We start from the raw sequence: 54918 nt of genomic DNA on the forward strand, positions 1-54918 counted from the left end.
TGAAGCGGCATCTCCAACATAAGGAAATTTGAGACCGTCATCAAGATCCTCTCTTATCCATCATGAGCCGGTCCACGGATTAGGACTGCGTTCCATTAGCCAGAACAAGGATTCGCCACTTTCTAGGCTATGTATCCTCGCCAATCCCCGCATTCCCCAACGTTTGCAATCCTTTGGGAACCCTTGGCTTGGAACTTCTGTTGCTCCCCGCGCTTTAAGGTCCGGAGGATTGTTTGATGAAGCGTTTTTCGCCCGCGGATCTGATCCGCACCGGCTGCGATGAATTTGACCTTCAGTGCTTGAATGTCGTCGTCGGAACGCGTGTCTCTGCCACCCAATCCAGCACCTATATCGCCTCCGCGCGGGAGACCCAGCGGGGAGGGCGCTCCCACGCGCGGGGGGAAGTCCGCGACGCCGACATCCTCTCGGTCATTCCAGCAAAGACACTCGACGAAGCGCCCCACATGCGTCGGCGCATCATCACGGAGACCCAAGCGATGCCGGCCTACCTCTACGCGTTCCATCATTGGAGCGGCGGGAAGCGGATCACCCATGGCCATGTGCTGACACGCACGGCGGAGAACCTTCATCAGTTCCTCGGAGCCTGGCCTGCTGCGAACGATCACAGCCGCGCTGTGGTCGAGACGATGGCCACCTACGTCTCCAACCCGGCCGACGCCGTGGCTGGGGTTCTGGAACGGGCTCGCGAAGCTGGCCGAACCACGCTTCCGGCCCAGTTCGAGGAGATGTCGATCGAGCTGCGCAACGCGGCGGAGATGCTCATACTCGGCAGCTGCGACCCATCCGGTGACTACAGCGATAGCTACCACGCCCTGAAGTTCATCCTCGGCAACGACGATATCGTTCCGTCAGCCTCGCTCGAACCGCATGCGGGCGAGATGCGCTACATCCTTGCGGATCTGTCTCCCGAGAACCGGCTGCGCATTCGTGACGCTATCACCGATACGATCGACACGGTGATCGCGCAGTCCGAGCCCCTAGCGCCAGGAGCTTCCGCAGAGGCGGTTATCACCCGTGAGGTGTTCCTCGCCTACGCCAAGCGGGCCGCCGGCGAGGAACCAAAGTCTGCCTAGAGCCGGAGCATCTCGCGAACGGCGAAGCCGTGGTCGAAAGCCATGTTCGACGGCACAATCTCGCGCTTCGGCAGCCAAAGAACGGACCGGGCATCGGATCCCGCTTTCGCCGGCGGTCGCGGCCCCTTTAGCCGGTAGTGGTAGACCTGCGAGACAAAGCGGCCGCGAGGATCACGATCTGGCTCGTCGAAGACCGCGTTGCCGACGAGAAACTCGACCATCATCTCCGGGGTCATGGACGCCTCCTCGCCGGCCTCCCGGAGCGATGTCCGCCTGAGGCGCTCGCGGGGATCCTGGAACCCCCCAGGCAAGGCGGGATAGCCCTCGAACGGAAAGCGATCTCGGATGATGCAGAGCACGTCGTCTTCGTGCTCGATGAGTGCATCGGCGGTGGTGAAGCTCGGCTCGTAGGGCGCATTCGCCCACTCAGCACGATAGCGCGCCGCGGCCTGGTGCTCACCTAGCAGGTACCTATAGGGATCTGACCTACGCCAATCATCCAGGAAGGGAACGAGGAGCGGAGCTGGGGAGAGGTCGCCGAAGAGGTCGGCGGTCGACCCGATGCTCTCCACGCGGCGCACCTCATCGAAGACGAAGGCCGGCAAACCCCTCGCCTCGTTCATCGCAGCCTCGCTCGACCAAACGGCACGCGCCTCGCCCGCTTTGACAGCGGCAGCTTCAAGCGCCTCTTCCACAGTCCGGAGCCGGGCTTCATCAAGGTACGGCTCGTCGTCGATTGCGTGGATCGCAACGATCCCGGCTGCGACCTCCTGGGGGAAGAGAAGCGTGAGCATCTCCTTCTGAACGTCGACAGTGAAAGGCTGCAGGTGAGCGGAGATCGGCCGGTCCGCTCCATTCAACAGGATGACTGTTCGATCGCTGCCGGCGATCACATCCGCAAGATGCGCGGCAGCAATCGGGTTCCAGAAAGGAACGCGCTCCGCGATGACCGATACGACCATCAGAGCACCCGATCGGTGATGATGGCGCCCTGGTTCTGCATGATCAGGAGCCCAATCTGGTGGAAGAGATCTTGCGGGTGCGCCGCACTGGCGGGCAGGCCGAGCTCCGTCGCCGTCGACAGCGGCAGGTCGTAGGTCGCGCAGGCCGGCTCGTGCACGATGATCTGGTCGACCTTCCCGATGAAGCCGCGGGTACGCGCCGACAGGAGGCTCACGGTGGCGGTCAGAACGCAGATGTCGGTGCAGATCCCGACCAGCACCAGCGTATCAACGCCAGAACTCTTCGCCCAGTCGAACACGATGTTGCTGCCGTCGGGCCTGATGCCGCCGATGACCCCATTGATGCACTCCTTGGGCATAACCAGCGTTTCTGGGTCGTTTTCGAGCCATTCGAGACGGCTGACGAGCATGTCGTCGCCCGTACCGACCAGGCAGTGAGGCGGGTACGGTTTCTCGTCCTGCTCAGCCGTGTGGCTGTCCCGAAAGACCAGCTTGGGACCGATCCTGCGGGCGAGGAGGTCGGTCTCCTCGATCATCCGCTCGATCTGCGGGTTCGGAACCGCCGGCGCCAGCGGACCTCGACCGGGCGTGCAGAAACCATGCACCTCGTCGACGACGATGAGACCGATCTTGCCGCGGCTCAGATCCAGAGCCGACATGACCAGAGGCGCGGTGCCCTCGATCGCGGTCATCATCGGGTTCGCAATCGCGTTCATAGCCATCTCCTCATCAACGATCGCCGCGGCGCGAGCGCGCGTAGTCGCGCTTCTCATCGCGGCTCGAAAGCGGACGCCACTTGCCGTCGTCCTTCAGTTCCAACACCTCGCCGTCGCGGCCCAGGCCATCGGCCTTGAAGCGCGTCCCCACCGGCAGCTTGGTGTCGGGAGGCGTTGCGCCGCGCAAAGCCTGCCGGAGGTGCGGTGGATAGTTCCAGTCTATGAAGCTGTGCAGCCTCTCGGGAACATAGCGCCGCCACTCGTCATCGCGCCGCTCGATGAGCGCTCTGATTTCCCGCCCGAGAGGCAGGCCGGATTTATCGCGGTCGACAATGTGGATGCGCTTCCCGCTGTCGACGTCCTCGTAGATCGTCGCCAGCGCCGAGTCGAACATCCTGCTGCTGTTGCCGTCAGAGAGACGCGCGAAAGCGGGCTCGTACCATTTGGCGTCGATCCGGCTGCCGGAGAAATAGTCCGTTGGAGCAGGCAGGCCGAGGCCGCGAATCTTCCCGAGGACATAGGCGCACCAGTCGTCGTTATCGACAGAGGCATCGATGTCATCCAGCGGGATGAAGCGGAATCCAGCGGTGTTCTCCGGCGGCCCTCCGAAGATGGCCTCGATCATCGACATCCGCTCTTCGAAGCTGAAGGGATGGCCTTCCTGACCCGCCTTCTTGACGCTACCGATGCCGACCAGGCACCGCTTCGCCGTTGCACGCATCTGCAGAAGCAGCCGCAGATGCCCATAATGGAGGACCTGGCTGTCCACGACTGCCAGGCAGACCCGATCATCGTTGCTGATCTGTGCCATCGTCACACCCTGACGGCGGATTCCGCCATCCCCTTCGTCCCGAAGATCACCTTGTAACGCTCGACCTCACCGGCTGGCCCCGTCGCCTTCGCGAGGTTGTCGGAGAGCTTCACCGCCGGCCGCCCGGCCGCCTCTACGACTTTGCAGACCAGGGAGATCGGGTTCAGGCCGTCACCTCCCGCCGGCGCGCAGCCGCGGAAGTCGTTGGTCAGGTTGGTGCCCCAGCCGTAACTGACGCGCACGCGCCCCGAGAAGTGGCGGAAGCTTTCCTCGATCGAGTCGATATCCATGCCGTCAGACAGGATGAGCAGCTTTTCACGAGGATCTTCCCCACGCTCTCTCCACCAACGGATGAACTCGTCGCCGCCCTCGATCGGCGGCTTGGAGTCCGGCCTGGCACCCGTCCACTTCGCCACCCAGTCCGGCGCGTCCCGGAGGAAGGCTGTCGTGCCGTAGGCATCGGGCAGCAGCACTAGAAGATTGCCGGAATAGATCTTCGCCCAGTCGGCGAGGACTTGGTAGCGCGACTGGCGCACCCCTTCGTCGTCCTCGCCAGCCATGGCCGCGTAGACCATCGCCAGCTCGTGGGCATTGGTGCCGATCGCCTCGGTCCCGGCCTGCATCGCGATATGGACATTGCTGGTGCCGACGAATGAAGATCCGAGACCTTCGGCCAGCGCCTCGCAGCACCAGCGCTGCCAGAGATACCCGTGACGGCGCCGGGTTCCGAAATCACCGACCTTCAGCAAGCCCTCGTTCTTGAGAGCCTTCAGGCGCTCTACCTTGTCCCAGAGGCGGGACTTCGCGCGGGCATAGAGAACATCGAGCTCGAAGCGTCCCATCCCCTTCATCGCGTGACGGGCGCGCAGCTCGTTGATGATGGAGAGCGCGGGGATCTCCCACATCGTCGTGTGTACCCAGCGGCCGGCGAAACGCAACTCGAACTGCCCGTCGCGGTGCTCCAGCTGGTACTCCGGAAGCTGGAAGTCGGTCAGCCACTCCAGGAAGTCTGGAGCGAAGATCTGCTTCACACCGTAGAAGGTGTTGCCGGCGAGATAGATCAGCTCGCCCTTCGTGAAGCGCAGCGTGCGCGCATGATCGAGCTGCGCGCGCAGCTCCGCCTCGTCGATGTCGTCGGCCAGACGCACGCTCTTCGAGCGGTTGATCAGCCCGAAGGTGACAGGCACGTCGCGATGCTGTCGCCAGATCATCTGAAGCATGAGCAGCTTGTAGAAGTCGGTGTCGAGCAGCGAGCGAACCACTGGGTCGAGCTTAAAGCTGTGGTTGTAGACCCGGGTCGCGAGATCGGTGAAAGCCATTTCGTCCTCACATCTCGAACGCGTTGACGATCGGAAGCCGGCGGTCGCGTCCGAACGCTCTTGGCCCGACTTTCGGACCTGGCGCCGACTGGCGACGTTTGTGCTCGCTCTGTCGGAGCAGCGCACCGACGAACCGAGTGTGATCGTTTGTTAGGAACCGCGGATCGCCGTCCGCCCCTATTGCGGTCCTCGCCCGCGCAAGCGCCGAGACCGAATCCATGTCTTCGTCGACAAAGCCTCGAAGCAGCTCGTCCAGGATCGCATAGGGACCGAGCTTCGCCTCGTCCGTCTGACCAAGTGCCAAATTCGCACTCGGCGCCTTCGCGATGATTGCCGGGGGGATTGGCGCATCGGGTCCGAGCACGCCTTCCGGACGAAACTCATTTCGCATGCGCGACAGGCTCCACACGTCCGTTTTGTAGATATCCTTGATAGGGTTGAAGCCGCCTGCCATGTCGCCGTACAGCGTCGCGTAGCCGACTGATCCCTCCGATTTGTTCCCTGTGGAGAGGAGCATGTGGCCATGCTCATTCGAATGAGCCATGAGTGCGATCATCCGCACCCGGGCTTGAATGTTCTCCTCGGTGACGTTCGGCACGCGCCCGGCAATCCCGAGCATCCTGCAGATTGCCTCCACCGGCTCGCCGATCGGGACCGTGGCAAGTTCGATCCCGAGCCGTGCGCAGACCTCGACCGCGTCGGCGATGTCGCCCTTCTCGGTGATCGTTGATGGCAGCGTGACAGCCTTCACCCGATCGGCGCCGAGCGCATCCACCGCCATGGTTCCAACCAACGCGGAGTCGATCCCACCTGACATCCCGAGAACGACGGTCATGAAGCGGCTTTTGTTGACATAGTCGCGCAGCCCCAAAACGCAGGCGAGGTAATCGGCGACCTCGTCCTCGGGGTAGGGTTCCTGGTGAGGGAATTCGTCGCCGAACGGCACCGAGATCGTCTGGATGGATTCCTTGAAGGCAGGCAGCTGCGCGCGAACCAGCCCCTTCTCGTCGAGCACGAAGCTCGCGCCGTCGAAGACGAGCTCGTCCTGGCCGCCGACCGTGTTCAGGTAGACGAGCGGCAGGCCTGTTTCGCGAACCCTGGCCTTGGCATGGGCCATCCGCTGATCGCGGTGCTTGCCGCGGGTGTAAGGACTGCCGTTGATGAAGATCAGGACGTCGGCCAGTTCGCCAGCGAGATCCTGGGCCACCGACGGGTGCCACATTTCTTCGCAGATCCCGATTCCAATGCGGACGCCGCGGAATTTGATCGGAGGGCGGAAATCGCCGCAGGCGAAGTTCCTGACTTCGTCGAAGACCCCGTCGTTGGGACGGTCACGCTTGCGAGCGACCTTCTTGGAACCGTCGGGGCTGATGAAATAGGCGGCGTTATAGGGGAGTGCCGGGCCTTCTTCAGGCGCTCCCATCACCACGGCCGGCCCGCCGACGGCAACGACGGCCTCGGTCACCCGGGCGAGCTCGCGTTCGGTCGCGGCGAGGAAGGCCGGCCGAAGAACGAGGTCCTCGATCGGGTAGCCGGTCAGGAAGCACTCGGGGAAGACGATCACGTCGGCGTCCGGGTGCTGCCTCAGCACCTCGATTGCGCGGTCCGCATTGTTGCGAAGATCACCGACGCGCGGGTTTAGCTGCGCCAGCACAAGATTCAACTTGCGTGTCATTCTCGATCCTCGTCTCACCCGCAACGCGGATGGATTGGAGCGGCGTCGGTGTGACCCTCATGGATCCACCTCAGCGGCTTGAGTTATTGAACGCCTAGCGCTCGACACTGTCAACAGGGCCGGCGATCTGGCCCCTAAAACGAAAGAGCCGGCCATCGGATGATGGCCGGCTAAGTCGAGGGGAACGAAACGGGCAAGGGGAGGAACGCCCGCCTCAAGGAATACAATTGCGATTCCTTTGGAGCCCCACAATCCTTGCCCCTGCAGATTCGGTGGATAGCGCAGTTGGCCGTGCCGGCTCGTCTGGGAGCGCTCCGACCTCGCGGCCCCCGACCAGCCTTTCCTCGGTTCATGGCTTGAGGTCGCTTGACCGGAGTTTCATCTAATCCCTCAGACTCCGTTAATCATCTGCCGTCGAAAGCCATCCTCATCCACGGGCACGCTCAGGGAAAGCCCGAAGCCGCGATTGCCAGAGAGCGTGCGATTCTCGAATAGCCGATTGAAGAACTGTTTTTGCGTTCCTTGGAGTTATGTCGTGAGCGTGATCCTGTGCATCGTCGGCGAACACAATCCATGGCTGGTCGTGCTGGCAGCACTGGTCTGCGTCTCTGGCGCGACTGTGACGTTCAGGCTCTTCGCCCAGGCCCTGGAGCGGCAAGGTCTTCAGCGCGCCGGGTGGACTTTCCTGGCCGCGATGGCGGGTGGGTCATCGGTATGGTGCACGCATTTCGTCGCGATGCTGGCCTATGACGTCGGCGCACCGGTCACGTTCGACCCCATCCTCACCATGGTCTCCCTGCTCGTGGTGATCGCCGGCATGGCCTATGGAATCTGGGTTTCGCTATTCCGCCGCATGCCGTTCGCCGCGGAGCTCGGTGGCTGCGCCGCTGGCTTCTCGATCGCTGCGATGCACTACACAGGGATGGCGGCCTACCACGTCGATGGCATCGTAACCTGGAACCACAACTACGTTTTCGGCTCGATCACTCTGGCTGTGGTCATCTCCGCAGCGGCTTTCAACCAGGCGGTACGGCGCCGGTCGAAGTCCTCCCCGTATCTCGCCTGCGGCCTCTTTGTTCTCGCCGTCGTCTCGCTGCACTTCACCGGCATGACCGCTGTTTCGGTGACGCCGCTAGGGCTCAGCGCAGAGTCTTCACAAGAAGTCCTTGAGGCCATGGCGATTGCGGTTGCAGGCGTCGGTATGCTGATCGTCGCCGCCGGTGTCGTCAGCTATCTCATCGATACGCAGACGACGCGCGAGGCGTTCACCAAACTTCGGCATCTCGCCCTCAACGATCCGCTCACCGGGCTGCCGAACCGTGTCGCGGGCCGCGAGCATCTGGACGCGGAACTCAAGCGCGCGAAGATCTCCGGCACTCGCGTGGCGGTGATCGGGATCGATCTGAACCGCTTCAAGGAGATCAATGATCTTCGCGGCCACAAAGCAGGCGACGAAGCCCTTCGCATCATCGGCGCGCGCCTGAGTGCCTGCACCTCGGACAACGAGTTTGTCGCCCGGCTCGGCGGGGACGAGTTTCTGGCAATCAAGGGCTATGCCGAACAGGTGCAGCTTCTCGATTTCGTCGACCGCCTGGAGAAGTCGCTGTTTGAGCCGCTACGGATCGACGACTTCGAGTCCATCGCCGGAGCGAGCTTGGGTATCGCGACCTATCCTTCGGACGGCACCAGCCAGGACGAACTGATCGTCAATGCAGATCTTGCCATGTATCGCGCGAAGGCGGACCTGACGCGCGCCGCCTGCTTCTATGAACCGCGCATGGATCAGGCGGCCCGCGAACGCCAGGCGATCTCCCAGGATCTCTCGCGAGCCATCCAGCTCGACCAGCTCGAACTGCACTATCAGGTCCAGAAGTCGGTCGCGACCGGCGAAACCGGCGGGTATGAGGCGCTATTGCGCTGGCGTCATCCCGAAAAGGGCTTGATTTCTCCTGCTACATTCATACCGATCGCGGAGGAAACCGGTCTCATTCTCTCGATCGGTGAATGGGTGCTCCGCACCGCTTGCCGCGACGCTGTTTCATGGGACCACCCTTACAGGGTGGCGGTCAATCTCAGCCCGGTCCAGTTCGCGCACTGCGACCTCTCTAAGCTCGTGTCCAAGGTACTGGAAGAAAGCGGTCTGGACCCGCGACGGCTGGAGCTGGAAATCACGGAATCGACGATCATCGCCGACAAGGAGCGAGCCCTCCATCTGCTACGCCAGATCAGGAAACTCGGTGTCACGGTCGCGATCGACGACTTTGGTACGGGATATTCGTCGCTCGACACTCTGCGCACCTTCCCTTTCGACAAGATCAAGCTCGACCGATCCTTCATGAGCGAGGTCGAGGGAAGCGCACAGGCGAAGGCAATCGTCAGAGCTGTGCTCGCACTCGGGAAGAGCCTCGATATCCCGGTCCTGGCCGAAGGTGTCGAGACCCATCGTCAGCTACAGCTTTTGGAGGCCGAGGGCTGCGACGAAGCGCAAGGGTACTATCTCGGCCGGCCGGCCGCCCTCGACGCTGGCTTCCAGCCGGCTGCGGCCGCCTGAGTTGAAGGCCCGGCCATCGGCCAATGGCCGGGCCTGCCTGCGGAGCAGACGAAGGCGACCGCCGTCGCATCAAGGACCTCCAGGCCGGCGAGCGAGCGCTTCACCCAACCTCTCCTCCCGCCCGGCCTTGTAAGCCTTCTCGATGCGGCCGCAGATTTCCTCCAGCACGAACAGGCGTGTGTCGGATCGCAGCCTGAAGGCCTCCCGATAGACCTCGAGGCTCTGCGAGACCCGCTCCAGATAAGCGGAGGGGCCGGGCGCAGCCTCCATCTCCTGCGCTACGTCGACGCCTTCGTCGGCGATCAGACCGTCCATCTCAGCCCATCCAGATGCCTGCGCCAGCGTGACCAGCCTTGTTCCCTCGGCGCGGCTGATGGGCTCCGAGAGCTCCACCATGACGTGCAGCCGCTCGAAATCGAGCATTTCGAGCCGTTCATCGGCGACGGCCCAGTGCGTATGATGACGTGACAGCATCCCGATCTCCTTCCCGCACAGGCTATCCACGCTCGACGCAACCCAGAACTGGCTACCGGTTTACTGACCTGGTCGGCCTGCGCTAAAACCCCGGCGGTTAGTGAGGTGGTCAATGCTCGTCGACATGCTGCGTGAGCAGCAGCTGGATTTCACCTATGAGGATGGCTACCGGGCCCAGGAGGCTTTCGAACCGGTCAAGGCCCGCCTGGAAAATGCCTTCGTCTACGTTCTCGACAGCAATGCAATGGCGCTCGCCGCGAATGTCGCGCTCAGCAAGCCTTCGTCGCTCCTGTCTGCGCTCCCCTTCGCCAAACTCCCGTTTCCGCGGGTCTTCATCGAATTCTCGAACGAGGATCTGAAGCGCTCGATGGCGGGCCTAGGCTCGACCAACATCCGTCCGCCTCACACCGCTACGAGGCTCATTCGAAGCGGCTTCCTGATTGAGGACCTCGGCGACCACCTGCTCGTCGACTACATCATGGCGCAGCAATACGAGGAGAAGACGGTGGTCGAGCTCTCGCCGGCGCAAGGCGTCTTCGACCTTGCCGACGTCGAGCTCCCGGACGGCAGCGCGCCCAATCCCTTTTCGTCCGAGCGCCCCGAGGCGATCAGCGGCAAAATGCAGGAACACCTGTCATTGATCGCAAAGAGCCCGCTGGAAGGGCGGTGCTACCATAATCTGCAGGTGCGCTTCCGATGGCGGCCTCACCCCGATCTCGCGCGGATGAGCTTGAGCCAGAAGAGGATGATGGGCTCCGATCAGGTCGAGGCGATCCGGGAACGCCAGGCTGCGGAGGCTCGACGGCTCTTCAACCTCGCCATTCTGCCCACGCTCATCCTCCTGAACTGCCGCAACGCCGTCGAAGTGAATCGTGTCGACGCACCCGAGAAGCTGAACAAGCAGCGCGCCAAGAAGAACAAACCGCCGCTCTCCGGCTACAACGAAATCCGGATCAAACTGAATGCTGCGCGACAGCGGATGGCCTCTAGGCCAGGCGGATCTGTTCGGGAAATGACCGCCGCGTACGTTACGGGCCATTTCAAGGTCCGCCGTAGCGGCATTTTCTGGTGGTCTCCGCATGTAAGAATGGGTTCGCTGCCGGCCGACATGAGCTTGCCTCCGAAGATTCGGAAAGTGACTGCCTAGGCCGGTCCACGAAAGGACTTGGCTGTCAATTCTTGATGGTTTGCGCCCGCGTGTTACTCCTCGAAGGCCTTCTTCGAGGAGAGATTCGTGGAATTCCGCGTCGACTATGAGACCAACCGGGCGGAAGACTTTCCGAACTGGTCCTTCAAGCTCATGACCTCCGAGTTTATCCCGGAGTCCAAGGCGCTGATCGTCCGCTGGCGGGCGGACAGCGTCCCGAGCTTCACGCCCGGGATCATGAACGACCTCCTCTGCCTGGGGGATTCCGTGCGCGCGCTCTATGCAGCCGGCCTCGGCGACCAACTCCGATACGTCGCAATTGGCTCGTCCATCCCCGGCATGTTCAACATGGGCGGGGATCTCGGCTATTTCTCCGACGCCATCGCCAGCCAGGACCGCAAGGTCCTGTTCGATTATGCCCGATGGGCGATCAAGATCATCCACGATGTCTGGGCCGGATTCGGTCATCCGGTCATTACCTTCGCTCTGGTGGAGGGCGACGCGCTCGGCGGTGGCTTCGAAGCAGCGCTCGCCCACAACTTTCTTCTGGCCGAGAAAGGGGTGCGTCTCGGTCTGCCGGAGATCACCTTCAACCTGTTCCCGGGCATGGGAGGCACGACATTTTTGAGCCGTCGATTGGGCTCCTCAGAGGCCGAAGAAATCCTCTTCCACGGCCGCCCGTACACGGCCGAGGAGATGTTCGAACGCGGTGTCGTCGACTACCTCGCCGAGAGGGGTGCGGGCACCGCTAAGCTTCTCGAAATTCTCGGTAATTCTGAGACATCAACCGCGATCTATCGGACGCTTTTGAAAGACCGCGACGATCGTCAGGAGCGGTGGCAGATCACCTATGACGAGCTGCGCCGCGTCGTCGATATCTGGGCTGAAGGATGCTTCGGCGCGAGGGATGTCGATGTGCGCCACATGCGAAGGATTGTTTCCACGCAGGTCAGGAAACTCGCCGTCGATCCTTAGAATTTGAAACTCGATCCTTTACCCTTTTGAAGGAATTTGTGCGACGAAGGACTTCTACATGTGAGGTCCTATGTCGGCTTTCAGTTTGAACCTGTTTGTCCGGGCCGCCCGTCGAGAGAAGCTCCCGCAGGCGGTCTATGCCCAGCTCATCGATGCGCTGTACGGCACCTATGCGAGCTTCGTCGCCGGGATGGTCTGCGGCAGCGCCGTCGGCCTGGTGTCCTGGCTCCGCTCCGGCGACCCGATCTTTCTTTGGGCAACCGCCGCGATCTTCGGGACCTGCGCGTTCCGGACGGTCATCCTGTTCTGGTACCGGTCGCAACCGCGTGGCGATGATATGCGCCTCCGCGAGATCGCGGCCTGGGAACTGCGCTACGCGGCCGGCGCGTGGACGTTCATGCTTGCGCTCGGTGTCACGAGCGCCCTCGGCGTCTACGAAGGGAACGACCTGATCACGCTCCTCTACGGCAGTGTGGTGGCCGTCGGCTGCGCCGGCGCCATCGCCGGCCGCAACAGCGCGCGTCCCTTGATCGTGAGCGGACAGGTGCTGCTCTGCTGCGGCCCGCTGGCAATTTCATTGCTGAGCAGCGGCGAGCCCTATTTGCTCGGCGTGTCCGGCATGATCCTCCTCTTCTTCGCTGCAGTCTCGTCGACCACGAAGACCCTCTATGCAGGCCTCCGCAGGGCCCTCGTTCAGACGCAGGCTGTTCAGAAGCTCGCAGCGCTCCACAAGCGCGAGAAGACGCGCTTCGACGATGCATTGAACACCATGAAGGGCGGCCTGTGCATGTTCGACGTCTCGGGCCGCGTCGTCGTCATCAATGCCGGCCTGCGCTGCTATTTCCCAACGATGAACCTTGCCAGCGGAGCGACCATCGGCGGCTTTGTGGAGGCCATCGGCGGGGCGACGCAGGCAAGCACCGAAGATCTCCGTCGCTTCGGCCTGGAGCTACGCGATCGCCTCGAAGGCGGCCGCCAGACGCCGGTCGAGCTTCTGACTGCAGATGGCAGCATCTTCGAGTTCCGCGTCTCTCTGCGCGCCGAAGGCGGTGCTGTGGTCGTGGTGGACGACATTTCCGAGCGGCGCGCGGCCGAGCGGGAGATCAAGCACCTCGCCCACTACTGCTCGCTGACAGGCCTTCCCAACCGCTTCCGCTTCCGCGACGAGATCCAGCGGGTTCTCTCGAACGCGAGCAAGGGTCTCGGCGGGGACGTGGCCGTGCTCTATGTCGACCTGGACGGCTTCAAGGAGATCAACGACAGCCTCGGTCATCCGATGGGCGACAAGCTGCTGATCGAGGTAGCGAAGCGCCTGCACGAAGCTGCACATGGCGACATGGTGGCGCGCTTCGGCGGTGACGAGTTCGTCGTGCTGAAGACCAAGAGCGGAAGCTCGCCGGAGCAGCTGGCGAAGCGCCTGATCGACGCCATCAGCGAGTCCTATGCGATCGACGGTCATCACCTTGTCGTCGGCGCCAGCATCGGCATCGCGTCCTGGCCTGGAGACGGCGAAACGGCTGACGATCTGATCCGCAGCTCGGACATGGCGCTGTACCATGCCAAGAACGCCGGACGCGGCCAGTATGCTCGTTTCGAGCCGCAAATGGATGCCGATGCCCAGCGCCGCCGAGAGATCGAGATGGACCTGCGGGTCGCCGTCGCGTCTGGAGCCTTCGAGCTGCACTACCAACCCCTCGTGGATGCCTCCAGCGGGCGTATCCTCGCCTGCGAGGCGCTTCTGCGCTGGCGGCATCCGGACAAGGGCCTGATATCTCCGGCTCAGTTCATCCCGATCGCCGAGGATACCGGCCTGATCGTCGCTATCGGCGAATGGGTGCTGGCCAAAGCCTGCAAGGATGCGATGAGCTGGCCTCAGGGCACACGAGTGGCCGTCAACCTCTCACCAATCCAGTTCAAGCGCGGCGATGTGGTCGGCGCTGTCCTCAGCGCGCTGCGGACTTCTGGCCTACCGCCCGAGCGTCTTGAGTGCGAGATCACCGAGTCTCTGATGATGAGCGATACGCCGGCGACCCGCGAAGCTATTTCCAGCCTATGCGCGATGGGCGTGCGCCTGGCTCTCGACGATTTCGGGACCGGCCACAGCTCGCTCTCGCGGCTCCACGGCATCCCTTTCCACAAGCTCAAGATCGACAAGTCCTTCGTCGACAAGCTTGGCCAGACTCCGGAGTCGATGGCGATCGTGAAGGCGATCGTTTCGCTAGCCAGGGAGCTCGGAAAGACCGTCGTGGCCGAGGGTGTCGAGACCCGGGTTCAGATGGATATCCTGCAGAAGCTCCATGTCACCGAGCTGCAGGGCTACTTCTTCTCGAAGCCCGTCCCAATCGCCGACCTCCATGAGAAGTTGGCCGAGCCTCGGGTGATCAAGCTCGGCCAAGCTGCCTGACGTTCACTGCGTCAGCGCACTCCAGCGCACCGGGTTCACCACCCGCTGCGCCCGATAGATCAGATAGGCCGCGTTATGCTTGCGGCCTGTCATGTGCATCCAGTGCCGCGCCTTGGCCAGCGTATCTCCCGGCGCGTGAACCTCCGCTACGAGGCGCTCGGAAACTAGATCAGACGCAGCGTACGAAGGGCCGCGCTCTATGAGCGCCAAGGCCCGATCCTCACGCATCTTCCCCGCCAGGAGCCGGCCAGCGACGCCATCGAGGCTCCGCGGCAGGGTGAAGCGAGCCGTGGCCGAGGCGATGATCGCGTTGCTCGCCAGCGCGATTTCCAGATCCGACCCGGACAAATCTCCTCGCGCGACAGCAAGCGAGATTACCGGCGCGCGCAGGATCAGGTTCGCGTAGGCGTAGAGCAGCTGGTCGAAATGGCTCGGCCGCGCCGGTTCCTTGGCTCGCTCATGTGCCAGGTCGAAAACGATGTAGCGCAGCCGACCGTCCCACACCCAGCCTTCAGCCTGCTCCATCGCGTCGAGCGCGGCGAGGCAGTCATCGTCGTCGAAACCGGCGAAGCCCTTGGCGATGATGAGCGCGCCAGCCTCTTCGTCGAAAAGAACGGTGGCTTTGCGGCCGGAAGCCACAGAAACGAGAGACGGCTTCCGCGTCCCGATGAAAGGACCGCGATCGTTCATTCCTTCAAAGGCGTGGCTCATAACCGGTCTCTCCTGATCGTTAAGGAAAGGTTAACCGGACTATCCAGAACCTGACAATGGCCAATCCTGCGAGTCCTTCATCCACCGCGCGCGCGTCCGCCCATCTTGAACGGCAAGAGCGACCTCGTAGAGTAGGCGCCCTTCGGTTCTGTGGTGGTGCTAGATGGACGAAAACAGGCGGGGCCATGCCCGCGGTCGCATATCCCGGATCCGCCGGGCCGATTCTGACCATCAGGTCGTTACCGTCGTCACTCCCACATCGGATCGGCTTCGCCATCGCCGGCGTCCCTGCGAGGAATGCCCGTGGCGAAAGGACGCTCCTCGGGGCGCGTTCCCGGCCGAGGCATATCGCCATTCCGCCGACACCGCTCATGACATGTCCCAATCGCAATTCAGCTGCCATATGTCCGGGGCGGAAAAGGTCAGCACCTGCGCCGGTTTCCTGCTGCGTGGAGCGGACCACAACCTGGCGATCCGGATGGCCATGCGCGAAGGGCGCTTTGATCCCGCCGATGTGACGGACGACGGGATCGAGCTCTATGCTGGCTATCGCTCCATGGCGATCGCCAATGGCGTCGATCCTGCAGACGCGACCATTGCCGGTTGCCGCGGTGCCGATGAGATTCCGCACAGGAGAGAGCGCGAGCGCTAGACCCCTGGGGGTCTCGTGGGTTTCACCGCCGCATGCCATCGTCCAGGCAGGAGACCGCACATGCAGCGCTTTGCCACCATCATCGAGAATGCCCCCGAGGGCCATACTGTGCTCGTCTGGGAGGAGACGGAGGGCGGAGCCTGCAAAGTCGTCGGGCGGGGCGACGAGGCTCCTGATGGCCTGGACGTCTATGCATTCGATGTCCAGACGACCTTCTCGCCCCGCGTCTCCGCAAACGCTGGCAAATATCCCGTCGCTGATGCCAAGGGCGCTCCGCTCTGGCCGGGCGCGAGGATCCGCTTTCGCATCCCGACCCACTACATCAACACCGCCGGCGGCGAGGGCACCTTCAAATCGGTCGACGCGTTCGGCGGCGCCTATTTCGATTCCGACGAGCCTTTGAATGTCTACTCGCGCACCGGGTTCATCGAGACAGTTCGGCGCGAGCAGACCGCCGCCGTCTCGGATTACCAGTACCAGGGGCCCCAGCGCGGCTTCCTGATGCTCGCGCGGAAGCTGGGCGACCGCCACGAGCACGGCCAAACAGATGTCGGCATCGAGCTGACCAGCGACCCTCGCTCGGTCTGCACTCTCGTGCCTTCCGCGCCGCGTCCCTGAAGTCAGGCGGTGGACGCCCCTCGGAAGGCCTCTGCCGGCACCTTGCCATCCGGAAAAGCGACCGCGAAGGCGCTCGGCACTTCGATCGACAGAACCTGAAACCGGGAGTTGCTCTGGCTCGGGTCCGCGGTGAAGTGAACGAAGTCGCGCACAATGCCCTTGCTCGCTTCGACCAAGCGTATCTCTTCCGGACTGGGATCGCGCGAGAGCAGCAGATGCGTCGCGATTGTCTCGGCTCCGGCGCGCCAGTCGATCGCCTTTCCGCTTTTGGTCGTTGAAATGGCGGGGATCAGGATCTCCCCGAGCTGAATGGGCGATTTCACGACCGGTGCGCGGGCGATGACCCGGCTTGTGGCTGCTCCCGCCGTGTTCCTCTCGATCACCTTTGCCTTCGCGGCGGACTCGAAGGCGTCGATGACCTGGCCGACAGGCTTTCCGCTGGAGGGGCCCTCACAGCGAATGACGAACTCTCCCAGGTCCGTCGACGAAACTGTCCGAAACGAACTCCAGTCGCCGGGGACGAAGGCGACGGACGGGGCGTCTCCGTTCAACGTCTGCATAGCAATCTGCCGCGCCGTAAAACGGGGGTTCCCACTGCGCACGGAGGGTCCGAAGGCGGTGAGGCTGACCACGAGATATCCGGTCTCGCGCTCGATGATGCCGACCGCGCCGACCGGCTCGCGCGACAGATGATCGAGCAGCGCCTCCGCCGAACGATAGACCTCGATCTGTCGCATCGATATCAGCTCCGGCGTTCCGCGGCCGCGGCGAGAGCCTCGAAGTACGTGTAGACGTCAGTCCGGCTGAGATCGCTGAGCTCGTGCGGTTTCACCTGGCCCATCAAATGCTCGGTGTCTTCGATCGCGGCGCAGCTGGCAACGACCTCTGAAATCGTCTGTGTTCCACCGTCGCGCGAAGACTTGTGGAGCGCCTTCAGCAGGAGCAGCACACCTCGGGGAGCCTTTGCGTCCCGGTCGCGCAGGGCCTCTTCGTGGCCTTTGATAAGAGCCTCGAGGCCTTTGTGCCACTGCATGCCCACAAGCCGCATCGCGCCGAGCGCTCGATAGACCGTCGCCCGCTCGTTATCCTTGACGAAGATGGTCGGCGGCGAAACGACCGCAACGACGGAGGCGGGCGCCTCCACCACACCGTCGAGATCTTCTCCGCTCATTCCTGCTTCGACCATGGATTGTCCTCGATTTCCCGTGGATGATCACCAGCTTGAAGGTGTCGGTCAACGGTTCTTGATTTACCAGTAAGGAACAACGGTGGATCGCCAACAACAAGGTCTTCAATCGATGCGATTCGTGATCCTTGCATTCGGAGCAGCAGTCCTCGGTGCCGCACCTGCGCAGGCCAATGGCGACCAGGAGGCCATCGCAACCGTTCGCTCGGCACTCGAACGAGGGCACGGGCAGTCGTGCTCCCTCTCCGCTGAGCCCGTCTCCCGCGGAGGCTACTACCCTTGCCTTGATATCGGTCCGTATCGCTTCGTCGCCGAATATGGCCGGATGCGCGCCTTCGTCCTGATCGAAGGGCAACCCCCATTCCCCATCCTCCACTCCGAGGCTGGGCAGGTCGAATTCCTCGTCGGCGGGCCCTGGCAAAACGATCTCGCTGAACGGGTCTCAACCTGGTGGGATGACGAGGTTTCGGGCGGCCGTGCTCGTCGAGAGGCCCAGGAACAAGGCACCAAACGTCAGAGCGATGCCGAAAAGGCTGTTCGGCGCTTCACCAGCCCGTCGCGCGCGCCGAACCAGGAACCTGCGGCTCAGCAGCAGTTAGTGCCGCCGCCGGCCGGAGGCGTCGGCTCGCCTGCTCGGAGGCCATCCATGACACCGTCAGCGCCCCTTCCGGGCGGGCCTATGGCACTGCGTGACCTGCCAGGCGGCCCAGCTCAGTCACCATCAAGGCAGGATCTCGGTGGCGTGAGCGACCCCGGGTTTTAGGGAGTCATCCCCGGCGACGGGGAGATGATGGCCTTGATCTCTTCGAAGTCCGACGCGTCGCTTGCGAGGACGGTACGCGTCCCTTCGTCGTCGAGCTCAACACGGAACGTCGACGAGGTCGCGAGCGACTTTCCAGCTTCCCCGAAGACATAGGCATACTGGCCGGCGCCGACCTGCTTGCGAAGGCACGGACCGCTCGAAGATCCGAACTGCTTGAAGCCGTCAACCTTCAGCAGGTCGACCACGGGGCTCTTCACGACCGTCGACGACCCCACCGGCAATGCCTTGAGGATCTCGGAGCGTTCCTGGCTGGTTCTCTGTTGGACCAGCGTATAGGTCGCGGGCCTGGCCCGAGCGACAGCCGGGACGTTGGCGGCGTTCCGAGGCCGGGCAAGTCGCGGCGGGACCACTGCAGGCCCGGCATCATGTTCGAGCTGCGGGCGGGCGGCCGCGATCTGTCGACGCTGCATCCCAGCCAACTCCTGAGGATGGTCTCGGTAATACCGCAGCCCGCCGTGCCAGCGATAAATGTAAGTCGAGTCGGCCGGCGCGCCCATCTCCACCAGTTCCTGCACGAGAAGGAAGGATTCCGTTTCCGTGCAGGCAACGATCACGCGGGGGGTATAGTCCGGCATCACGGTGGCGAAGGTCAGCTCGCGAGCGTCCACGACGCGGCCGCCGCCGGCACCGAGCACCCACTCGGCGATCGCATTGAGCTCCCAGGCCTCGGACGGGTAGCCCTGACCGTTCAGGTTCGCCATCACCTGGATCGAGCCGAGGGGATCGTGCCCCATCTGTGTCATGACGGCCTCATGCTCGGCAAAGCATGGGAACCGCCGAAAGACGCCGCGGCCGAGGCCTCGGATCTGGTTTTGGTAGTAGCGCGGGAGGTCGTACACCCGATGCCATCGCGGCTGGGCAGGCGGCGCCTGCCAATTCGGGTCGCGTGCGAACACGTTCTGCTGCTGAACTGCCGGCAGGTTCTCCGGCGGTCGCGGGCGTGGCGGAGGCGGCTCTTCGACACCGGGCCCACCTCGCCGGAACTCAACCTGGCGAGCGTTTCCGGCTGGGGCGCGGCCGAGGTTGCCGCGCGGCATTGCAGCCATCCGAGCTGCATCGGCGTCGGAAATCTCGTCTTGAATTGGGGGAAGCTGATTGAGAAGCGCGGCCGCCCTCACGATAGCCTCCGGATCGAAATCGACCTGCCCCAGCGCCCGGGCGGTTTCTTCCGCCGTCGCGTCTTCGCCAGGCGCCTGCGCGCCTTGTGGCGCCGGCGGATCAATCTGAACGTCCCTCTCAGGCTGCTGCGTAGCCGCAACTTCCCCCTTCGAGACGGCGATCTCGATGTCGAGCTCGACCTTGTCGGCAACAAGGTCCTCGGTCGGGAGCGGCTTCTTGTCGTTCTCGGGCATGTCTACCGTTCACATTCTCAGGCCTTGGGCGTGACGCCATGTTCTGCTCCGAACGCGAAAGCCGCAAGCGTCAGTCAGCGCTGGCGCCGCGGTAGGCGCCATGTGAGAATCGGGCGAACTATCCTTGAGGTTACATCATGCTTCGATTCGCAATCTTCACCATCGCCGCTCTCGCCTTGGGCGGCTGCGCCAACGATCGCGTCGTGGGCGGCGCCCTGATCGGCGGCGGCGCCGGTGCCGTCGTCGGGGGCGTAGCCACGGGCAATGTCGGCGGCGCAGCAGCAGGTGCCGCGATCGGTGCTGTGGGCGGCGCCATCGTTGCAGACGCGACCGACCCTCGACCCGGCGTGAAATGCGTCCGCCGGGGGTATGACTGGTACGGAAATCCCGTCTGCTTTGCCGTCGCCGTGCCGGCGGATTACCACCGCGGCGATTATGTCGTCTACTACCAGGACGGCGGCGTCGGGCGGCGCTTCTTCGGCTATTGAGCGGCCTTCAGGCGGGCAGACATCTCGTCGACCCGCCGCCGAGCGCGGCGGGCATAGATCGCGGCAGACAGGCACGACAGCGCGGCGATGAATGCGCCGATCGAGCCCGCAATCATGTGGTCCTGGGGCAGGGCGGTCGGAACGCTAAGCGTTGCCCCGGTTCCCGCAGCCGCACCTATAAACATCGCGGCGAGGACCACAGACAGCAGCTGGTTCCGTAGAAAAATTGCTGCGAGGGCCGGCAGGGTCATGCAGATTGGCACGAGCGCTGGCGCACGCCGCGCGACATCCATCAGCAGAGACACGGCTTCTCCGTTGTCCACGCCCGCCGCGTGGAGTAGCGCGAATCCCATAAGGCCACCGACGAGCGGTGGCACGACCATGACGGCGACGGCGATCTCCAGGAAGCGCTCTCCCCAGACCGCAAACCCGAGCAGCCGCGCTCTCACGGCAAACCGCCGGCCTGCTGCACCATCGCAAGGATTCGCTGCCCGACAGGGCGCAGATGCTGGATGACGTCCTGATCAGTGATCATCCCCATGTACCAGCCGGCCCCGACGCCGATCACGGCAAGCACCGCCAGCGACACGGCGGCCTCAGCAGCGCGTATCGCAAGCCCCAAGGGAGCTAGCGTCACCTGGAAACAGGTCAAAAGCACGCGCGGCGCGTCGAAATACCAGGGCTTCGCCCAAGAGCCGAGATCGCCGATCGCGGATGCCTCGCGCACTCGATCGACTGTCTTCGTGGCCGCGACACGCGGAGCGCGCGGTGCAGGGGCCTCTTTGCCAACGTCGCTCATCAACCACTCAATCAACAAGGAATCATTCGAAGCTTGAAGGTTTGAAGAACATGGATGAAGAATCAAGGCACCCCATGGAGTGAATCGTGCATAAGGTCCTTTCTGCATTCCTCATCGCCAGCGGCATGACACTCGGATCCGCCGGTGCGATGGCTGCAAACTGCACGCCGCCGGCCGAGCCGGATGGGCAGGGCATCCGCTTCCTGCTCGGCATCCAGCCTTCAGATGGCATTCTCGACGTCTGGTGCCGCATTCAGGCGGTGCCCGGAAATTATCGCGTCAACGTCCTCTTCCCTGCTCACAAGGCGCATCGCTCGTTCGAGGCTTCCTTCGACGGATCTCGCTCTCGTCCGAAAGACGAGCTCGCCAACTTCATCCGGAGTCTCCTCCCGACGAAGGACGGCAAGATGACCGATGAGCAGGGAATGGCCTTCCCCGCGGTTCTCGGCACCAGTGTGCAGGCGCAAGCGCCAGAAGCTCCTGATGGCCAGGGCATCGGTGTACCCAAGGCTCTCCCGGGCTCTGACGTCATTGCACTCTGGGAGCCTGTCGTGCTTCGGGTGCGACCTCTCAAGATCGCGGACGCCGAGTTCACGCTCCTCATCACCTTCCGTCCGAGCGCAGCGCGCTTCCTGATGGGCCTGACCGGCTCGGCAGAGCGCTTCCAGGTGCAGGGCTACAAGTCGCGCGTTCTTGGCCCCGATGGCGTGTCGGGATGCCCGAAGCGCATCCCGAGCTGCGACAAGCTCCCGGACGTTGTCTCGCTGGACACGGCATGGATCGTGGACTCGGTGAAGCTCGAAGCCTCTGGAGGTGGCCTCTCCAGGGCGGCTGCGACCGTTCTCGGGCAACTCGTCGAAGATAACCGCTCCTATGTCGGCTCCAACACGATGCAGCGTTTCTCTGCGCCCTACGGCGAAGGAGAGGTGAATGCTGATGATGGGGTCCGCGAGGTATTGGCTCTAGCCACCGGAGATCTGCAACGGGCGGCCGGCACGCAGACCATCGAGGTTCTCTGGCGTGAGCGGCGTAACAGCAAGGGCACCTACGCGACCAACCTGGCTGACTGGCTGAAGCAGGTTCGAGAGCAGCTGGTCTACCAGTACGGCGCAAAGCAGGCTACGCCGTAGGGGCCGTCCCTCAGAAACGGGATGGCACGGGCGCCGAACATCTCGACGGCGCTCACGCTTGCGCGCCAACTTCAGGCCAACCGCGGTTCCCGGATAGCCAGATCCCTTTACTTATCGTCTTTCCGCGGCAGAAGCATATCCCACTTCCTTCGCGGCGGCCCCGATCAGATCAGCCGCCTCTTCAAGATGGGCACAAGATCCATCCAGCTGTCTCTTGTGCGAGATCCATGCCTCGTAATTCAATTTGGCTACGAGTGCAGTCAGAAATTCTTTCAATGACACGCGCGTGAGATCCCCAATGGCCTCCGCGGCATCCTGTGTGGTTTCAAAGCCTGAAATTGATGTCGCTCGAACCGCAGGCAGACGAGATCGCGTCCACTCCGGCAGCCTCTCCGCGAAGATCGTGCAGGCCACGACCTCGTCCTCATCATCCACCTTGCTGACATACCCGTCGTATCCGGATGCTCGCGCCCATGCCTTCACCATGTCGTCTGTGAGATTGGCCTCCCATGCAGCAACTTGGCTCGTTGGTCGCTTCGGTGAGACGCCTGGCGCGAGCCCAACCTCCGCTGCCCAGCTGAGGATGATCCGCCGAACTTTGGGGTCATTATCCTGGAGTGGCCAGAAATTGCTGCCCACTTTGGTCAGCCGCCACTCCGATATCGAGGTAGGGAAAGTCGTTGCCTCAATATCCTCCCCGGGGCGGGCGACAAGATCCACCGATGCGTTCAACCAGGCAAACCGATAGGAACGCTGGGGTGTATCAAACCGCAGTGCGCGAGGGACCTTCGTAACGGGGTTTTGATGCCACATGGGTTCACCTCGATTCGACCAAGCTGATCATAAAAGGTGATGGCGGGCAGATCTACGCGGGCGCGCCCGGAGGGACCGCTACCGGTCCGAGAGATCGAGCGAGAAGGCTTCCTCGGGGGTCGGAAGATCCGACAGCGAGGAAAGGCCGGTGCGATCCAGGAACTTCGCCGTTGTGGCATAGGCAGCGGCCGTACCTGTGCCGCGGCGCCGGCCAACGACTTCGATGAGGCCGGCGTCGACAAGTGCATCGAGCACAACGCGGCCCAGCTTCACACCGCGAACGGTCTCGATCTGCTTCAGTGTCACAGGCTGGTGCATGGCGATCACCGCCAAGGTAGCCACCGCTTGCTCGGAGAGCTTGCGGCCCGAGCCCAGTCGCGCCTCAGCAGGTAGCAGCTCGGCGCGCGCGCGCATCAGATAGCCGCCGCCCTCCTGGACAACTTCGATACCACGCCCCTTCCAGAAGGCGCAGATACGTTGGATCGCGCCTGCGACATCAGCGCCGGCCGGCAGCATCTCTGAGAGACGTTCTGGCTTCAGGGGTCGCGAGGCGGCGAAGAGCGCGGCCTCGATCCGCTGATCGAGCGTTGCGAAGAGCGGCTCGATGGTCATGCGGCGTGTTCGGAGCCCCACTCGGCGCGGAGCGCTTCGGCGGCTTTCAGCGCACGAGGGACGGAGATATTGGCGGCCTTGTTGGCCTGGACCAGCTCGACGACCACCTTCTCGTCGAGGTCGAGGCGCCCGCGGCTCAGCTGCCGAAGCGCGATGATGACGATGTCCTTGCTCTGCGCTGCGACCGCGCGCTCGATCACCTGCTGGGCCTGATCGAGGACGGACATCAGACCGGTGATCAAATCGATGCTTCGGCTGATCTGGGCGTTCATCGCGAAATTGTAGGCGTTGGCGAGCGCCTTGGCCGCGGCCGACAGCGCCGAGGCCGTGGCCTTGGGATCGATGCCGGCCGCATCCGACAGATGGGTGATCGTCACATTGCTCATCACCAAGACCGACCAGATCTCACGGAGGTAGAGCTCCGGAGTGTCCTCCGAGGTTATCGCGCCTTCGATCACGCCGAGCAGCGGCACGAACCCCTTGAGCACCGCCTGATAATCGGCGCGGGAGACCCGCACCAGGCGGTGACGCCAATTCTCGTCCGCCTCCGGCACAGCGTCGACGTCGCGCTCGATGCCGCTGGCATGCTCGATCAAGGTCGCGATCCCGAACAATGCGGCCGACATCGAGCCGTGCTCCTCTTCGAGGGCACTCAGGAAGTCGTCCTCGGCCAGAAGCGAGAGGTTGCCGTTCTTGTCGCTGAGGTCGGTTGCGAGCCTTCGCGCGGCGGCCGTCAAGCCCTCAACAGCCTCAAGGGAAATCTTGAACTTGGCCGCCAGCGCATCGGCGAAGATCCGTGCCGCCTCTACCACAGCTTGGATTCGGTCGAGGTGAGAGGCCTCGAAATGGCGGAGCGTCGGAATGCTAGCTGCCAGCTCGACATACTCGCTAACCGCTCCAGCCTGGGCCATCACGTTCATTGACACGCTCTCCAATCCATTTGCCGTCAGTGCAGCAGTCCGATCTTCATGGAATGAAGGCGCGGTCCTTGTCCACGCTCAAGGACCCGCCATCCACCGACCTGTTGCGCCGCTCAGGCGATGAGGGCGAAGACCTTGTTTGGGCGCGAGCCGGCGTGCCAGCGCCAGATTCCAGTGTCATGCTCCGACCGAGAAACGCCCGGATCGAAGGAGGCCGCGATGTTGAGGCGCACCGATTTTTGCTCGATAGCGCTGCCGCTGAAGCCTCGCAGATATTCGATCAGACGAGAGAAAACTTCCTCTGGGAGGTATATCGCGGCGCGGCCGGCCAGGTCCCAACCCGCGGCAATCTCTGAAAGCACTGCAACCGGCTTGCACGCCCCATAGGCGCGGAACAGAGCATAGCGCCCGCGAAGTTCGTCCTCCACGATGGAGAACCCCATCCAGCTGCCGATCTCCCAACCGCCATTGATGACAGCGAGGCGAACAACTGAATGTGAGATCGGCCGGAGCGATCCCGCCTCAAGCACCAGGCGCGCTCCTCCTTCTTCGACCGCGACGAGGTCAATCCGTGGCGGCAGCGGGCTCGAATGGGCGACGCCAATCGCCTCGCCTCGGAGCCGCGGGCGGCCATTCAATGCCGTCGGCATGGCCGTCGCTGCAGGCGCAACGACAGGCGAGCTACGACGAAACGCACGGGGCAGAAAGCGATCGATTCGGTTCAACATGGTCGCGCTCGTTAAGGAATTCGATCATGATCCTTTCAGAGCACGAATTCCTCAATCCGCGGCTTTCCCCGATCCACCGTTTCAATCGACCAAACCCCTCAGGTATCGCGATCGACATGCTCCCGGTCGGGAGCATTTGAGCCCCAACGCCTCGGAATCCGCCTTCTTGCTCCCGAGCGGGAGCATGGAAGTGCGGCCGAAGCATCACTCGATCGCGTACATGGCCCTCTGCCAGGCGAAGAGGGCACACACTCATCGCCCACACCGCTCGGCCCGACGTAGTCGCCGCAACGAACTCGCTGTGACTATTCCGAGCGATGATGCTGCCCACTGCACGCGTCGGCGAAGGACAGTCGTTACGTCGCCTTCATGTTCCCGATCGGTAACATGAGGACGAACCTTTGCCCTTAGGCGGCTCCATGTTACCGATCGGGAACACAGTTTAGGACGCCCGCTGCTTTCGCCATGCTCCCGATCGGTAACATATGGACTTGAAACACGCCGAAACCTAGCCTATGTTACCGATCGGGAACATGGAACTCTATGATGGACGATAACAGCGTCGAGCGGCGCGCAGCCGAATGGTCAAAGACGTTCGGAGCGATGATCAAGGCCCGGCGACGAGCTCAAGGGCTCCATCAGGAGCAACTTGCTCTTGCCACCGGCGTAGGCCGGCGCTTTCTGAGCGAACTGGAGAGCGGCAAGAGCACGACGCAGCTCGGCAAGGCACTGCTTGTCGCGGAGACGCTCGGCATGAGGCTTGATGCCCTGCTTGAGGGCCCCTCGCAGGCAGCCGCCACTGGCCCCGATCTTCCCGCACCGGACGACGAACTCCCACTCGAAGAGGACGAAGATGGACCGACTCCCCGTCCACTTTGAGCGACGCCTCGTAGGCACGATCGAGATATCCGCTGAAGGACCGGGTTTTTCGTACGACCCAAGCTGGCTCAGCCTGCAGGGCGCCTTTCCGATCTCGGTGCTGATGCCACTTTCGGAAGCGAGGGTCGCGCCGCGCATCTTCCTGCCCTGGGCTGCCAACCTGCTTCCTGAAAGCGAGCAGCTGCTGTCCGTCGGTCACTTCCTCGGTATGGCTCCCACCGACGTCATGGGGATTCTCTCCCGCATCGGCCGCGATACCGCAGGCGCACTGTCCTTCGGCACGCCTGGCAACACCAGCACGGCCGGCTGGCGCCCGGTCGAGAGCGCCGAAGCTCTCGAACGCATCATCAACGAGCTGCCGAACAAGCCCTTCCTGCTCAGCGAGGACGGCGTGTCGATGTCGCTCGCCGGCGCCCAGACCAAGCTTGGCGTCTCGATCGACGCCGCCGGGCGCATCTGCATCCCTGCCGATGGCTCTCCGTCCACGCACATCCTGAAGCCCGACGCCCTGAAGCATATGTGGGGCAGTGTGCAGAACGAGGCGTACTGCCTGACACTGGCGAGGCTCGTTGGTCTGCCGACGGCGAAGGTGACCACCGGGCGCGCCGGCAGCCGTAGTTACCTGCTCGTCGAGCGCTACGACCGGATGAAGGGCGGCGAGGGGCGCTGGCGTCGGCGTCACCAGGAGGACTACTGCCAGGCCCTCGGCCGGCTTCCAGGCGCGAAATACGAGAGCAATGAGACCGGCGTGAAAGGTCCGAGTGCCACCGAAATGTTCGCGCTCACCCGGGAACACATGCCGATCGCCGACGTGCTCCAGCTTCTCGATGCCGTCGTCTTCAACGTGATCGCCGGCAACACGGATGCGCACGCCAAGAATTTCTCACTGACTCTCTCGGCAAGCGGCGCGCGCCTCGCCCCCGCCTACGACCTGATGAATGCGGACGTATGGGAAAATGTCAGCAAGAACCTCTCGCAGAAGATCGCGGGAAAGAACCGTGGCGAACATCTGCGCGGCCGGCACTGGCAGCGATTTGCGAAGGAATGCGGCCTGAACCCTGCTCAGGTGGTGAAGCGCGTCGAGTCGCTCTGCGAGGCCGTCCTGGCAAAGGCGTCCGAGGCCGAAAGCATCGTGGAGGCGATGCCCGCCGGCGGCCACCCCTTGCTGCCTGCCGTTCGTTCGGCGATCGAAGGCCACGCGCGCGCGCTCTCACGCCAGCTATCCGAGGTCGAGGATACCGATGACCTCGACGCCGAGGCGACAGCGTCCGCGCTGACCCGCTGATCACGTGGGATAGCGATCATCGAGTCAGCGTATTGACGCGAGTAAAACGACGAACTATGGTTGCTTATCGCAAGCAAATCAACGCGCGATGATCTGTCTAATCTGAGCGCCATAGTAATTAACGTAGGACGGGACGCGAATTAGCGTCACAGTGGCGATCAAATCTTGTGATGTTCTTTGCTTAGAGCTCTGGTATGTTACGAGAATTGGCACCTCGATGGTCCATGACCACCTGACATTACCAAACGCATCGTTGAGAAGCCCCTGAGACAAAATTCTGGCAGGACCACTCGGCGCGGCGGTAGTCACATACTTGTTCTCGACGACAGCGACGAAATTCCCCGATTCCCGGAGTGCTCGCTGATAACCGTCCCAGCCGATCGGGGTCATGAGCCGCTGGGCAGACTGGAACTGACGCCGATAGTTCGCGAAGTCGAACGTGTAGACGCGCGTCACCGCATCCATCGTCCATTTCAGAACATCCTCGTCGCTCGCGTGTCGCTGATCGAGTGGGATGACCGGGAGCAGCTTCCCGGACGGCTCCGTCATCAGATAGCGGTACTCGTCCTCGCGCGTGAGAATGGACCAGGTCCCGAGCAGCGACAGCCCCGTAAGCGCGACCATGACAACGATCATGCGCAGGAGGTACTGGATTCGCGTGCGGCGGTAGTTGTCGCGCAAAAGGATTGTGGCGACGATTTTCTCTGCGTCCATGACGACTCCGATCGACGCCGGTAGCTTCCCATTGAAAGTGAAGAAGCGCAATCAATGGAATTTCGAAGGATTGATAAACAGCGATCCTTGTGAGTCCCAAGGATCAGCCTTACACTGCTCCCGCCGCAGTGCTATGTGGCGAATCCATCCTGATCCATGAGGATCGAAAGGGACGCAGATGAAGACCTTCGAGAAGATTCGGGCTTTGCCCTATCTCGCGCTGGCCGTCGTCACGGTTCACATGATGAGCGCGGCTCCGGCCCTCGCTCAGCAGTCGACCACGATCGGCGATGCGGCGCAGACCTGGACCCGCCAGCTGACCAACGTCGGCAAGTTCCTGGTCGCCGGTTGCTTCCTTGTCGGCATCGGCTTTGCCGGTGTTGGGCTGATGAAGCTCAAGGAAGCCGCCGCCGAGCAGGGCCGTGGCCAGACCAAATATTCGGACGGCCTGTGGCGCATCGCCGTCGGCGCCGGCCTCGCCGCGCTGCCCGCGGTCGTCAACATGACCTCGAACTCCACCGGTCTCGGCGGCGTCTCGATCACGAACGCCTCGGGCTTCTGAGCCCGAGCTGTCTCAAGCGTCCCCGGGAGGTCGGCGATGCAGCATCGTCAAGTTCACGAGCCCGCATTCGTCGCCCTCCTGGCGCTTCTGATCTCGTCCCCGGCCTGGGCACAGGCTGGCGGAACAGCAAATACCCTCGGACAGAGCACTTTCGACGCTCTGCGCGATCTGATCGGCCCGATCATGATCGCGATCTCCTTCACAGCCTTTCTCGCCGGCCTCTATCTGGTCGGGAAGGGCATTCTGAAGCTGAAGGAAGCCGCCAACTCCCGCGACGGGAGCTACGGCGCAGCGGCAACGAGCCTGATCGCAGGGACACTGCTGATCGCTCTGCCTGAGGCGGCCGGTATGGGCATGACCTCACTGCTTGGTGCGAACGGGATTTTCGGATCGGGAGATCTCCGCGCGGCTCGCATCCTCGATGCGACCTCCGATGGTGGCGGCGCTGCGAGCCAGCTGAGCCAACGTATTCTGAGCATGGTCCAGATCAAGGGGGTGGATAACTGCATCACCTCCGCTGACCCGGTCCCTTGCCTTGCCAAGAACGTCGCCAACAACGTCGTTCCTGTCGGCGTTCTGGCCGTCTTCGCCTTTGTCTTCCTGGCCGGCCTGGTCCAGCTCGCCGGCGCGATTGGGGAGCTTGCTCGCCACGAACAGAATCGCGGATCGATTCCCCCAGGCTGGTGGATGAAGGTCTTCACCGCCGTCCTGATGATGAATGGCCCCTTCCTGCTGCGCGCCGCGACCCAGTCGATCACCGGACAGACCGGGGCAATCGGTGGAAGCGGACTGATGGAAGGATCCTCGATCCTGCGCTACTCAAACGTGGGCGGCCTGTTCACGCAATATGAGAGCGTCATAGGCCATATCTTTACGATCCTGACGCTTTTCGGAGCGATCGCCTTCGTGCGTGGGCTGTTCCTCATGAAGTCTGCCGCCGAAGGACGTTCGAATTCGACTCTCGGCCACGGGATCACGTTCCTCGTCGCGGGCGTGCTTCTGGCCAACAGCAAAGTCTCGACCTGCATCATCATGAACACGATGATGGGCAGCGGCTTCGGCTTCTGCAGCGCCTGAACGCTATCTGTCAGGATCCGCGACGGAGACAATCCGTCGCCAAGCGCGTCCGAGCACGCTGATCATCGCGACGGCGTTCGTCAGGTTGTCGACGTCACAGGACACGACGGTTCCCATGGATCGTCCTCTCCAGGGCGCAACCTTGACCTGGAGACTGTTTCCTTCCCAGGACAGCTGCAAATCCAGGGTCGAACGCGAAGGCACCGAGCAGCGGACCGAGACGCCGTCGACCATGACGTAGATTGGGCCTCGATCGCGCACGAGGCCATGCAGCTCCCTGGGGATGTGCTGGACGACGTCCTCCACCGCATCACCAATGGCAGCGCGCTGACGAGCAGCATCCACCGAAGTCCCGAAGACGGCCGCAAAGGCGTCGTCGAGCAGAACCTCAGTGGTCAGCCGTGCCATAGTCAGGCCGCGTTGGTGAAGCTTCGTAGATCGACGACCGAAGCGACATTGGCCGGGTGATCCCCAGTCGCCTCGCACTCCATCTCGTCGATCACATCCAGCCCAGCCTCCTCGATCGCCACTGCAAGCACTGCAGCGGCCGTCGAGCGACGGATCACACCAGTGAAGGGATAGGTCACATCGACGGCCCAGTGGTCGCCGGCAGCATCGCTCTCCACGAGTGAAGGTGTGCCGGCAGTCATGCCCGAGGCGGCCGCGACCTGGTGGAGGACGCCGGCAACGTCGTCCGCCGGCGTTCCGGTCGTCGCCAAGTAGCCAGCGAAGCCCGAGAGCCTGGAGATCACCTCGTATCCAAGCGCGGCCAGTATCGATTCGACCGGCACGCGGCCCGGCCTGGAGAACTCGTTGCCGCAAGGCAACTTCACGATGAGCCTGACAGGCGCCGGCCCGAAGGCGGCTCGCCCGAGCAGGACGAGAGCATCCTCGAGGCCCGCGGCCATTGCTGCCAGAGGCGCGTCGCCGGCAGGACCCACCGGGCCTGTCACATGCCACGCCGTCCGCTCACCCGTCACGAGGGCGAGCCTGAACCGCCCGCGCACTCCGCGAGCCGTCAGAAGGCCGTCCTCATCGAGGACAATGATGGAATCGAAGACGTTGGTCATGGGGTAGGCCGATCGCTAGTCACCAGCGATAGATCGGGCCATTCGCGCGGAGGGTCAATCAGCGCGAGGCCAGAACGGTGGATGAGCCGGATCCCAACGAAAAAGAGCGGGAAGCCTGGCTCCCCGCTCTCGGTCTACGTATTTTGGTGGGAAGGACCGGTCAGGCCTGGAGTTCGACGGCGTCGGAAGCGTCCGACTCAACGCCGGCAGCCGTCGGCGTGACAGTCGAGGTGGCGAATTCCTGGGTGATCTTGTCGACCGCGGCACGCAGGTCGGCATCACCTTCGAGAAGGGTCTTGATCTTGCGGATCGCATGGATGGCGGTGGTGTGATCACGACCTCCGAAGCGACGGCCGATCTCGCCGGTCGACTTTTCGAGGAGGGAGCGCGAGAGGTACATCGCGACCTGGCGCGGCATGATCAGCTTGAGCGCGCGGCTCTCGGAGATGATCTCGGTTCGCGAAACGCCGTAGTGACGTCCGACGATCGACTGGAGAACGGCGACGGTCCGGGGCTGCGGGCCTTCCGGGGCCGGCGGGGGAACGTAGTCCGGCTTCTGGACCTCGGCAAAGACCGAAATGGGGCGCTTGGCGGTGGCGCTGAGATCGACGATCGGAGCCTTGGGAGGCTGGTTCATCCCGCCGCGAACGACAACGCCGACGGAGACCACATCTTCACGCTGCTCGCGCAGGCAATCGGTGATGATGCCGATGTAATTCGTCAGGACGTGATGGGCGAGGAACTTGGTCGATGTCGAAAGGGCGACGATGCCGCCGTTGAACGATTCGAAGGAGAGCTGGCGGAGGAAGTGGGCGTAGATCTGAGCGCCAGCGCGCTGTTCGATCGCCTTCGTGGCCAGGCGCCACGCAACATCCATGGGGACCTGCGTGGCAGCAGGAGTGGAGCACTGAACCGAAGACTGAACCAACATGACGAACCACCAAAACGTTGACCGTGAAAGCACCAAACCATGCCGGTCCTTTGGCGTCAACAGGATCGCGCATTTAATCCTTAACGCCAGAAGGATCGTTGCGGATAAGTCACATCAGTCCTTGGTAGAACGCGATTATTCCTTATCGCGCAAGCGGGGCCGAGGACCTCATCAGCGTGTCGAAGGACACCATCGCCGGCGCGAGATAGCAAAAGCCGATCCCGAGGGCGAAGATTGGCAGTCCAATCAGGAAATAGGCCGCGATCTTGCCCAGAAGCGTCGCATTTTCCAGGCTTGCGGCGGTAGCGCCCGCAATTCCCGATGCGAGCACGCCCGTCACAAGTAGCCCGATCGCCGGAACGCCGAGCACAATCTCCGGCACGGATGCGACCAAAAGCAGGGCGCGATCAAGGAATGATTCGAGCACGCCCATGGATTGAATGTTCATTCCTTCATTCCTTCGCAAATTCGACTGCGCGATCGAGGTCGACGCGAGTCACGCTCGATACGCCCCGTTCTGCCATCGTCACCCCGTAGAGGCGGTTCATTCGCGCCATCGTAAGCGGCCGGTGCGTGACAACGAGGAAGCGTGTTGCGTCGTTCTGCGCCATCTGTTCGATGAGGCGGCAGAGCCGATCCGTGTTAGCGTCATCGAGCGGGGCATCGACCTCATCGAGGACGCAGATTGGTGCCGGGTTCGACAGGAACGCCGCGAAAACCAGCGCCATTGCCGTCAGAGCTTGTTCGCCACCGGAGAGCAACGATAGGACCTGCAGACGCTTGCCAGGAGGAGAAGCGAGGATCTCAAGGCCAGCCGTGAGGATGTCTTCCGAACCAACCAGCTTGAGCTGCGCCTCGCCGCCGCCGAACAGGCGAACGAAGAGCTCGCCGAAATGGCGATCGATCAATTGAAATGCCGCCTGAAGCCGAATCCGCGCTTCGTTGTCGATCTCGGTGATCTGCTCGCGCAGCTTGACGATCGTATCTCGCAGCTCCGAACGCGCGCGCTCCATGTCGCCTAGGCGCTTCTCCTGATCCGCCAGCTCTTGTTCGGCAAGGAAATTCACCGCGCCAAGCGAGTCACGCTCGCGTTCGCGCCGTGCGAACGCCTGCTCCGCCGCCGTCTTCGCCGCCGACATATCCAGCGGCCATTCGGGCCGAGGGGCAATCGTTTCGAGCGCGGCGACCTCGATCTCGAAGCGCTCCTTCACTTGATCAGCGACCACGCGACAGGTGGCCAGGGCCTGCTCGATCGCTGCAAGGTCACGAGCGCGCGCCTCGCGCAGCTGGGCGAGCTGGCCCTCGGAGGCCCTGAGCTCGTTGTCCGCCTGCTCACGAAGCCTCTCTGCCTCGTCCTGTCTGGCAATGGCCTGGTTCAGCTCCTCACGGCGCGCGGCAACATCGGCCCTGGCAGTCTCGACTACCTCGGCGGGGCTTTCAGGACGCTGCGCCGCATCCTCAAGAATGCGTTCGGCTTCCTCGGCGCGCGCAGTCAACTGGGCACGGTTCTCGGTTGCTTCGCCGAGACGCCGGCGCCAATCCGCTTCCTGCGAGATAATGGCGCGGAAGCGCTGCTCGCGGAACGCATGCGCCGCGCGGAGCTTTTCAAATTGCGCCCGCGTAGCTTGCTCCTCGCGCCGGGCGGCATCGAGTTTCCGGCGGGCTTCCTCAAGGCGGCGCGACGCCTCGTCATCAGCGGGGATCTCAGCAACCGCCTGATTGGAGGCGAGGAGCTGCTCCGAGGCCTCTGCGCGCTCCTGGCGCGCGCGTCCGACCTCGCTTTCGATAATCACGACACGGCTCTTGCGCTGCTCGGCGAGCTTGGCACGCACAGCGAGGGTCTCCCGCAAGCGGACCAGCTCGTCGAACAGTTGGCGCGACATTCTCCGCGCCTGATCAGCAAGGGCGCGCGAACGCTCCAGCTGCTCGCTGGCGGCCTTCTTCTCGGCGCGGGCAGCGTCGAGGTCTGACGCAAGCGCATCAGCCTGCGCGCGCAGCTCGCGCAGCCGGTTCGCGCGCTTGAGGCTTTCCGACCCAGCACTGGCTCGCCCACGGCCGCGCAGTCCATCCCACCGCGCGAAGGCTCCACTGGGTGAGACCAGGATCTCTCCTGTGGTCAGCATGTGCGCCCGCGCAAACACGTCGTCGTCGCTCTCGCAAAGCTCGACATGTGCCAGCGCTGTCCGCAGTTCGGCCACACCGCTCGCCCGATCAGCCAGCCCACCTGTGCGATCGCCGGCGACATCCTCCCACCAGGTCTGCTCACTGGGGTCTGTTCCTGCATCAAGGCCGTCGCCAAGTGCCGAGGCAATCGCCATTTCCATGCCGGCAGGAACGGTCAATCGGCCAGACACAGGGTCTTCAGATGGGGAGGTACTGCCTACCGCCTCCAGCCCCTTGATCTCGGCCGCCACCGTCGTCGCCGTGCCGTTCAGGGCGCGCAGGCGCGCATCCGCTTCGGCCTCATGGTCCTTGGCCTGGGCCAGCGCCGCCTCGCAATCGACGAGCGCCGCCTCGGCCTCCCGGGCTGCAAGCTCCGCCGACTCAACGGCCGCAGCAATTGCTGCGTCCTCGGCGTCTTCGGACAGGTCTCCACGCGCGGCCTGGAGCTTCAGCTCCGCTTCCGAAAGCCGACGCTCGACCGCTTCGAGCCGGCGCGCCGCCTCATCACGCTGCCGAATAGCAGCGGCTCGGGTCGCCTGCCGGGTCGCGGCCTCGGCCGCAAGGTCGGATACCTCGGTCTCGACCAAGCGGGCAAAGTCCTGCGCGGCCTCCGTCGCGTTCGAGGCTTGCTCGATCGCTTCCGGTGCCTCCGCGGACTCGACAGCCAATTCTTCGCGCTCGGAGGACAGGACATCAACGGTCCGCGAAGCTTCCGCCATCTGGTCGTCGACGCGCTTGCGATCGACTGCGATCTCCATCACCCGGCGCCGAGCGTCCTGCAGCTCCTGAACGAGGCGCGCAGCTTCGTTCTCGATGCCTTCAAGCCGAGCAGCGGAGCGCGCAAAGGCGGTCTCGGCGAGCGCGCGCGCGTCGCGCGCCGGGCTTACCTTCGACAGAGCATCGTCGCGCCCGCGCTCGCTGGCCCGCACGGCAAGGATAGCCCCCTCGACGCGCTGGTCGGCTTCCGCGTGGTTTGCCCGGGCCTGGGTCTCGGCCCGCTCAGCGTCCATCACGCGGAGATGCATCAGATGGGCTGCAGCATCGCGAACAAGCCCATCGATCTCCCGTCGGCGCTGAACCTGGCGCGCCTGGCGACGGAGGGACGCAACGAGCTCGTTTGATTGTACCAGCGCGTCGTCTGCGCGGGCGAGGTTCGCTTCCGTCTGATTGAGACGCAGATCCGCCTCATGGCGACGTGACGACAAGCCAGAGACGCCGGCAGCCTCTTCGAGAACGATGCGGCGGTCGGAGGGCTTGTCCTGGATCAGCTTGTTGACCCGGCCCTGGCTGACGATCGCCGGCGAAGTCGCGCCGGCGGCGTTGTCCGCGAACAGGATCTGCACGTCCTTCTGGCGCGCTGGCTTTCCATTGACGCGATAGCTCGTGCCCTGGCCACGGTCGATACGGCGGGAAACCTCCAGCCTGTCGGTTTCGTTGAACTCAGGTGTTGCCGTGCGGCCGGTATTGTCGAGGCTCAGCACCACCTCAGCGACGGAACGCGCACTGCGGCGCTCGCTGCCAGCGAAGATGACGTCATCCATGCCATCGCCGCGCATGTTTCGGGCTGAGCGCTCGCCGAGCGCCCAGCGGAGCGCTTCGAGCAAATTGGACTTTCCGCACCCGTTGGGACCAACGACGCCGGTGATGCCTGTTTCGATCGGCAGATCCACGCGGTCGGCGAAGCTTTTGAAGCCGTCGATCCGGAGCCCCTCGAACTTTAGCGGCCGCCGCTGCGTGGGCGACACGCGCGGGGTTTCGGCCGACGGCATAGCCGTCGGTTCCCCTTCCGTTGGAGCTCCCTGGACCGCGAGATCGTCGCTCATTTGCTGGCGCTTGCTGCCCGGGCCTTGTCGATGGCGGCCTGCAGACGAGGCGCCGGCACCGCGCCGCGGAAGAGACCATCACGGCCGGCCCCGACGATCATCGTGAACGGGGTGCCGTTGATCTTGGCGCGATGCGTCAGTTCCAGTGCGGTCGAAATGTGCTCGTCGAGCTCCTGACGCACCATCCCGCTGGCGAGCTCGGACTTCAGAACCATCACCGCCTCCGATCCGAGCACCGTGCCAACGATCCGGTCGACGCTGTCGGTGGACAAGTTGGTCTTCTCGGCCATCAGCGCCTTATCGAAGTCGGCGTAGCGCCCTTCATGCCGCCGCCAGACGAGGGATGCCATCCGCGCTGCATATTCCGAGCTCGGCGAAAGGAAGGGGACGTAGCGACGGATCACCCTGAGGTCCGGATTGTCCGCGATGACCTTGTGCATGTCGGGCTCCATGCGGCGACAGAACACGCAGTTCGCGTCGATCACCTCGATCAGCACGATCTTGCCCGACTTCGAACCGAGGACCGGGGTCCATTTGCCGGGATCCGAAAGCTCGCTCGCCAGCTTGAGCACGACATCGTCGGCCTGCTTGGCCTCCGCATCTTTCTGCCGCTCGACGTAGCTGTTGATCGCCTTGAGCACGATCTCCGGGTTGTTCTCGATCCAGCGCGTCATCGCCTTGTCGAACTCGGGCCCTTCGAAGGGGCCGGCGTGGGCCGCGGGTGAAAGCGCCAACGTACCCAGAACGGTTGCGGCCATCAGACCAAGAAGCGACGCGCGCATGTGAACTCCTGAACTTCGCTCCCGTCGAGATGACGGCAGAGCTTTGAATGGGACAATGAGAGGAGACGCCGGGGCAACGGACCCGGGCGTGCCTGGGCGTCAGGCGAAGTGCTTCGAAAGCTTCAGCCCCTGGCCTTGATAGTTGGAGCCGAGATCCTGCCCGTAAAGCCGATCCGGACGCTGTGCCATGGGCTCATAGACGAGCGTCGCAACGCGTTGTCCATGCTCGACCAAGAAGGGCACATCGTGCGATCGAACTTCGAGAACCACCCGAGATCCGGCGCCGCCGGCGTCGGCGAGGCCAAATCCGCAGTCGAGATAGCCGGCGTAGTGCGACCTCAGTTCGCCAACGGCTGGATCATAGGCAACCATCTCAGCTGCCTCATCCGCCCCAACCACAACTGCCTCGGCAGACATGAGGATGTAGAACTCGTCCGGATCGAGAACGAGCTCCCGCCGTCCAGCGATCGCGGTGATCGGCTCCCAGAATTCGGAGATCGAATGCCCGCCGATTTTCGCGAGATCGACCAGACCCGCATGACGGCGCGCGCGATAGCCGATGATGCCACCAGCCTTGTCGGCAGGCTCAAGATCAATCGTCACAGGGACAATCCGGACCGGCGCGAAAGGGGATGCACCGGCCTCCCGGAAGCGAATCTGCGCAAGGCGAGCACCGGCCTGGGCGAGGACGGCGAAAGACCGAGGTACCACCTCTGCATAGAGTGGGCCGCAGTAGGCCTCAGGCACATCGTCGAAGGTTTCGCCATTGTCGGTGATGACGCGCACGAAGATATCAAGGCGCCCTGAGGAGCTCTTGGGATTGGCGCGAGCGCTCACACCCTTTGGCAGAGCCAACCGCTCCATCAGTGGAATGATGTGAACGCAGTTGCGCTCCAGCACCGTCGGCTTCGTCAGATCGACCTCGTGGGTGGCGAGGCGCGCGACGCGATCCGCAACGGTATTACCAGGGCCCGGAAGGAAGCTCGCCGGCAGCCGGTAGGCCCGGGTACCGAGCCTCAAATCAAGGCTTGCGGGCTGGATCTGGTCGTGGTCCAGCGGCAAGTCCAAGGAGATCACCCCCTCGGCAATCGCTGACGAAATTCTCTGCGAAGCCCAAATCGCGGCCGACATCTCGTACTCCTAGCGGGCGGGATGCCTGTGCAAATCTCCGCGCTTGTTGGAACGACGATGGAGGCCATCCACGGGCAAATCAAGGATAGAGAATTCAATCCTTGATACTATCCACCGAACTGCCACCGATAGCAGAACCCTCCTGCGGCCCGTCGCGTGGATTCAAGAACCGTGGAACACCTCATTCAGCAGCCGGATGTCCGCATCCTTCCCCCACCGACCAACTTCAGGCCGGTTGCGCCGTCCGATGTCTCGATCATTTATGGCGACTGCCGCACCGCTCTTGCCGGCGTGGAGCCCGGGTCCGTCGATCTGGTCATTGCCGATCCGCCCTACGGCATCACCAAGCTCGAATGGGACCGCGACGTCAAAGGCTGGATCAAGGCAATCATCCCCCTGATGTCGCCGACGGCGTCGCTCTGGTGTTTCGGCTCCCTCAAGTTCTTCATGCTGCGCGGCAGCGAATTCAAAGGCCTCACCCTCATGCAGGAGGTCGTTTGGGAGAAGCACAACGGTTCCGGGCCACCTCAGCCCGGTCGCTTCAATCGCGTCCACGAACTCGTTGTCCAGTTCCGTCTTGACGGCACGCCGGCCGAGAAGGTGACCGCCAACAATCCGCTGACTTTCGATGCGGTCGCCCGGAAGGTGAAGCGCAAGAAGGGCCCCACCCACATGGGGGAGTTCAAGGAATCGACCTACGAGAGCGTCGATGGAGGTCCGCGGCGCGCCCGCAGCGTTCTGCAGTTCCGCTCAATGCACAACATGGCCAAGCATCCGACGCAGAAGCCGGACGATCTCGTGCGCATGCTGATCGAGACCTCCTCGAACCCAGGCGACCTCGTGCTGGACCCGTTCGGCGGTTCGGGCACAACGGCTGTTACCGCCCTGAAGGCGGGGAGGAGGGCCATCACGGCTGAGAAGCTCCCCGAATTCGTCGAGCTCATCCGTTCGCGCGTCGAACACGAGGCGCTTTCCCAACCGGAGTTCGTCTTCGGTTGAGCCGGGCTCAGGTCGTATTTCGCGCGCTATTCGAGGATCTGACCTTTGTTGGGCGCTGCCCTGAAGGAGCGAGCGCCGCTGTTCGCGCGCGGCACGAGGACCTCCTCGCCAGATGGGCAACAGCGCTCGACGTCCCGGCCTGTGAGCTTCAGACCATCGCAGACCCGGAGGACTGGTGGAAAACGCCGTGGTGCTGCTGGCGGCGCTCGACGCCGGGCTCAGTGTGCACATCCTGACGCCAAACCGTCTCCATGACCCGCTTCAAGTGGTCAGGAGCTTCGGACCTGAAGCCTTCGACCCCGACGCCCCTACCATTTTCCTCGGCGCGCCCCTGAAGCACGACAGCATCTTTCCGAATCCACTTCTTGAACAAGCGCCGGCGCTGAACATTATCTGGCCACGAAACGGCAAGCTCGGCGGCGGTGAACGATATTGGGCAAGCGCCGTACTTCGGTCCGCCTTGAACCGCCAAAATCAGATTTCGACAGGCGATGCTGATGGCCCGGACGGTTATACCGGCGCCACGAGGCGTGTTCAGGCCGGCACCGAACGCCCGTTGATCGCCAAGATTATCTTCCAGGCGAAGTACATGCCCCCGACCCGTCTTCCGCTCCCTGAAGGCAGGGAGGTGTCGGATGACGAGATCCGCAGCGCATACATCAGTGCATTCGAATATTGCATGCTCGACTGCGAAGCCCGGCGCGAGGCCTTCCTGATCCAGGAGGAGCTTCCTCTCATCCACGAGTACCGCGTCATGATCGTCGACGGCGAGCCGGTCGCCGGCGCCGGCACGGTGGAGTGGCTCAGCCCCTGTTGGCATGACCCCGCGGACGGTCCGTTCGACCCGCAGCTCGAACACCGACGCGGAGATCGGAACCTGGTGCGAGATCTCGATCTCGTTGCCCGGTATGTCGCGACGGCGCAACGGCTCTGCCGCGAGCTCGGCGCAGAGGAAGGCGGCGAGCGCTTCCGCAACTGCACCATGGATTTTGCGGTGAACGCTGACGACGGCAGTATCTGCCTGATCGAGACCAACCCGCTGGACCGCGTCGGCCTCTATGCGATGGACTATGCGCCGGTGCTCAAAGCCGTTGTCAGGTCGGTCGGAACGCAGCCGCTTCTGACCACATGATCGCCTTACCCGGTCCTTCAGGGCCGGGTAAGGCGATCCGCTGAGCTTGCCCAACCAAGGAATCGAACGTAGTTTCTTTCCCATGCTGCGCCAGCAGGCCTATCGCTTCCGAATTTATCCAAGCCCGGATCAGGCGGGCCTTTTCCGACGGACGGTCGGATGCTGCCGGCTGGTCTACAACCTGTGCCTGGACCAAAAGACCCTGGAGTCTCATCGCAGCGCGCCGCGGCGGTTGAGTTACGCGGATCAGTGCGATGGACTGACCGAGCTGAAGCGAGAGGCAGAGTGGCTGAGGGATGTACCTCATCACCCGTTGCAGCAGGCGATCCGGGATCTCCATCGCGCCTTCACGAACTTCTTTGAGGGACGGGCCCGCTACCCAACCTTCAGGCGCAAAGGCGAAAACGAGTCCTTCCGCTATCCCGATCCGAAACAAATCAAGCTCGAAGAGCGGCGTATCTTCCTGCCAAAGGCCGGCTGGGTGGAACTCGTTCAGCACCGCCGGGTCGAGGGAGCGATCAAGAACGTCACGGTTTCGATGGTCGCCGGCGACTGGTTCGTCTCGATCCAGGTGGAGCAGGAGATACAAGAGGCCGCCCCAAACCTTGGCCCGGCCATAGGCATCGATCTGGGGGTGGATCAGCCGATCACGCTCTCGAACGGGACTGTCTTCCAGCTGCCGCGCGTCTCGCCGCACGAGCGCCGGCGGCTCGCAGCAGCTCAGAAGAGTGTCGCCCGCCGGCGGAAGGGCTCCAGGAACCGCGCCAAGGCGCTGAGGCGCGTCGCGCGCCTGCAGGCGAGGTTCGCCAGACGAAGGAGGGATGCAGCTCACAAGGCCACGACGATCATCGCCAAGAACCACGGCACGATCGTCATGGAGGACCTGAAGGTTAGGAACATGACGGCTTCCGCGCGAGGCACGGCCGATGGTCCTGGATCGAAGGTCCGTCAGAAGGCCGGGCTGAACCGGTCCCTCCTCGATATCGCGCCGGGCATGATCCGCTCGATGCTCGCCTACAAGGCGCCCTGGTACGGATCGGCGCTGATCGCCGTCGATCCGGCCTACACATCGCAGGAGTGTTCTTCCTGCCGCACGGTCGATGCGAAAAGCCGCATCAGCCGCTCGCAGTTCGTCTGCACGAATTGCGGTCTCATCGAGAATGCCGACGTCAACGCAGCCAAGTCCATCCTGGCGCGCGGGCTCGGCTCAACCGGAGGACATCCGGGGATGGCCTGTGAATCGAGCCGCGCTGGCGGCCGGAAACAGGAAATCATGCCTGCGAAGGCGAGAAGCTCGGTCCTTCAGGGCCGAGATTAGTCACTTTCAGACGCTGATGGAATGGTTGGTGAAATCCTTCTGGGGAATTCACCTATGGACCTGAAGACCGACCTCACGGAACGCAATCGCGAAGCCCGCGGTGAAATCGAAGCGGGGCATCACGATCAGATCTCGCCGGATGGGCTGCTGCGGCGCTCGGTCGCGCGCATCGTTTCAACGATCTCACCGACCGCCGCGACGCTGGTGAAGTTCCATGGCGGCCCCGGCACCGATGGCGCCCTGCAGCAGCGCGCGGCCCTCATTACCGAGCGCCTGGTGAATTCGGCCTCCACAGCGATCGCCGACGCCGCGCTGGCGTCGCCTGTCCCCGTTCCGCCGAAGTCCCTGATCGAGGCCCTGGCCAAGGAACCGATCGCCGCGACCTCCGACCGCAGCATCGCCGGCCTCGTCCGGCATATCGACAGCCAGGCTTCGCGCGCCGCGCGCGCCGCCGTGGCAGGGATGATTGCCTCGATCCGCGCGCGCCGGGAAAAGCTCGCGCCGCTGGCCAAGTTCGTCACCAACGGGGCCAAGGTGATCACGTTCGGCGGTCCTCGAGGCTCTGCGCCCGCTCAGATGTCTCTCGTTCGCGGCCTCGTCGCTTTGGGCGTGATCAGCAGCTTCAGCGTCACGCTCATCCCCAACGAGGTTGTCGCCGGAGAAAGGTCCCGCCGCATGCTGGCGATCATCGGTGGCATGGCAGCCGGCGCCGCCGCTCCGCAGGTCTACCAGCGGCTTCGGAACAACAATGGCTATGGGATGCAGCCGAACTACCAGAATCAGGGGTACGGCGGCTTTCAGCCGAACTACCGCAGCCCTGGCTACGGGTATCAGGATTATCGCCCAGCTCCGGTCTATGACCATCCGCGCCGCGACTACCGCGAGCGTCGCCCGTACTACCAGCCCAACTCCTACGCCGCTCGCCCCATCCCCATGTCGGACGAGATGACGATCGCCGCCAAGGCGGTCATCGCGGCCGAGGTGAACAGCATCGCTCAAGCCGACGCGATGATCGACCAAGCTATCCGCCAGGGCATGAGCTGCATGAGCCAGCTGGGCTATGGCGGAAACTGCGTCGTGCGCACCGGCAGCGTGACCATGGACTTCGCTCGCGGCCGCTTCGTTGCCGCCCCTCTCGGACGCGTCGTCGCGCGCGAGGAGAATGGGATCTACAGCGCCGACGACATGGTGATGCGGCAGGTCTGGAACCGCGCCAAGGCGCTCAAGGCCCAGGAAGACAGCTACCGCTATGGCGCCGGCGGGTACGGCCCGCGCTTCTGATCCGCAACCACCTGCGCTCGTAAGGGCCGGTACACCCCAATTTGAGATCGGGGCGTACCGGCCCTTCTGTTTTCTGGTCAGGCCGAAAGGGTCGCGAGCGGATCGCTGGCAAGATCCGGGACCAGGTTCAGATCCAGCGCGCGCGCGATCCGCTCGGCGACGACGATCGCGAATTCCTGTGAGCTGGCGCCGCGCGGCCAATCCTGGTCGCCGAATTGAGCGTAGGCGGCTCGATAAGCCTCGAAGCAGGCAGCAGCCCGGACCACGGCTTCGGCCGCCGGCGATAGGCTATCGACCTCCTGGCACGCTCTTTTCAGCTCGGTATACGCGATCAGGAGCTCGAAGGGGGTTTTGCCCAGCTCGCTCGGGGCGATAGCGTATTCGATATCGACCATCGCCCGATGGATACTGGCCGCGACTGGATCGTCAAGGGCACTCTCGTCATGGATGGTGACGCTGCCTTCCCCCAGCCGAACGTCTGTGTTCGGCCAAAATGTGTGAGCGGGGAACCGATCCTTGCTCTCAAGCAGGCTTTCCGCGAAGGCGACGGCTGTTTCCGGCTGATCCCCGCGGAAATATCCGAAACTGGGGCTGTCGCGATCCGGCATCGCAAGCTCGACCGAACCGATGGCATTGGACAGGATGTTCGAGCGCGGATTCAAGCACCAGACTGGCGCCGGCGCGCGCATATGCACGACGCCCCCAATCACGAGGACCGCGTCCATCATCTCGCGAACCGCCCCCGCAATCTCATGCTCGCGGTTCGATTCTAAGACAGTCGCTCCCGGTGGGACTCCCGCGTCGAGAAAGGTGATCAGGCGCCCGGTTCTCCCCTTCAGCGGGTAGTCGATCCAGGATCCGCGCGCTTGCCGGTTGTCGGCCCTTTCCTTCGCGAGCTGGAACTCGCTGGCCCGGATCGGCTGGTCGTCTCCATCGAACATTGGCCGGTAAAGCCGGCCATCGACAACGCGCCAGTCGCAATCATGGGGCGGCAGCGTCCGGCCCCGCATGCTGATAGCAACGGGCGCATCGTCAATCGTGCGGATCGCGATTGGCACGACTTCGCGGTACTCAACGTCCTGCTGGTCGCGCTTCCGAGGGAGTTTCACCCGAGCGGAATAGGGTACATCGAAGTTGAGGATTGTGGTCATATCTGCAGCATATCGAGGTCGTTAGGAGGTTCGGGCGCGAGCACCTGAACGATTTGGGCGGCCCGGCGCGCGGCAAAGCCAGCATGAGCTGCCATTGTGCGATCCATGCGACGCTGAATGATGGTCGGGTCAGCTGGCGGCATGAAGGCCTCCATGCGATCGAGCACATGCGCGAGGAAAAGCGCCTTATCGTTGCTGTTGGGCTCCTGACCGAGCCGGCGGATTTCAGCCCAACCGCTGATGACCTCGAAGGGCAGTTTCTCGAAACCTGGCAAGTCGGCCAACATCACGTCCCCGACGAGCCCGCGGCACACGGACTCCTGGAAATCCGAAACCTCATCGAAGGCGAGGCATCGATCAGAGAAAATCTCGACCTTCCCGACTTGGCTCATCCGATCGCCACGCAGGTATTTTCCCGCAAGCTCCTCGGCTGCTTCCATATTGCTGAGGCGAAACGCGTAGGTATGAGACGACCTCTCAGCGCACGCAGGGGCGGTCGAAGGCCAGACGCCTGGAACCCGAAAATCGACGGTGACCACCGGCTCTCGCGCAAGCCGCCAGGGCATGCCGTCGAGCAGCACCAGGTTCTCCGCCTGAAGCTTCGCGCGGGCAACCGCTTCACCCTCCGTGCTGCTGATTACGCGCGCCGATTTCAGCTGGAGGTAGTCGATCGCGGAATAGTTCGATTCTGGCCAGTACTGGACATGGCAGCCCCGGTACGACGCCTCCTCGAAGGGATTGCTTGAGAAGGTGACACCCTGCGGGCCGACGAGCTCAAGAAAACGCTCGAAATCGACGTGCTCGCCGTTCTCGCCAACGACGCGCTCAAAGAGCCGGTCCCCGACCTCGCGATATTCGATCACCGTATCCATGATCGTCTCGATCCGAATGGCCAAGGGCGCTTCGCTAAGCGACATCTCCTCGACCTTGACCGGCATGCCGCGGCGGACGCGCACAGTACGCTCTGCGCGGCCCTTGGGAGGCACATGCGTGACCTCGTAACCAATCTGCGGCCAGAAGACCTTCATCGGCTCAGCGCGGCCTGGGAGACGGTGCAGGCTGCTCGCCGATCACGACCGACCAGCCGCGCATCGCGACCTCGTCGCCTGCGATGTACGTTCCGGCCGAAACGGAGTGGATCGAGAACTCCCCCTTGATGCTCTTGGCGAGGCTCCCGCACACATCGTCGCTGTCCAGCGAGAGCGGGCCGACGAACAACCCCTTCGACCCGTCGGCCATCGTGACGAACCACGCGGCGACCTCGCTCAGCAGATCAGGATCGGCCTCGAAGTCCGCCGCCGAAATGACCTTGCCCGGAGGAGCGGTGCCCTCGATCGCGCCGGTCGCGAAGACCGTGCCGTCGAAGCTCATCGCCTGGTCGTGCTTGCCCATCGGGCTTTTTGCCAGAGAGACGCCGCCCAGGAGGACGTGTTCGATGGAGGTGTAGCGGGAGCCTGTTAGAAAGCGGTTCTCGATATCGAGCCAAGCCTCGTCTTCGAGGTTGTGAGCGCCCACGCCGATCTTGTTCGGCAGGCCTTCCCCCCGGAGGAGGACCACACCCACGCGCCGCGCGCGGACCGTGCCCGCAGCCTCCAGGGTTTCACCAACACCATCGACATTGAGTCGCATCAGACGCTCCCACTTCCGGTGAGTGCTTATCTAGCCCGCGGCGACGAAAGCCAAAATCGGGTGGGCGCATCGTCGCGCCGTGCCGTCCGACCCTGAAATATCGGGCTTCCTTGGCTCGTTCAGGTGAAGGCGTCTTCGAGAAGGTCGAGGAGCGCGGCAGTTTCGCCGCCGCGCATCTGCAGTGATTAGAGCGTAGGGGCGCGGTTTGGCGGGTTTCCGACCCGACGCCCTCCCCTGGCAATCAGGCGGAGAGCCGGTCGTCGTCGGCGCGCTCACGCTGCATGGCGACCGGACGCTGGCTGCCGGGCTTGTAGGCGAGGCGGCGGTGGCCTTCGCAGTACGAGCCGGTGTTCTCGTGGAGCATGTTGCAGAAGCGGAAGGTGGGGCTCATTGGATCGCCGACAGGCCACTTGCAGGGCTTGCCATCGGCGGAGCGACCGGAGAGTGAGTTGATGGCTTCGGCGCCGAACCACTCGGTGTCCGGCATCACGATCTTGACGGGCGGCAGTTCGGCCCGCGCGATGACCGGGCGCGGCGGAGGAGCAGGAAGCGCGACGGTCGTTCCGTCGGAGGCTTTTGACGCCTTCTGGTAGAGGACGTTGATCGAAGCCGGCCTTGCTGCCCTTTCCGCCTTCTCGCGCTTCGGCCGCACAGGCTTCGGCTGGCCGGCGGTCGCCGCGCGCTCCTCTTTCGTTTTGACCGTGCTGGGGATACGGGCGCCGCCCTTGTAGGCCAGATTGAGCCGATTGACCTTGCCGATGATGGAATTCTTGGTGAGTGACGATCCGTGCCGCAGATTGAGGATCTCGGCGCAGGCCGTTGTGGACTTGCGATCGGTGACCCACAGCGTGTGTAGATCGTCGATCATCGCTTGCGTCCAGCTCATAAACCCGCTCCTGACTGATACCGACCGCGCCCGCGGCCATGGAATGACGATTCAGTCCTACGAACGGTCCTTGAAAGTGTCGAGCGCGAATCATCAATCCATGCAGACTTCCGTGGATAGCCATCGACACTCCTTGATCGGAAGAAGGATTGGCCCTTTTATCCAATGATGACACCAGCGCGAGGTATCTCAGTGACCGCCATAAAGCCCGACTTCATCACCTTCACCGGCGCCGACGATGGCACCAGGACGGAGGAGCTCCTGGCCTTCGCTGATCGTCATCCGAAGACGGAATTCGGCATCCTCCTCTCTGCCTCCCGCGCTGGCTCGTCGCGCTACCCTACGCTTTCCTGGATCCGCGATGTCCCGAGGAGCCTTCACCTCGCCGCTCACGTCTGCGGCAGCTGGGCCGCGGCCTTGGCGGAGCGGGGTGAACAGGCCGAGGTCGAGGCGCTCATCGGTGGGTTCCAGCGGGTTCAGGTCAACGTTGGCCGCACCCCTCAGGATCTAGGTCCTCTCGCCAGCTTCGCTTCGAGGCTCGGGGTCGATGTCATCCTGCAGAGCAGGGACGGAAGAGCGTTCCCTACCGAGAACAGGATTTCATGGCTCTTCGACGCTTCCGGCGGCGCCGGCATCGTGCCGACCTCGTGGCCGCGTCATCATGAGAAGCGGCTGGTCGGCTATGCCGGCGGTCTCGGCCCGTCGAATGCTGCCCAGGTCGTCGCCGGCCTCGACGCGACCGGCCCGTACTGGATCGACATGGAGAGCCGTGTGCGCAACACCGACGATGCCTTCGATCTCAGCCTCTGCGACCAGGTTTCTCGGGCCGTCGGGCTCTAGGGCCATATTAGGCGGTCGCGCGGAGGCCTTGCTCGCTGCGCGACCGCTCAGGGGCGGGAGGCCTCCTGGTCGTCATGCTGCGACGGCGCTCGTTGGCTTCCCGCTTCAGCTCCGGCGCCTCGCCTTGCGGCCACGCCACCAGCTTCTCGGTGCCCAACGCGGAGCCCACGCCCTTCAGGTAGGCAACGAGGTCCACCGACATCGTGCCGATGCGCTCGATGCCCGCCTCCGAAACGCGGAATGCTTCTCCCTCTCGCGGGGACTGTGCGTCGCGCACCGAAGGAGCCGAGCGGGCGAGATCGAGGTGAGCCTCGATGAGATCCTCATTTCCGTGAACGGGCATGGCAAAGCGCGGGCGAATTGCCCGATAGAGGTCCATCAACTCATCGCGATGCCCATGGCCGGACGCGTGGATCGGCAGCCCGCTGTTGGCATCCAGGACGTTCACACCCTTGGCGCGGAGCGTATCCAGCATCATTCGGACGGTCGCCTCGTTGCCGGGGATCGCACGGGCAGAGTGGACCACGGTGTCGCCCGCCTCGATGCGGAACGGACCGGAATTGGAGAACGCTCCAAGCTCCAGTTCAGTCGTCAGCCGCCGAAGAGCGGAACGCTCCTCCGCCTGCGTGCCCGTGCAAACCACGGCCATCTTGCGCTTCGGCATCCCGTGATGGAGGCGGCGAGCGTCGATCAGGGGAGGGGTATTAGGCTGCAGGACGCCGGTGGCGCAGGCCGTCTCGAAATTGCGCTGAATCGAGAAACCCGAGGAAGCGAGAGAGCGTCCGCTGCGACGGGCCGCGCCGCGAATGCCTTCGATGCGGGCGACGTTCGAGGCGAAGGTGGAAACGTAAACCCTGCCGGTGGCGGAGCGCATGACATCGGTCAGGCCATCCATCACCTCGCCCTCCGAGCGCGAGCGGCCGGCACGGTGGGCGTTGGTGCTGTCGGCCAAGAAGGCCAGCACACCGGCGCGCCCGACACGTTCCAGGCTGCCGAAGTCAGTCGGGGCGCCGATGACGGGCCGGCTGTCGACCTTCACGTCGCTCGCGTGGATAATGCGTCCGGCCTTGCAAGCGAGCAGGATCGCCATGGTCTGCGGCGCAGAGTGCGTCACCCGGATCGGAGTGATGTCGAATTGCCCGATCCGGGTGGTGCGCTTCGGATGAAGCTCCCGCATCGGGTGCGATCGACCGTATTCGCGAAGTCGGTTCTGCACCGTGTCGATGGTGTACTTCGTCCCCCAGATCGGCACACGAGAGAGCCGAGGCCAGGCCTCACTGAAGGCCAGGAGAGGTGCGATACCGCCTACGTGATCCTCGTGGGCATGAGTGAGGATGATGGCGTCCAGGCGATTAATGATGTCGCCGAAGCTGCGGGGGTCGGGGAAGATTGACTCGACCCGGGCCTCATGGCGCTCCGCGAATTCAGCGGCGAAATCGTCATCCGCACCGGGAAAGGTCGCACCCAGGTCGATCAGAACCCATCGACCCTTGGTGCCGACGGCGTAACAGTTCATTCCGACGCGGTTCGTTCCGCCCAGCGGAAGAATCGTGATCGCGCTATCGGAGGGGATAGGCGCCCGCTCCAGGATGGGGAGCGCCTGTGAAATTGGATTGGAAGTCAAACGGACCTACTGTCTGTCGTTACGATTCGAGAAAATGGCCTCTATTCCTTCACATCATGAAGGATTGATCCGAAAGTTAGAAGGATCGCTCGAAGGCTTCGGTGGATGAGGGGGGCTTTGTGAGTTGCGTCCGAGAGCGCCACTGTGCCTGGAAGGAGAGTGGATCAATGACCGAAAAGCCCCAGAGCACTGCAGCAGCCGCGTTGGCGGCATTCTTCAAGGACAGCGAGGCTGTTCTGGATTTCGTCAACTCGGAATGCGTCGGGGAGTTTCCCTGGGCGATCGCTCAAGGCGGCGATCAGCTGGTCATTAGCGATGCGGACCGCTCGACGTTCGTCCTTATCCGCCCGGAAGCAGGCGGTTTCAAGGCGGAGCGCTTCCATGATCCGCTATGCATGGTGGACGCAGACATGGTGCCTGACCTGGTCGTCGTCGAGCGTGCGGATTCGATCGAGGAGGCCTTCGCTGCGGCCAAGGCTGAGCTCGGGCTGTCGCCGGCGGCGCTGAAGGCCTGACCATGAAGACGCGCAATGTCACCGTGCGATCGGTCTTCCCGCTTACGATCCAGAAGAAGCGCTCACGCGCACGTCAGACCATCGGTCTTCATCGCGATTTCTCGATTCCTGTCGCTGACCTGGATGGCGATGAGGCTCCCCTCGCCTTGCATCGGGTCGTGGAGCCTGGCTCATGGTCGAACCCGTCAATCACGATGAGGGCTTGGAATGGCCTGCCCGTCGCAAGACTGGACGGCCGTCACCCTGACGAGCATCACCTGCGCGGGCTCCAGGTCGGAGACCCCGATGGTCTGAGACTTCTCGGGGATATCTCCGATCGAGAGCGCGCCCCAAAGGTCGTTTTCGAGACGATGCCCTTTGACGTCGACAAGGTTCTGTACGACGGCGAGGATGACCATTTCCGGCGGATTCAGAAAGCGCTGGATCGCTTCGCCTTTATCGATGGAGTCCTTCATCGCGTCGAACCACTGCCGAGCTATAAGATCACCGTCGGAAACAAGATCGAGCTGAGCCTGGCGCGTGCCAGCGCATCATCGCCGAACTGGCAGTCCGCCTATCGGGGCATCAATCTGAATGTCGACCAGTTCGATCACGCAGTGGAACTGGCAACGAAGATCGCCGAAATCACGCCTGGTGCGAAGGTCCCGACTGTCGATGCGACGTCCGAATGGCAGGTGCTCGATTTCTCTCGGATTGAAACTGCGCGTCTCCCCGAACTGCTCGTCAACACGCGCTGTGCCGTAAACTTGGCGCTCGATTCAGCCAAGACCTCGCTCACTGTTTTGCCGCCTGCGACCTTCGTCAAGCTTGGGGAACTTGCCGCTTGCAAGGCTGAGATCGCAGCGCCCGATCGCGCAAAAGCATTGTCGGGTGTCGATCGTGCACGCGATCTGATTTCCGAGCTTCACGACCAGGAGTTCGGCGTCGCAAAGCATCATACTGCAACCCGCGCCCATCTGCGGCGATGGTCCTCTGTCAGCCTGCTCGCTATCGATTCATGCGAGCCGCCGGCGATGGTGCCCGAGGACGCCGAGCTGGATCCCGACTACGAGCGAGCTGTCGACGATCTCGCCATGCTGAGGTGAGATGTGCTCGTTCACGCCACCATCCCGCTCAGCGTGACCTACGTCCCGCACCGAGCGAGAAACCCTCAGACGATCTCCACCCTGGCATCGGCGCCCCTGATGCTGCGTGAGTTCTCGTCCGAGGAGGTACCGATCGCGGTCACAATGGAGCACCATCGGCGACCTGGTCTGAAGTACATTCGTCGCGTCCGTGGCAGCTCACTGTTTGCCCCGATCTCCGCGAAGGCTGGAGTCCCGCCACTCAGCGCGGTCGATCTGAAGGCGCGCCTGGCTGATCCAGCCTGGGTTACTCGCTTCCTCCAATGGGAACACAAGGAAAGCCATTCCACGCTGCCAGCCAAGCTGAGACGCGTCATCGACGATGGAGGCGATCCCCTGCGCTCGGCCACAGCAGCGCTCTCTCGCATCTTGATCGTCGATGGATTCGCCTACAGGCCAGCCCTGGAACCGGCATTCGTCATCAGAAGCTTCCTGGGCACCTGGTCGGCAGACACCGCCGCGCCGGTTCAGCGGCGGAATGCCTCCGTGGGAGTTCACTTCAGCAGCCAGCGCGCCGAGGCCTGCCTTGAGGTAGTTCGAGAAATGGCTCGCGCCAATGGGGAACACGTCAACGATCAGATGCCGCGGGTGGAGCTTCAGACCGATCCGTGCTGGCCTATATTCCCTGAGGCGATCGTCAACGCGAGAAACCTTCTCTACGAGCTGAAAGGCGTCTTCGGTAGATACACCGCGGACTACGTCCTGGGACTGGAGCACTTCGCCGAAACCAGAGCGATCGAGTGCATGCTTCAGACGGCAGTTTCCTCCGATGCCGATGAGGAGCTTCCTGCCCGAGCTATGGGACTCGCCGCCGCGGTGCTTCAGGACAACCCGGCACTCGACGGTTCGAAGATCACCCGACTCATCAAATCAGTTTCAGACAGCGTCGACTTCGTCACTCACGACGAAGCGCCCGAACTCGCGGATCTCGCCCCATGACCAAGCGAACGGTTGCCGTCGGCTATCGCTATCCAGTGACCTACGTTGCCCGGGGTGGCCGGACCGCGAAGACGGCCCTGATCAACAGCACCTTCGACATGGAAATCCCCTGGCTCTCCAAAGAGGAAGCCCCCATCGCGCTCACCATTCATGAAAAGGGCGAGCGCTCGATGACGAGAAGGGCGTTTGAAGGGCACTGCTATCACAGCCCTTTCATGGTGGATCGTCTCCACGGCCCCGACTTGGTCAACTCCCTGCGTCGTCCCGCGACGACCCACACCATCCTGCAATACATGCTGCCGAACTCGGTCTATCATTGGCTGGGCGACGATCAGAACGCATTCGATGTGCTTCCGCTGGAGACGGCCCGGGTGCTCTCGGACCGGCAACAGGAGGTCGAAGCCGTTGTGCGCAAGGCGTTCGCGAAAGTCGCGGTCATCGATGAGCGCGTCCACGTTCAGCGCCGCCAGCCCATGATCGCAGTGACGCTCGCAAACACCAAGAGCGGCTCTCGCAAGCTCTACGCGTCCACGAGGATCGAGATGCGTAATACGGGTGACCGGGCGATCGACTTCCAGTTCCGCCCAGAGCGCCTGGAGGAGGCGCGCCGGTTCTACAAGGCTTGGGCGAAGGGCGAGATCTACGACCAGGTCACAGTCACCGCTGTCGACCGCAATACGAATTTGCTGCCGCCCGCCTCTGAGGCCCTCGTAAATACCGAAGCGGCCGCGAACCGGATGCTCACGCTTCTTTCGAACTTCATCGGCCACTTCCCCGACGATGGCTATCAGCTGCTCGCGCGCGTTGGGCGGGCGCATAACCTCGCGGTGAGCGATGACTCCTCCAGCATTCCGCTGCTGTTGTCCGCAATGGACGACCTGGAGGCCGCGAAATGCTTCTCAGACGACATGTTTTGGGCACGGACCGAATTGGAATTCTGGATGCCGATCCTCCGCGACGCTGTCACGAACTCGATCGATTATCCGGAGCTCGCGTTCGGCCGCTCAGACGACCCCGATCTCGCTCTCCTCACGCCCTGAGGCGAGCCGCCACACCGACGCTGATGGCATCATGGACGTCCGGCGCCGGCATCATGCCATCGACATTGAGCAGCAGCCCGCGGGAGGCGAAGAACGCTCCCACGGGCTCCGTCAGCTCTCGCCAGATACGGATGCGGTCGGCGACGACAGCTGGATCGTCATCAGCCCTCCTGGCCTCCCCGGCGGCGATCGCAGCGCCCGCCCGTGCGGCGACACGCCCGACGACTTCCGCCTCGTCGACCTCGATTTGAACGACCGCGTCGAGAGGACGAGATACCTCGTCGAGAATGTCCAGGCAGAGCTGAGCCTGTGCCAAATTCCTTGGAAAGCCGTCAAGAATGAAGCCTTCGTCCGGATGCTTGGCGAGCCAGTCACGGACAATGCGCGCGCTGAGCTCGTCGCTGACAAACCCGCCGCCCGCGATCCTCTCCCGAACCTCCCGACCCAATTCGGTATCGGTAGCGGCCATCGCCCTCAGCATCGCCCCCGTCGAAAGGTGCGAGATCCCAAGGCTCCTCGACAGAAGCGAAGCCTGGGTCCCCTTACCAGCGCCCGGAGGGCCGAGGAATGCAAGGCGTGCCGCGCGCATTGGGGGTCGATTCCTGGATTAAAGCTGAATTCCTTGAGCAAGGCCGTGGATCCGCGCAGCGTCAAGGATTGTTTTTAGTTTCGCCCAGCGCTTCCATGATCCCCTCAACAAGATCCCGAGGAGATCGATTTGCTTCACATCGAGCCACAGACAGCCGGGCCCCGACGCCCGGTCATGCGCTGGCTCGGCGGCAAGTGGGTGCTCGCTCCGCGCATCATCGCCAAATTCCCGCCTCACCGTATCTACACGGAGCCGTTTTGCGGCGCCGCGAGCGTGCTGATGCGGAAGCCGCGATCCTATGCTGAGGTGATCAACGACGTCGACAGCGACGTCTGCAACCTCTTCAGCGTGCTCCGAGATGAGACGGAATCGAAGCGGCTGATTGAGCTCCTCCACCTGACGCCTTTCGCGCGGGAGGAATTCGAGCTCGCTTATGAGCCGGCCGAGGACCGCATCGAGCAGGTGAGGCGTATGGTCGTGCGCTCCTATCTCGGCTTCGGTTCTGAAAGCGCCAATGTCGAGGCCAGGACAGGCTTTCGTGCGAATTCGAATCGCTCGGGAACGACGCCGGCCCATGACTGGGCGAATTACCCTGAAGCGCTGCCCGCGATCGTGGAGCGCCTGCGGGGCGTCATCATCGAGAACAGGCCTGCAGTGTCGATCCTGCGCGCGCATGATAGCGAGGAGACCCTCCACTATCTCGATCCGCCGTACATGCCGGAGACGCGATCACCGAAGTCTCGGAAGGGCGCCGGCGGCTACCATCGCTACCGCCATGAAATGGAGGTGAGCGACCACGAGGAGCTCCTCGACGCGATTCTCGAACTCAAGGGGATGATCGTAATCTCCGGATACGCTTCCGCGCTCTACGACGGCAGGCTCGGCGACTGGGAGCGCATCGAGATGGATGCTCTGGCCGACGGAGCGCGTCCTCGCAAGGAAGTTCTTTGGCTCTCTCCGAGCGCTTCCAGTGCGGCCCGCCGCCATGCAGCGGGCCCGCTCTTCAATCTGGAAGCCGTCGCCTAGCGCATGGCGAAGGCGGGAGCCTCGTCCTCGAGGTCGACCGCACGCCTGGGCTCGGCCATTCGAGGTGCAACCGACAGAACGGCCGGCTCGACCTCCGCCTCCATGAACGCAGCCATAAAAGGCGGCAGCTGACCGCCGACCAGGCCGCGGCGCAGTTCCTGCAGCGAACGAACGGTCTGCTCGAACGCCGTCTGCTCGACGGGCTTGTCATCCAGCGCGCGAGAGAGATGCTCGACAATGGCGTCGAACCGCTTTTCGGCCGTCTCATTCAAGCGCGTGCCCGACTGCCGCTGGCGCAGCTGGGCCTGGCCATAGGCGGCCATCAGCCCCTCGCCAGGGGTCAGGAGGCCGGGAACCATGCGCAGAAGGCTGAGCACCTGCTCATCGAAGGTTTTCTGAGCCCGCGGCGAGGGTCCGTTCGAGATCTCGGCACGGCGGGCGCCGAGCAAGGTATCTCCGAGGTCGCTGCCATGCAGCTCGACGCGGCCGGCCCCGATAGTCAGAGGAGCGATCGTGATGCCGTCGAGGTCCCGCGAAATCGCCACAGGGACGGTTTCGATGGTCCGCGACCCTTCGTGGTCATGAACCGGCCAGCGAGCCTGCAGCAAGATGCCCATGCCGGTCGCACGCTGGTGGACGATCCCGAGGATCTCTTCGGCGACGAAGGGCTCTGCCTGGGGCGCCAGCGTCTGCACGGCGCCATCGGTCGTCCGTCGCCAGAGACGATCCCTTCCGTCGATCGGTCCCGAGCCGTAGGTGGCACCATCCAACCCGGTGGCGACCCGCAGGGGACCGTGGTCACCCTGGACGGTTCGGAATTCGAGCTTGGCCATCTCGGCGAATGCGGGCGACAGGTTCGACATCGGGCACCTTCCTCTTCAGGAAGGAGCCTTCGTCGCGGCGATGAAAGTCACAACGCCTCAGAGCGACAGCGAGTCTAGCTCCGGATCGCTGGCCGCGGCGATGCGGGGACGGAAGTCGAGGAGCTTCAGATCAAAGGCCCGATTGAAGGTCAGCGTCGCGAGCTCGAACTCGGGCAGATGGATTGCGATCTCTCCGAAATGAGCTCGAAGAACGGCCGGGTCGAATTCATTCGGATCGAACGCATCCGCGACCTCGCGATAGGCGAGCCAGGTCTTAAGGGCCGGCTTGGTAAGCCATAGTCCGGAACTGGTCGGGACAAAGCGGACACAGCTGAGGGTCGAGCGGATCAGCCCGAGTGTCATGTCGGTCTTCAGGTAGTCCGGGTTCGCGTTGATCACGCGCAGGTTTTCCAGCTCCTCGGAGACACTGACGCGACCGTTTGGCTTCAGGCTCTCGGCCATGGCCCGAGCAGCCCCCAGATCCGTGAGCATCATCGGAATCACGGCGCCGCCGCGATCGCCCTGATTTCGCGGCATATGGTTCATGTGGATCGACACGTTCGAGAGGGACGTTCGTCCCACATT

The 54918-nt window shown here is 63.3% G+C and carries 57 protein-coding genes and 1 other RNA gene (2 of these 58 cut by a window edge); 25 read left to right on the top strand and 33 right to left on the bottom strand.

What is annotated here, in order from left to right; translation table 11 throughout:
* Positions 1-48, bottom strand: a transfer-messenger RNA (tmRNA) gene (ssrA, locus tag ACODTJ_RS19525) (it extends 312 nt beyond the left edge of the window).
* Between the two features lie 188 nt (positions 49-236).
* On the opposite strand from ssrA, the gene ACODTJ_RS19530 reads away from it, so the two are divergent.
* A complete protein-coding gene (locus tag ACODTJ_RS19530; protein ID WP_488849638.1) occupies positions 237-1094 on the top strand; it encodes a hypothetical protein in 858 nt (285 codons plus the stop codon).
* Here ACODTJ_RS19530 and ACODTJ_RS19535 read toward each other — a convergent pair.
* From ACODTJ_RS19535 to ACODTJ_RS19555, 5 genes are read right to left on the bottom strand one after another with little or no spacing between them, the layout of a single operon-like run.
* Positions 1091-2056: an NUDIX domain-containing protein gene (locus tag ACODTJ_RS19535; protein ID WP_488849639.1), complete on the bottom strand. Its 966-nt coding sequence runs from the start codon at positions 2054-2056 to the stop codon at positions 1091-1093. The two genes, ACODTJ_RS19530 and ACODTJ_RS19535, sit on opposite strands and share 4 nt — an antisense overlap.
* On the bottom strand, positions 2056-2751 hold the full coding sequence (locus ACODTJ_RS19540) for an isochorismatase family protein (protein WP_488849640.1): 696 nt from the start codon (positions 2749-2751) through the stop codon (positions 2056-2058). The genes ACODTJ_RS19535 and ACODTJ_RS19540 overlap by 1 nt, the downstream gene beginning before the upstream one ends.
* Before the next feature lie 34 nt (positions 2752-2785).
* On the bottom strand, positions 2786-3583 hold the full coding sequence (locus ACODTJ_RS19545) for a hypothetical protein (RefSeq protein WP_488849641.1): 798 nt from the start codon (positions 3581-3583) through the stop codon (positions 2786-2788).
* A 2-nt stretch (positions 3584-3585) separates the two neighbouring features.
* Positions 3586-4902, bottom strand: a complete 1317-nt coding sequence (locus tag ACODTJ_RS19550; RefSeq protein WP_488849642.1) for a nicotinate phosphoribosyltransferase — start codon at positions 4900-4902, stop codon at positions 3586-3588.
* Between the two features lie 7 nt (positions 4903-4909).
* On the bottom strand, positions 4910-6577 hold the full coding sequence (locus tag ACODTJ_RS19555) for an NAD+ synthase (RefSeq protein WP_488849643.1): 1668 nt from the start codon (positions 6575-6577) through the stop codon (positions 4910-4912).
* 535 nt (positions 6578-7112) lie between these two features.
* On the opposite strand from ACODTJ_RS19555, the gene ACODTJ_RS19560 reads away from it, so the two are divergent.
* Positions 7113-9128, top strand: coding sequence for a putative bifunctional diguanylate cyclase/phosphodiesterase (locus ACODTJ_RS19560; protein ID WP_488849644.1), 2016 nt, complete (start codon positions 7113-7115; stop codon positions 9126-9128).
* Between the two features lie 69 nt (positions 9129-9197).
* On the opposite strand, the gene ACODTJ_RS19565 is transcribed toward ACODTJ_RS19560, so the two are convergent.
* Entirely contained in the window at positions 9198-9602 is a 405-nt protein-coding gene (locus tag ACODTJ_RS19565) for a hypothetical protein (RefSeq protein ID WP_488849645.1), read from the bottom strand.
* Positions 9603-9714: 112 nt separating this feature from the next.
* On the opposite strand from ACODTJ_RS19565, the gene ACODTJ_RS19570 reads away from it, so the two are divergent.
* From ACODTJ_RS19570 to ACODTJ_RS19580, 3 genes are all read left to right on the top strand, one after another.
* On the top strand, positions 9715-10749 hold the full coding sequence (locus ACODTJ_RS19570) for a hypothetical protein (protein ID WP_488849646.1): 1035 nt from the start codon (positions 9715-9717) through the stop codon (positions 10747-10749).
* Positions 10750-10836: 87 nt separating this feature from the next.
* On the top strand, positions 10837-11724 hold the full coding sequence (locus ACODTJ_RS19575) for a crotonase/enoyl-CoA hydratase family protein (RefSeq protein WP_488849647.1): 888 nt from the start codon (positions 10837-10839) through the stop codon (positions 11722-11724).
* Positions 11725-11794: 70 nt separating this feature from the next.
* A complete protein-coding gene (locus tag ACODTJ_RS19580; protein WP_488849648.1) occupies positions 11795-14128 on the top strand; it encodes a putative bifunctional diguanylate cyclase/phosphodiesterase in 2334 nt (777 codons plus the stop codon).
* A 3-nt stretch (positions 14129-14131) separates the two neighbouring features.
* Here ACODTJ_RS19580 and ACODTJ_RS19585 read toward each other — a convergent pair whose 3' ends face one another.
* The gene (locus ACODTJ_RS19585) at positions 14132-14767 is read right to left on the bottom strand and encodes a Clp protease/crotonase-like domain-containing protein (protein WP_488849649.1); all 636 of its coding nucleotides are present in this window, start codon (positions 14765-14767) and stop codon (positions 14132-14134) included.
* Positions 14768-15002: 235 nt separating this feature from the next.
* On the opposite strand from ACODTJ_RS19585, the gene ACODTJ_RS19590 reads away from it, so the two are divergent.
* Positions 15003-15491 carry a DUF6283 family protein gene (locus tag ACODTJ_RS19590; RefSeq protein WP_488849650.1) on the top strand — a complete coding sequence of 163 codons (489 nt, stop codon included), beginning with the start codon at positions 15003-15005 and terminating at the stop codon, positions 15489-15491.
* A 60-nt stretch (positions 15492-15551) separates the two neighbouring features.
* Positions 15552-16109 carry a hypothetical protein gene (locus ACODTJ_RS19595; RefSeq protein WP_488849651.1) on the top strand — a complete coding sequence of 186 codons (558 nt, stop codon included), beginning with the start codon at positions 15552-15554 and terminating at the stop codon, positions 16107-16109.
* Between the two features lie 2 nt (positions 16110-16111).
* On the opposite strand, the gene ACODTJ_RS19600 is transcribed toward ACODTJ_RS19595, so the two are convergent.
* Together ACODTJ_RS19600 and ACODTJ_RS19605 are read right to left on the bottom strand one after the other, a co-directional pair.
* Positions 16112-16846, bottom strand: coding sequence for a hypothetical protein (locus ACODTJ_RS19600; RefSeq protein ID WP_488849652.1), 735 nt, complete (start codon positions 16844-16846; stop codon positions 16112-16114).
* 5 nt (positions 16847-16851) lie between these two features.
* Positions 16852-17295 carry a hypothetical protein gene (locus tag ACODTJ_RS19605; protein ID WP_488849653.1) on the bottom strand — a complete coding sequence of 148 codons (444 nt, stop codon included), beginning with the start codon at positions 17293-17295 and terminating at the stop codon, positions 16852-16854.
* 82 nt (positions 17296-17377) lie between these two features.
* Between ACODTJ_RS19605 and ACODTJ_RS19610 the strand changes: the two genes are divergently transcribed.
* Entirely contained in the window at positions 17378-18058 is a 681-nt protein-coding gene (locus tag ACODTJ_RS19610; RefSeq protein ID WP_488849654.1) for a hypothetical protein, read from the top strand.
* On the opposite strand, the gene ACODTJ_RS19615 is transcribed toward ACODTJ_RS19610, so the two are convergent.
* Entirely contained in the window at positions 18055-19470 is a 1416-nt protein-coding gene (locus tag ACODTJ_RS19615; protein ID WP_488849655.1) for a hypothetical protein, read from the bottom strand. The genes ACODTJ_RS19610 and ACODTJ_RS19615 overlap by 4 nt on opposite strands.
* 137 nt (positions 19471-19607) lie before the next feature.
* On the opposite strand from ACODTJ_RS19615, the gene ACODTJ_RS19620 reads away from it, so the two are divergent.
* Positions 19608-19958 (top strand): YMGG-like glycine zipper-containing protein, encoded by a 351-nt coding sequence (locus ACODTJ_RS19620; RefSeq protein WP_488849656.1) that lies wholly within the window; start codon positions 19608-19610, stop codon positions 19956-19958.
* Here ACODTJ_RS19620 and ACODTJ_RS19625 read toward each other — a convergent pair.
* Both ACODTJ_RS19625 and ACODTJ_RS19630 read right to left on the bottom strand, forming a co-directional pair.
* Positions 19952-20407 (bottom strand): hypothetical protein, encoded by a 456-nt coding sequence (locus tag ACODTJ_RS19625; RefSeq protein ID WP_488849657.1) that lies wholly within the window; start codon positions 20405-20407, stop codon positions 19952-19954. The genes ACODTJ_RS19620 and ACODTJ_RS19625 overlap by 7 nt on opposite strands.
* The gene (locus tag ACODTJ_RS19630; RefSeq protein ID WP_488849658.1) at positions 20404-20775 is read right to left on the bottom strand and encodes a hypothetical protein; all 372 of its coding nucleotides are present in this window, start codon (positions 20773-20775) and stop codon (positions 20404-20406) included. The genes ACODTJ_RS19625 and ACODTJ_RS19630 overlap by 4 nt, the downstream gene beginning before the upstream one ends.
* A 68-nt stretch (positions 20776-20843) precedes the next feature.
* Between ACODTJ_RS19630 and ACODTJ_RS19635 the strand changes: the two genes are divergently transcribed.
* Complete coding sequence (locus ACODTJ_RS19635; protein WP_488849659.1) at positions 20844-21887, top strand: hypothetical protein; 1044 nt, start codon at positions 20844-20846, stop codon at positions 21885-21887.
* Between the two features lie 111 nt (positions 21888-21998).
* Here the strand turns inward: ACODTJ_RS19635 and ACODTJ_RS19640 are convergent, their stop codons facing one another.
* The 3 genes from ACODTJ_RS19640 to ACODTJ_RS19650 all read right to left on the bottom strand — a co-directional run bounded on the left by ACODTJ_RS19640 (position 21999) and on the right by ACODTJ_RS19650 (position 23908).
* Positions 21999-22607, bottom strand: coding sequence for a hypothetical protein (locus ACODTJ_RS19640; protein ID WP_488849660.1), 609 nt, complete (start codon positions 22605-22607; stop codon positions 21999-22001).
* Between the two features lie 171 nt (positions 22608-22778).
* Positions 22779-23312: an SMC-Scp complex subunit ScpB gene (gene scpB / locus ACODTJ_RS19645; protein WP_488849661.1), complete on the bottom strand. Its 534-nt coding sequence runs from the start codon at positions 23310-23312 to the stop codon at positions 22779-22781.
* A complete protein-coding gene (locus tag ACODTJ_RS19650; protein ID WP_488849662.1) occupies positions 23309-23908 on the bottom strand; it encodes a hypothetical protein in 600 nt (199 codons plus the stop codon). The genes scpB and ACODTJ_RS19650 overlap by 4 nt, the downstream gene beginning before the upstream one ends.
* On the opposite strand from ACODTJ_RS19650, the gene ACODTJ_RS19655 reads away from it, so the two are divergent.
* On the top strand, positions 23897-24235 hold the full coding sequence (locus ACODTJ_RS19655; RefSeq protein WP_488849663.1) for a hypothetical protein: 339 nt from the start codon (positions 23897-23899) through the stop codon (positions 24233-24235). The genes ACODTJ_RS19650 and ACODTJ_RS19655 overlap by 12 nt on opposite strands.
* 110 nt (positions 24236-24345) lie before the next feature.
* Here the strand turns inward: ACODTJ_RS19655 and ACODTJ_RS19660 are convergent, their stop codons facing one another.
* Entirely contained in the window at positions 24346-24960 is a 615-nt protein-coding gene (locus tag ACODTJ_RS19660; protein WP_488849664.1) for a hypothetical protein, read from the bottom strand.
* Between the two features lie 546 nt (positions 24961-25506).
* On the opposite strand from ACODTJ_RS19660, the gene ACODTJ_RS19665 reads away from it, so the two are divergent.
* On the top strand, positions 25507-25839 hold the full coding sequence (locus ACODTJ_RS19665) for a helix-turn-helix domain-containing protein (protein WP_488849665.1): 333 nt from the start codon (positions 25507-25509) through the stop codon (positions 25837-25839).
* Positions 25814-27124 carry a type II toxin-antitoxin system HipA family toxin gene (locus ACODTJ_RS19670; protein WP_488849666.1) on the top strand — a complete coding sequence of 437 codons (1311 nt, stop codon included), beginning with the start codon at positions 25814-25816 and terminating at the stop codon, positions 27122-27124. Before ACODTJ_RS19665 ends, ACODTJ_RS19670 begins: the two co-directional genes overlap by 26 nt.
* A gap of 78 nt (positions 27125-27202) precedes the next feature.
* On the opposite strand, the gene ACODTJ_RS19675 is transcribed toward ACODTJ_RS19670, so the two are convergent.
* Entirely contained in the window at positions 27203-27838 is a 636-nt protein-coding gene (locus ACODTJ_RS19675) for a DotI/IcmL/TraM family protein (RefSeq protein ID WP_488849667.1), read from the bottom strand.
* A 178-nt stretch (positions 27839-28016) separates the two neighbouring features.
* Here ACODTJ_RS19675 and ACODTJ_RS19680 point away from each other — a divergent pair, with 178 nt between their 5' ends.
* Both ACODTJ_RS19680 and ACODTJ_RS19685 read left to right on the top strand, forming a co-directional pair.
* Positions 28017-28400, top strand: a complete 384-nt coding sequence (locus ACODTJ_RS19680; protein WP_488849668.1) for a hypothetical protein — start codon at positions 28017-28019, stop codon at positions 28398-28400.
* A 183-nt stretch (positions 28401-28583) separates the two neighbouring features.
* Complete coding sequence (locus ACODTJ_RS19685; RefSeq protein ID WP_488849669.1) at positions 28584-29477, top strand: hypothetical protein; 894 nt, start codon at positions 28584-28586, stop codon at positions 29475-29477.
* Between the two features lie 3 nt (positions 29478-29480).
* Here the strand turns inward: ACODTJ_RS19685 and ACODTJ_RS19690 are convergent, their stop codons facing one another.
* From ACODTJ_RS19690 to ACODTJ_RS19720, 7 genes are all read right to left on the bottom strand, one after another.
* The gene (locus tag ACODTJ_RS19690) at positions 29481-29885 is read right to left on the bottom strand and encodes a hypothetical protein (RefSeq protein WP_488849670.1); all 405 of its coding nucleotides are present in this window, start codon (positions 29883-29885) and stop codon (positions 29481-29483) included.
* 2 nt (positions 29886-29887) lie between these two features.
* Positions 29888-30547: a hypothetical protein gene (locus ACODTJ_RS19695; RefSeq protein WP_488849671.1), complete on the bottom strand. Its 660-nt coding sequence runs from the start codon at positions 30545-30547 to the stop codon at positions 29888-29890.
* A 160-nt stretch (positions 30548-30707) separates the two neighbouring features.
* Entirely contained in the window at positions 30708-31424 is a 717-nt protein-coding gene (locus ACODTJ_RS19700) for a helix-turn-helix domain-containing protein (protein WP_488849672.1), read from the bottom strand.
* 196 nt (positions 31425-31620) lie between these two features.
* Positions 31621-31926, bottom strand: a complete 306-nt coding sequence (locus tag ACODTJ_RS19705; RefSeq protein ID WP_488849673.1) for a hypothetical protein — start codon at positions 31924-31926, stop codon at positions 31621-31623.
* Between the two features lie 4 nt (positions 31927-31930).
* Entirely contained in the window at positions 31931-35464 is a 3534-nt protein-coding gene (locus ACODTJ_RS19710; RefSeq protein WP_488849674.1) for an AAA family ATPase, read from the bottom strand.
* Complete coding sequence (locus ACODTJ_RS19715; protein ID WP_488849675.1) at positions 35461-36105, bottom strand: DsbA family protein; 645 nt, start codon at positions 36103-36105, stop codon at positions 35461-35463. The genes ACODTJ_RS19710 and ACODTJ_RS19715 overlap by 4 nt, the downstream gene beginning before the upstream one ends.
* Before the next feature lie 240 nt (positions 36106-36345).
* Positions 36346-37377: a 2'-deoxycytidine 5'-triphosphate deaminase domain-containing protein gene (locus ACODTJ_RS19720; RefSeq protein WP_488849676.1), complete on the bottom strand. Its 1032-nt coding sequence runs from the start codon at positions 37375-37377 to the stop codon at positions 36346-36348.
* A 171-nt stretch (positions 37378-37548) separates the two neighbouring features.
* On the opposite strand from ACODTJ_RS19720, the gene ACODTJ_RS19725 reads away from it, so the two are divergent.
* The 4 genes from ACODTJ_RS19725 (at position 37549) to ACODTJ_RS19740 (ending at position 42107) form a co-directional block, all read left to right on the top strand.
* A complete protein-coding gene (locus ACODTJ_RS19725) occupies positions 37549-38376 on the top strand; it encodes a DNA-methyltransferase (protein ID WP_488849677.1) in 828 nt (275 codons plus the stop codon).
* A 175-nt stretch (positions 38377-38551) separates the two neighbouring features.
* Complete coding sequence (locus tag ACODTJ_RS19730) at positions 38552-39508, top strand: ATP-grasp domain-containing protein (RefSeq protein WP_488849678.1); 957 nt, start codon at positions 38552-38554, stop codon at positions 39506-39508.
* Between the two features lie 82 nt (positions 39509-39590).
* A complete protein-coding gene (locus ACODTJ_RS19735) occupies positions 39591-40826 on the top strand; it encodes an RNA-guided endonuclease InsQ/TnpB family protein (RefSeq protein WP_488849679.1) in 1236 nt (411 codons plus the stop codon).
* Between the two features lie 54 nt (positions 40827-40880).
* A complete protein-coding gene (locus ACODTJ_RS19740; protein WP_488849680.1) occupies positions 40881-42107 on the top strand; it encodes a hypothetical protein in 1227 nt (408 codons plus the stop codon).
* A gap of 77 nt (positions 42108-42184) precedes the next feature.
* Here ACODTJ_RS19740 and ACODTJ_RS19745 read toward each other — a convergent pair whose 3' ends face one another.
* From ACODTJ_RS19745 to ACODTJ_RS19760, 4 genes are all read right to left on the bottom strand, one after another.
* A complete protein-coding gene (locus ACODTJ_RS19745) occupies positions 42185-43258 on the bottom strand; it encodes a hypothetical protein (protein ID WP_488849681.1) in 1074 nt (357 codons plus the stop codon).
* The gene (locus tag ACODTJ_RS19750; protein WP_488849682.1) at positions 43255-44286 is read right to left on the bottom strand and encodes a hypothetical protein; all 1032 of its coding nucleotides are present in this window, start codon (positions 44284-44286) and stop codon (positions 43255-43257) included. The genes ACODTJ_RS19745 and ACODTJ_RS19750 overlap by 4 nt, the downstream gene beginning before the upstream one ends.
* Before the next feature lie 4 nt (positions 44287-44290).
* Positions 44291-44887, bottom strand: a complete 597-nt coding sequence (locus ACODTJ_RS19755) for a hypothetical protein (protein WP_488849683.1) — start codon at positions 44885-44887, stop codon at positions 44291-44293.
* A 241-nt stretch (positions 44888-45128) separates the two neighbouring features.
* Positions 45129-45773 (bottom strand): GcrA family cell cycle regulator, encoded by a 645-nt coding sequence (locus ACODTJ_RS19760; protein WP_488849684.1) that lies wholly within the window; start codon positions 45771-45773, stop codon positions 45129-45131.
* Between the two features lie 192 nt (positions 45774-45965).
* Between ACODTJ_RS19760 and ACODTJ_RS19765 the strand changes: the two genes are divergently transcribed.
* A complete protein-coding gene (locus tag ACODTJ_RS19765) occupies positions 45966-46613 on the top strand; it encodes a hypothetical protein (protein ID WP_488849685.1) in 648 nt (215 codons plus the stop codon).
* 7 nt (positions 46614-46620) lie between these two features.
* On the opposite strand, the gene ACODTJ_RS19770 is transcribed toward ACODTJ_RS19765, so the two are convergent.
* The gene (locus ACODTJ_RS19770; protein WP_488849686.1) at positions 46621-48129 is read right to left on the bottom strand and encodes a ribonuclease J; all 1509 of its coding nucleotides are present in this window, start codon (positions 48127-48129) and stop codon (positions 46621-46623) included.
* Positions 48130-48404: 275 nt separating this feature from the next.
* On the opposite strand from ACODTJ_RS19770, the gene ACODTJ_RS19775 reads away from it, so the two are divergent.
* From ACODTJ_RS19775 to ACODTJ_RS19790, 4 genes are read left to right on the top strand one after another with little or no spacing between them, the layout of a single operon-like run.
* The gene (locus ACODTJ_RS19775) at positions 48405-48752 is read left to right on the top strand and encodes a hypothetical protein (protein ID WP_488849687.1); all 348 of its coding nucleotides are present in this window, start codon (positions 48405-48407) and stop codon (positions 48750-48752) included.
* 2 nt (positions 48753-48754) lie between these two features.
* Entirely contained in the window at positions 48755-49837 is a 1083-nt protein-coding gene (locus ACODTJ_RS19780) for a hypothetical protein (protein WP_488849688.1), read from the top strand.
* A 3-nt stretch (positions 49838-49840) separates the two neighbouring features.
* Positions 49841-50815: a hypothetical protein gene (locus ACODTJ_RS19785; RefSeq protein ID WP_488849689.1), complete on the top strand. Its 975-nt coding sequence runs from the start codon at positions 49841-49843 to the stop codon at positions 50813-50815.
* Positions 50812-51855 carry a hypothetical protein gene (locus ACODTJ_RS19790; protein WP_488849690.1) on the top strand — a complete coding sequence of 348 codons (1044 nt, stop codon included), beginning with the start codon at positions 50812-50814 and terminating at the stop codon, positions 51853-51855. The genes ACODTJ_RS19785 and ACODTJ_RS19790 overlap by 4 nt, the downstream gene beginning before the upstream one ends.
* Here ACODTJ_RS19790 and ACODTJ_RS19795 read toward each other — a convergent pair.
* Complete coding sequence (locus ACODTJ_RS19795) at positions 51845-52444, bottom strand: adenylate kinase family protein (RefSeq protein ID WP_488849691.1); 600 nt, start codon at positions 52442-52444, stop codon at positions 51845-51847. The two genes, ACODTJ_RS19790 and ACODTJ_RS19795, sit on opposite strands and share 11 nt — an antisense overlap.
* 129 nt (positions 52445-52573) lie before the next feature.
* Between ACODTJ_RS19795 and ACODTJ_RS19800 the strand changes: the two genes are divergently transcribed.
* A complete protein-coding gene (locus ACODTJ_RS19800; RefSeq protein WP_488849692.1) occupies positions 52574-53470 on the top strand; it encodes a DNA adenine methylase in 897 nt (298 codons plus the stop codon).
* Here ACODTJ_RS19800 and ACODTJ_RS19805 read toward each other — a convergent pair.
* Positions 53467-54333 (bottom strand): hypothetical protein, encoded by an 867-nt coding sequence (locus tag ACODTJ_RS19805; protein ID WP_488849693.1) that lies wholly within the window; start codon positions 54331-54333, stop codon positions 53467-53469. The genes ACODTJ_RS19800 and ACODTJ_RS19805 overlap by 4 nt on opposite strands.
* A gap of 57 nt (positions 54334-54390) precedes the next feature.
* Positions 54391-54918, bottom strand: the 3' portion of a protein-coding gene (locus tag ACODTJ_RS19810) for a hypothetical protein (RefSeq protein WP_488849694.1). The gene runs 471 nt beyond the window's last position; only the last 528 of its 999 coding nucleotides appear in the window; its start codon lies beyond the right edge, outside the window — the gene reads right to left on this strand; the stop codon is at positions 54391-54393.

The sequence above is a fragment of the Allobosea sp. FG18 genome, assembly GCF_057809495.1.

Coding starts and splice junctions, on each gene's coding strand:
- ACODTJ_RS19530 (WP_488849638.1), top strand. CDS start 237: ATGAAGCGTTTTTCGCCCGCGGATCTGATCCGCACCGGCTGCGATGAA.
- ACODTJ_RS19535 (WP_488849639.1), bottom strand. CDS start 2,056: ATGGTCGTATCGGTCATCGCGGAGCGCGTTCCTTTCTGGAACCCGATT.
- ACODTJ_RS19540 (WP_488849640.1), bottom strand. CDS start 2,751: ATGATGACCGCGATCGAGGGCACCGCGCCTCTGGTCATGTCGGCTCTG.
- ACODTJ_RS19545 (WP_488849641.1), bottom strand. CDS start 3,583: ATGGCACAGATCAGCAACGATGATCGGGTCTGCCTGGCAGTCGTGGAC.
- ACODTJ_RS19550 (WP_488849642.1), bottom strand. CDS start 4,902: ATGGCTTTCACCGATCTCGCGACCCGGGTCTACAACCACAGCTTTAAG.
- ACODTJ_RS19555 (WP_488849643.1), bottom strand. CDS start 6,577: ATGACACGCAAGTTGAATCTTGTGCTGGCGCAGCTAAACCCGCGCGTC.
- ACODTJ_RS19565 (WP_488849645.1), bottom strand. CDS start 9,602: ATGCTGTCACGTCATCATACGCACTGGGCCGTCGCCGATGAACGGCTC.
- ACODTJ_RS19570 (WP_488849646.1), top strand. CDS start 9,715: ATGCTCGTCGACATGCTGCGTGAGCAGCAGCTGGATTTCACCTATGAG.
- ACODTJ_RS19580 (WP_488849648.1), top strand. CDS start 11,795: ATGTCGGCTTTCAGTTTGAACCTGTTTGTCCGGGCCGCCCGTCGAGAG.
- ACODTJ_RS19590 (WP_488849650.1), top strand. CDS start 15,003: ATGGACGAAAACAGGCGGGGCCATGCCCGCGGTCGCATATCCCGGATC.
- ACODTJ_RS19595 (WP_488849651.1), top strand. CDS start 15,552: ATGCAGCGCTTTGCCACCATCATCGAGAATGCCCCCGAGGGCCATACT.
- ACODTJ_RS19600 (WP_488849652.1), bottom strand. CDS start 16,846: ATGCGACAGATCGAGGTCTATCGTTCGGCGGAGGCGCTGCTCGATCAT.
- ACODTJ_RS19605 (WP_488849653.1), bottom strand. CDS start 17,295: ATGGTCGAAGCAGGAATGAGCGGAGAAGATCTCGACGGTGTGGTGGAG.
- ACODTJ_RS19615 (WP_488849655.1), bottom strand. CDS start 19,470: ATGCCCGAGAACGACAAGAAGCCGCTCCCGACCGAGGACCTTGTTGCC.
- ACODTJ_RS19620 (WP_488849656.1), top strand. CDS start 19,608: ATGCTTCGATTCGCAATCTTCACCATCGCCGCTCTCGCCTTGGGCGGC.
- scpB (WP_488849661.1), bottom strand. CDS start 23,312: ATGACCATCGAGCCGCTCTTCGCAACGCTCGATCAGCGGATCGAGGCC.
- ACODTJ_RS19655 (WP_488849663.1), top strand. CDS start 23,897: ATGCTCGATCAAGGTCGCGATCCCGAACAATGCGGCCGACATCGAGCC.
- ACODTJ_RS19660 (WP_488849664.1), bottom strand. CDS start 24,960: ATGTTGAACCGAATCGATCGCTTTCTGCCCCGTGCGTTTCGTCGTAGC.
- ACODTJ_RS19665 (WP_488849665.1), top strand. CDS start 25,507: ATGGACGATAACAGCGTCGAGCGGCGCGCAGCCGAATGGTCAAAGACG.
- ACODTJ_RS19670 (WP_488849666.1), top strand. CDS start 25,814: ATGGACCGACTCCCCGTCCACTTTGAGCGACGCCTCGTAGGCACGATC.
- ACODTJ_RS19675 (WP_488849667.1), bottom strand. CDS start 27,838: ATGGACGCAGAGAAAATCGTCGCCACAATCCTTTTGCGCGACAACTAC.
- ACODTJ_RS19680 (WP_488849668.1), top strand. CDS start 28,017: ATGAAGACCTTCGAGAAGATTCGGGCTTTGCCCTATCTCGCGCTGGCC.
- ACODTJ_RS19685 (WP_488849669.1), top strand. CDS start 28,584: ATGATCGCGATCTCCTTCACAGCCTTTCTCGCCGGCCTCTATCTGGTC.
- ACODTJ_RS19690 (WP_488849670.1), bottom strand. CDS start 29,885: ATGGCACGGCTGACCACTGAGGTTCTGCTCGACGACGCCTTTGCGGCC.
- ACODTJ_RS19695 (WP_488849671.1), bottom strand. CDS start 30,547: ATGACCAACGTCTTCGATTCCATCATTGTCCTCGATGAGGACGGCCTT.
- ACODTJ_RS19700 (WP_488849672.1), bottom strand. CDS start 31,424: ATGGATGTTGCGTGGCGCCTGGCCACGAAGGCGATCGAACAGCGCGCT.
- ACODTJ_RS19705 (WP_488849673.1), bottom strand. CDS start 31,926: ATGAACATTCAATCCATGGGCGTGCTCGAATCATTCCTTGATCGCGCC.
- ACODTJ_RS19710 (WP_488849674.1), bottom strand. CDS start 35,464: ATGAGCGACGATCTCGCGGTCCAGGGAGCTCCAACGGAAGGGGAACCG.
- ACODTJ_RS19720 (WP_488849676.1), bottom strand. CDS start 37,377: ATGTCGGCCGCGATTTGGGCTTCGCAGAGAATTTCGTCAGCGATTGCC.
- ACODTJ_RS19735 (WP_488849679.1), top strand. CDS start 39,591: ATGCTGCGCCAGCAGGCCTATCGCTTCCGAATTTATCCAAGCCCGGAT.
- ACODTJ_RS19740 (WP_488849680.1), top strand. CDS start 40,881: ATGGACCTGAAGACCGACCTCACGGAACGCAATCGCGAAGCCCGCGGT.
- ACODTJ_RS19745 (WP_488849681.1), bottom strand. CDS start 43,258: ATGACCACAATCCTCAACTTCGATGTACCCTATTCCGCTCGGGTGAAA.
- ACODTJ_RS19750 (WP_488849682.1), bottom strand. CDS start 44,286: ATGAAGGTCTTCTGGCCGCAGATTGGTTACGAGGTCACGCATGTGCCT.
- ACODTJ_RS19755 (WP_488849683.1), bottom strand. CDS start 44,887: ATGCGACTCAATGTCGATGGTGTTGGTGAAACCCTGGAGGCTGCGGGC.
- ACODTJ_RS19760 (WP_488849684.1), bottom strand. CDS start 45,773: ATGAGCTGGACGCAAGCGATGATCGACGATCTACACACGCTGTGGGTC.
- ACODTJ_RS19770 (WP_488849686.1), bottom strand. CDS start 48,129: ATGAACTGTTACGCCGTCGGCACCAAGGGTCGATGGGTTCTGATCGAC.
- ACODTJ_RS19775 (WP_488849687.1), top strand. CDS start 48,405: ATGACCGAAAAGCCCCAGAGCACTGCAGCAGCCGCGTTGGCGGCATTC.
- ACODTJ_RS19780 (WP_488849688.1), top strand. CDS start 48,755: ATGAAGACGCGCAATGTCACCGTGCGATCGGTCTTCCCGCTTACGATC.
- ACODTJ_RS19790 (WP_488849690.1), top strand. CDS start 50,812: ATGACCAAGCGAACGGTTGCCGTCGGCTATCGCTATCCAGTGACCTAC.
- ACODTJ_RS19795 (WP_488849691.1), bottom strand. CDS start 52,444: ATGCGCGCGGCACGCCTTGCATTCCTCGGCCCTCCGGGCGCTGGTAAG.
- ACODTJ_RS19805 (WP_488849693.1), bottom strand. CDS start 54,333: ATGTCGAACCTGTCGCCCGCATTCGCCGAGATGGCCAAGCTCGAATTC.